Annotated in this window: 53 protein-coding genes (2 of these 53 cut by a window edge); 29 read left to right on the forward strand and 24 right to left on the reverse strand. The window is 46.9% G+C overall.

The window, feature by feature from the left end:
* Both CWE13_RS08460 and CWE13_RS08465 read left to right on the forward strand, forming a co-directional pair.
* Positions 1–608, forward strand: partial view of a sugar MFS transporter gene (locus CWE13_RS08460; protein WP_126807719.1) — the 3' portion only. 625 nt of this gene lie to the left of the window's left edge; the window shows 608 of its 1,233 coding nt (coding positions 626–1,233); its start codon lies beyond the left edge, outside the window; the stop codon is at positions 606–608.
* Positions 608–3,133 (forward strand): glycoside hydrolase family 3 protein, encoded by a 2,526-nt coding sequence (locus CWE13_RS08465; RefSeq protein WP_198677927.1) that lies wholly within the window; start codon positions 608–610, stop codon positions 3,131–3,133. The genes CWE13_RS08460 and CWE13_RS08465 overlap by 1 nt, the downstream gene beginning before the upstream one ends.
* 130 nt (positions 3,134–3,263) lie before the next feature.
* Here CWE13_RS08465 and CWE13_RS08470 read toward each other — a convergent pair whose 3' ends face one another.
* The 4 genes from CWE13_RS08470 to hexR all read right to left on the reverse strand — a co-directional run bounded on the left by CWE13_RS08470 (position 3,264) and on the right by hexR (position 10,996).
* Entirely contained in the window at positions 3,264–6,242 is a 2,979-nt protein-coding gene (locus tag CWE13_RS08470) for a TonB-dependent receptor (protein ID WP_126807721.1), read from the reverse strand.
* 31 nt (positions 6,243–6,273) lie between these two features.
* Entirely contained in the window at positions 6,274–8,910 is a 2,637-nt protein-coding gene (locus CWE13_RS08475) for a glycoside hydrolase family 16 protein (protein WP_126807723.1), read from the reverse strand.
* Between the two features lie 193 nt (positions 8,911–9,103).
* Positions 9,104–10,111 carry a type I glyceraldehyde-3-phosphate dehydrogenase gene (gap, locus tag CWE13_RS08480; protein WP_126807725.1) on the reverse strand — a complete coding sequence of 336 codons (1,008 nt, stop codon included), beginning with the start codon at positions 10,109–10,111 and terminating at the stop codon, positions 9,104–9,106.
* A 36-nt stretch (positions 10,112–10,147) separates the two neighbouring features.
* Positions 10,148–10,996: a transcriptional regulator HexR gene (gene hexR, locus CWE13_RS08485; RefSeq protein WP_126807727.1), complete on the reverse strand. Its 849-nt coding sequence runs from the start codon at positions 10,994–10,996 to the stop codon at positions 10,148–10,150.
* Between the two features lie 166 nt (positions 10,997–11,162).
* On the opposite strand from hexR, the gene zwf reads away from it, so the two are divergent.
* The 8 genes from zwf to CWE13_RS08525 all read left to right on the forward strand — a co-directional run bounded on the left by zwf (position 11,163) and on the right by CWE13_RS08525 (position 19,980).
* Positions 11,163–12,638, forward strand: a complete 1,476-nt coding sequence (zwf, locus tag CWE13_RS08490; RefSeq protein ID WP_126807729.1) for a glucose-6-phosphate dehydrogenase — start codon at positions 11,163–11,165, stop codon at positions 12,636–12,638.
* Positions 12,639–12,666: 28 nt separating this feature from the next.
* Positions 12,667–13,359 carry a 6-phosphogluconolactonase gene (gene pgl, locus CWE13_RS08495; protein WP_126807731.1) on the forward strand — a complete coding sequence of 231 codons (693 nt, stop codon included), beginning with the start codon at positions 12,667–12,669 and terminating at the stop codon, positions 13,357–13,359.
* 3 nt (positions 13,360–13,362) lie between these two features.
* A complete protein-coding gene (edd, locus tag CWE13_RS08500) occupies positions 13,363–15,177 on the forward strand; it encodes a phosphogluconate dehydratase (protein ID WP_126807733.1) in 1,815 nt (604 codons plus the stop codon).
* 63 nt (positions 15,178–15,240) lie between these two features.
* On the forward strand, positions 15,241–16,239 hold the full coding sequence (locus CWE13_RS08505; protein WP_126807735.1) for a glucokinase: 999 nt from the start codon (positions 15,241–15,243) through the stop codon (positions 16,237–16,239).
* A gap of 13 nt (positions 16,240–16,252) precedes the next feature.
* Positions 16,253–16,897 carry a bifunctional 4-hydroxy-2-oxoglutarate aldolase/2-dehydro-3-deoxy-phosphogluconate aldolase gene (locus tag CWE13_RS08510; RefSeq protein ID WP_126807736.1) on the forward strand — a complete coding sequence of 215 codons (645 nt, stop codon included), beginning with the start codon at positions 16,253–16,255 and terminating at the stop codon, positions 16,895–16,897.
* A gap of 53 nt (positions 16,898–16,950) precedes the next feature.
* A complete protein-coding gene (locus CWE13_RS08515) occupies positions 16,951–18,018 on the forward strand; it encodes a catalase family peroxidase (RefSeq protein ID WP_126807738.1) in 1,068 nt (355 codons plus the stop codon).
* On the forward strand, positions 18,015–18,551 hold the full coding sequence (locus tag CWE13_RS08520) for a cytochrome b (RefSeq protein WP_126807740.1): 537 nt from the start codon (positions 18,015–18,017) through the stop codon (positions 18,549–18,551). Before CWE13_RS08515 ends, CWE13_RS08520 begins: the two co-directional genes overlap by 4 nt.
* Positions 18,552–18,567: 16 nt before the next feature.
* Entirely contained in the window at positions 18,568–19,980 is a 1,413-nt protein-coding gene (locus CWE13_RS08525) for a M24 family metallopeptidase (RefSeq protein WP_126807742.1), read from the forward strand.
* 60 nt (positions 19,981–20,040) lie between these two features.
* Here CWE13_RS08525 and CWE13_RS08530 read toward each other — a convergent pair whose 3' ends face one another.
* The 3 genes from CWE13_RS08530 to CWE13_RS08540 all read right to left on the reverse strand — a co-directional run bounded on the left by CWE13_RS08530 (position 20,041) and on the right by CWE13_RS08540 (position 23,330).
* Positions 20,041–20,577 (reverse strand): hypothetical protein, encoded by a 537-nt coding sequence (locus CWE13_RS08530; protein WP_126807743.1) that lies wholly within the window; start codon positions 20,575–20,577, stop codon positions 20,041–20,043.
* A 91-nt stretch (positions 20,578–20,668) separates the two neighbouring features.
* Positions 20,669–22,258: an L-lactate permease gene (locus tag CWE13_RS08535; protein WP_126807745.1), complete on the reverse strand. Its 1,590-nt coding sequence runs from the start codon at positions 22,256–22,258 to the stop codon at positions 20,669–20,671.
* A gap of 67 nt (positions 22,259–22,325) precedes the next feature.
* On the reverse strand, positions 22,326–23,330 hold the full coding sequence (locus CWE13_RS08540; RefSeq protein WP_126807747.1) for a 2-hydroxyacid dehydrogenase: 1,005 nt from the start codon (positions 23,328–23,330) through the stop codon (positions 22,326–22,328).
* Positions 23,331–23,516: 186 nt separating this feature from the next.
* Between CWE13_RS08540 and CWE13_RS08545 the strand changes: the two genes are divergently transcribed.
* The 3 genes from CWE13_RS08545 to kynU all read left to right on the forward strand — a co-directional run bounded on the left by CWE13_RS08545 (position 23,517) and on the right by kynU (position 26,271).
* Complete coding sequence (locus tag CWE13_RS08545; protein WP_126807748.1) at positions 23,517–24,092, forward strand: gamma-glutamylcyclotransferase; 576 nt, start codon at positions 23,517–23,519, stop codon at positions 24,090–24,092.
* Between the two features lie 83 nt (positions 24,093–24,175).
* Positions 24,176–25,018 carry an alpha/beta hydrolase gene (locus CWE13_RS08550; RefSeq protein WP_126807750.1) on the forward strand — a complete coding sequence of 281 codons (843 nt, stop codon included), beginning with the start codon at positions 24,176–24,178 and terminating at the stop codon, positions 25,016–25,018.
* Positions 25,019–25,020: 2 nt separating this feature from the next.
* On the forward strand, positions 25,021–26,271 hold the full coding sequence (gene kynU / locus CWE13_RS08555; protein WP_126807752.1) for a kynureninase: 1,251 nt from the start codon (positions 25,021–25,023) through the stop codon (positions 26,269–26,271).
* 17 nt (positions 26,272–26,288) lie between these two features.
* On the opposite strand, the gene CWE13_RS08560 is transcribed toward kynU, so the two are convergent.
* The gene (locus CWE13_RS08560; RefSeq protein ID WP_126807753.1) at positions 26,289–26,903 is read right to left on the reverse strand and encodes a hypothetical protein; all 615 of its coding nucleotides are present in this window, start codon (positions 26,901–26,903) and stop codon (positions 26,289–26,291) included.
* 127 nt (positions 26,904–27,030) lie between these two features.
* Positions 27,031–27,225: a zinc ribbon domain-containing protein gene (locus CWE13_RS08565; protein WP_126807755.1), complete on the reverse strand. Its 195-nt coding sequence runs from the start codon at positions 27,223–27,225 to the stop codon at positions 27,031–27,033.
* A 106-nt stretch (positions 27,226–27,331) separates the two neighbouring features.
* Between CWE13_RS08565 and CWE13_RS08570 the strand changes: the two genes are divergently transcribed.
* Complete coding sequence (locus tag CWE13_RS08570; protein ID WP_126807757.1) at positions 27,332–28,456, forward strand: GGDEF domain-containing protein; 1,125 nt, start codon at positions 27,332–27,334, stop codon at positions 28,454–28,456.
* A gap of 14 nt (positions 28,457–28,470) precedes the next feature.
* Here CWE13_RS08570 and CWE13_RS08575 read toward each other — a convergent pair whose 3' ends face one another.
* Together CWE13_RS08575 and CWE13_RS08580 are read right to left on the reverse strand one after the other, a co-directional pair.
* A complete protein-coding gene (locus CWE13_RS08575; protein ID WP_126807759.1) occupies positions 28,471–29,067 on the reverse strand; it encodes a response regulator transcription factor in 597 nt (198 codons plus the stop codon).
* The gene (locus tag CWE13_RS08580) at positions 29,064–30,191 is read right to left on the reverse strand and encodes a sensor histidine kinase (RefSeq protein WP_241973661.1); all 1,128 of its coding nucleotides are present in this window, start codon (positions 30,189–30,191) and stop codon (positions 29,064–29,066) included. The genes CWE13_RS08575 and CWE13_RS08580 overlap by 4 nt, the downstream gene beginning before the upstream one ends.
* Positions 30,192–30,318: 127 nt before the next feature.
* Between CWE13_RS08580 and CWE13_RS08585 the strand changes: the two genes are divergently transcribed.
* The 7 genes from CWE13_RS08585 to CWE13_RS08610 all read left to right on the forward strand — a co-directional run bounded on the left by CWE13_RS08585 (position 30,319) and on the right by CWE13_RS08610 (position 35,484).
* Positions 30,319–31,056, forward strand: a complete 738-nt coding sequence (locus CWE13_RS08585) for an ABC transporter ATP-binding protein (protein WP_126807761.1) — start codon at positions 30,319–30,321, stop codon at positions 31,054–31,056.
* Positions 31,049–31,336, forward strand: coding sequence for a hypothetical protein (locus CWE13_RS12645; RefSeq protein ID WP_241973662.1), 288 nt, complete (start codon positions 31,049–31,051; stop codon positions 31,334–31,336). Before CWE13_RS08585 ends, CWE13_RS12645 begins: the two co-directional genes overlap by 8 nt.
* Positions 31,291–31,779 carry an ABC transporter permease gene (locus CWE13_RS08590; RefSeq protein ID WP_241973663.1) on the forward strand — a complete coding sequence of 163 codons (489 nt, stop codon included), beginning with the start codon at positions 31,291–31,293 and terminating at the stop codon, positions 31,777–31,779. Before CWE13_RS12645 ends, CWE13_RS08590 begins: the two co-directional genes overlap by 46 nt.
* 11 nt (positions 31,780–31,790) lie before the next feature.
* Complete coding sequence (locus CWE13_RS08595; RefSeq protein WP_126807763.1) at positions 31,791–33,068, forward strand: amidohydrolase family protein; 1,278 nt, start codon at positions 31,791–31,793, stop codon at positions 33,066–33,068.
* Positions 33,069–33,199: 131 nt separating this feature from the next.
* On the forward strand, positions 33,200–33,670 hold the full coding sequence (locus CWE13_RS08600) for a magnetosome magnetite crystal formation protein family (RefSeq protein WP_126807765.1): 471 nt from the start codon (positions 33,200–33,202) through the stop codon (positions 33,668–33,670).
* Positions 33,671–33,929: 259 nt separating this feature from the next.
* A complete protein-coding gene (locus CWE13_RS08605) occupies positions 33,930–34,307 on the forward strand; it encodes a BlaI/MecI/CopY family transcriptional regulator (protein WP_126807766.1) in 378 nt (125 codons plus the stop codon).
* Positions 34,300–35,484, forward strand: a complete 1,185-nt coding sequence (locus CWE13_RS08610) for a TonB family protein (RefSeq protein ID WP_126807768.1) — start codon at positions 34,300–34,302, stop codon at positions 35,482–35,484. The genes CWE13_RS08605 and CWE13_RS08610 overlap by 8 nt, the downstream gene beginning before the upstream one ends.
* A gap of 116 nt (positions 35,485–35,600) precedes the next feature.
* Here the strand turns inward: CWE13_RS08610 and CWE13_RS08615 are convergent, their stop codons facing one another.
* Positions 35,601–35,897 carry a hypothetical protein gene (locus tag CWE13_RS08615; protein WP_126807769.1) on the reverse strand — a complete coding sequence of 99 codons (297 nt, stop codon included), beginning with the start codon at positions 35,895–35,897 and terminating at the stop codon, positions 35,601–35,603.
* Positions 35,898–36,504: 607 nt separating this feature from the next.
* Here CWE13_RS08615 and CWE13_RS08620 point away from each other — a divergent pair.
* The 3 genes from CWE13_RS08620 to CWE13_RS08630 all read left to right on the forward strand — a co-directional run bounded on the left by CWE13_RS08620 (position 36,505) and on the right by CWE13_RS08630 (position 38,762).
* Positions 36,505–37,242 carry an endonuclease/exonuclease/phosphatase family protein gene (locus tag CWE13_RS08620; RefSeq protein WP_241973664.1) on the forward strand — a complete coding sequence of 246 codons (738 nt, stop codon included), beginning with the start codon at positions 36,505–36,507 and terminating at the stop codon, positions 37,240–37,242.
* 215 nt (positions 37,243–37,457) lie between these two features.
* A complete protein-coding gene (locus CWE13_RS08625; RefSeq protein WP_126807771.1) occupies positions 37,458–38,285 on the forward strand; it encodes a MipA/OmpV family protein in 828 nt (275 codons plus the stop codon).
* 21 nt (positions 38,286–38,306) lie between these two features.
* Positions 38,307–38,762: a nuclear transport factor 2 family protein gene (locus tag CWE13_RS08630; protein ID WP_126807772.1), complete on the forward strand. Its 456-nt coding sequence runs from the start codon at positions 38,307–38,309 to the stop codon at positions 38,760–38,762.
* 8 nt (positions 38,763–38,770) lie between these two features.
* Here the strand turns inward: CWE13_RS08630 and CWE13_RS08635 are convergent, their stop codons facing one another.
* Positions 38,771–39,634 carry a YicC/YloC family endoribonuclease gene (locus CWE13_RS08635; RefSeq protein WP_126807774.1) on the reverse strand — a complete coding sequence of 288 codons (864 nt, stop codon included), beginning with the start codon at positions 39,632–39,634 and terminating at the stop codon, positions 38,771–38,773.
* 219 nt (positions 39,635–39,853) lie between these two features.
* Here CWE13_RS08635 and rph point away from each other — a divergent pair, with 219 nt between their 5' ends.
* Together rph and pyrE are read left to right on the forward strand one after the other, a co-directional pair.
* The gene (rph, locus tag CWE13_RS08640; protein ID WP_126807776.1) at positions 39,854–40,567 is read left to right on the forward strand and encodes a ribonuclease PH; all 714 of its coding nucleotides are present in this window, start codon (positions 39,854–39,856) and stop codon (positions 40,565–40,567) included.
* Entirely contained in the window at positions 40,567–41,211 is a 645-nt protein-coding gene (gene pyrE, locus CWE13_RS08645; RefSeq protein WP_126807778.1) for an orotate phosphoribosyltransferase, read from the forward strand. Before rph ends, pyrE begins: the two co-directional genes overlap by 1 nt.
* 60 nt (positions 41,212–41,271) lie before the next feature.
* Here the strand turns inward: pyrE and CWE13_RS08650 are convergent, their stop codons facing one another.
* The 10 genes from CWE13_RS08650 to CWE13_RS08695 all read right to left on the reverse strand — a co-directional run bounded on the left by CWE13_RS08650 (position 41,272) and on the right by CWE13_RS08695 (position 53,309).
* Positions 41,272–42,948 carry a type 1 glutamine amidotransferase family protein gene (locus tag CWE13_RS08650; protein ID WP_126807780.1) on the reverse strand — a complete coding sequence of 559 codons (1,677 nt, stop codon included), beginning with the start codon at positions 42,946–42,948 and terminating at the stop codon, positions 41,272–41,274.
* Between the two features lie 140 nt (positions 42,949–43,088).
* Entirely contained in the window at positions 43,089–43,973 is an 885-nt protein-coding gene (locus CWE13_RS08655; protein ID WP_198677928.1) for a CFI-box-CTERM domain-containing protein, read from the reverse strand.
* 230 nt (positions 43,974–44,203) lie between these two features.
* Positions 44,204–44,668: a tRNA (cytidine(34)-2'-O)-methyltransferase gene (locus tag CWE13_RS08660; RefSeq protein ID WP_126807783.1), complete on the reverse strand. Its 465-nt coding sequence runs from the start codon at positions 44,666–44,668 to the stop codon at positions 44,204–44,206.
* Between the two features lie 12 nt (positions 44,669–44,680).
* The gene (locus CWE13_RS08665) at positions 44,681–45,823 is read right to left on the reverse strand and encodes an alpha/beta fold hydrolase (protein WP_126807785.1); all 1,143 of its coding nucleotides are present in this window, start codon (positions 45,821–45,823) and stop codon (positions 44,681–44,683) included.
* Positions 45,824–45,919: 96 nt separating this feature from the next.
* On the reverse strand, positions 45,920–47,293 hold the full coding sequence (locus CWE13_RS08670; protein WP_126807787.1) for a HAMP domain-containing sensor histidine kinase: 1,374 nt from the start codon (positions 47,291–47,293) through the stop codon (positions 45,920–45,922).
* A 3-nt stretch (positions 47,294–47,296) separates the two neighbouring features.
* The gene (locus tag CWE13_RS08675) at positions 47,297–47,992 is read right to left on the reverse strand and encodes a response regulator transcription factor (RefSeq protein ID WP_126807789.1); all 696 of its coding nucleotides are present in this window, start codon (positions 47,990–47,992) and stop codon (positions 47,297–47,299) included.
* Between the two features lie 224 nt (positions 47,993–48,216).
* The gene (gene ntrC / locus CWE13_RS08680; RefSeq protein WP_126807791.1) at positions 48,217–49,692 is read right to left on the reverse strand and encodes a nitrogen regulation protein NR(I); all 1,476 of its coding nucleotides are present in this window, start codon (positions 49,690–49,692) and stop codon (positions 48,217–48,219) included.
* Positions 49,689–50,798 (reverse strand): nitrogen regulation protein NR(II), encoded by a 1,110-nt coding sequence (gene glnL, locus CWE13_RS08685; RefSeq protein WP_126807793.1) that lies wholly within the window; start codon positions 50,796–50,798, stop codon positions 49,689–49,691. The genes ntrC and glnL overlap by 4 nt, the downstream gene beginning before the upstream one ends.
* 131 nt (positions 50,799–50,929) lie before the next feature.
* Entirely contained in the window at positions 50,930–52,339 is a 1,410-nt protein-coding gene (gene glnA, locus CWE13_RS08690) for a glutamate--ammonia ligase (protein ID WP_126807795.1), read from the reverse strand.
* 274 nt (positions 52,340–52,613) lie between these two features.
* Positions 52,614–53,309: a DsbA family protein gene (locus CWE13_RS08695; protein ID WP_126807797.1), complete on the reverse strand. Its 696-nt coding sequence runs from the start codon at positions 53,307–53,309 to the stop codon at positions 52,614–52,616.
* Between the two features lie 203 nt (positions 53,310–53,512).
* Here CWE13_RS08695 and typA point away from each other — a divergent pair, with 203 nt between their 5' ends.
* Positions 53,513–55,348 (forward strand): translational GTPase TypA, encoded by a 1,836-nt coding sequence (typA, locus tag CWE13_RS08700; protein WP_126807799.1) that lies wholly within the window; start codon positions 53,513–53,515, stop codon positions 55,346–55,348.
* Positions 55,349–55,481: 133 nt separating this feature from the next.
* On the opposite strand, the gene trhA is transcribed toward typA, so the two are convergent.
* Entirely contained in the window at positions 55,482–56,126 is a 645-nt protein-coding gene (gene trhA / locus CWE13_RS08705) for a PAQR family membrane homeostasis protein TrhA (RefSeq protein WP_126807801.1), read from the reverse strand.
* Positions 56,127–56,379: 253 nt separating this feature from the next.
* Between trhA and CWE13_RS08710 the strand changes: the two genes are divergently transcribed.
* Positions 56,380–56,823 carry a hypothetical protein gene (locus tag CWE13_RS08710; protein WP_126807803.1) on the forward strand — a complete coding sequence of 148 codons (444 nt, stop codon included), beginning with the start codon at positions 56,380–56,382 and terminating at the stop codon, positions 56,821–56,823.
* Positions 56,824–57,535: 712 nt separating this feature from the next.
* Positions 57,536–57,671, forward strand: partial view of a hypothetical protein gene (locus CWE13_RS08715; protein ID WP_126807805.1) — the start only. 668 nt of this gene lie beyond the right edge of the window; 136 of the gene's 804 nt are visible here — the first part of the coding sequence; it begins with the start codon at positions 57,536–57,538; its stop codon lies off the right edge, out of view.

A 57,671-nucleotide genomic window follows, 5' to 3' on the forward strand; every position in this document is an offset into this window, starting at 1 on the left:
CAGCCCTTGCGTTACCGAAAGAAGGCTCGGCATGGCGCCAAAAACATCTGATGCTCGGTGCTTTAGCAATATTTGTATATGTTGGCGCTGAAGTAGGTATTGGCAGCTTTTTGGCAATGTACATCGCCCTTCCAGAAATCGGCGATATGAGCACCTCGCGTGCTTCACATTATATTTCTTGGTACTTCGGCGGTGCTATGGTTGGCCGTTTCCTAGGCGCTGCAATTATGCAGAAAATTTCGGGCAACCGCGTACTCGCCTTTAATGCCATTGCAGCCGTTCTATTACTTGCTACAACAATGACATCATCAAGCACCTTGGCCATGTGGTCTTTGTTGTTTGTAGGTTTATGTAACTCGATTATGTTCCCAACTATTTTCAGCCTAGCGCTGCAAAATCTAGGTTCAAGCCGCGGCCAAGGCTCAGGTATTCTGTGCTTAGCAATTGTGGGTGGCGCTATTGTTCCGCTTGCGCAGGGCTTTCTTGCCGACCAGGTTGGTATACAGATGTCGTTTATTATTCCATTACTATGCTACGTATATATTTTTTACTATGGTATTCGGGGGTATTTACCTCGGTCAGAAAAAGCAGCGGAGGGGGCAGCTTAATGCAAGATTCAAGGTTTCGAAAAACACCCGTTGCAATGAGTATTGCGCTCGCGTGTACGTTGGCTTTAGGCGCGTGCAGCAACGATGATCGCAATGCTAATGTTCCTGACAACCAAGAAGGCAATGAAATATGGCCCTATATTGAATCGCCAGTTGGGTTGAACAACGATATTGAAATGCGCATTACTGAAATCATGGAAAACATGACCATTGAGCAAAAAATTGCGCAAATGATTCAGCCCGAAATTCGAGATATCACCGTTGAGGATATGCGCCAATATGGGTTTGGTTCCTACCTCAATGGTGGCGGTTCATTTCCCAACAATGATAAATATGCCACGCCTCAAGATTGGATAGCGCTCGCTGAAGCCATGTATGAAGCTTCTATCGACGATAGTTTAGATGGTTCATCGATTCCTACTATGTGGGGCACCGATGCGGTGCATGGCCATAACAACGTAATCGGGGCTACTATTTTCCCTCACAACATCGGCCTTGGCGCTGCAAATAACCCTGATTTAATTGAGCAGATTGCCGCCATTACAGCCCGTGAGGTGATGGTAACCGGCATCGATTGGGTATTTGCACCAACGGTTGCGGTTGCTAAAAATCTTCGCTGGGGCCGGGCCTATGAGAGCTATTCGGAAAATCCTGCGATTGTGCGTGAATATGCCGCTTCAATTGTTACCGGCTTACAAGGCGAGGTAGGTAAAGATTTTCTCGATGATCAACGCGTAATTAGTACGGTAAAACATTTTGTTGGCGATGGCGGCACTACCGATGGCATCGATCAAGGTAATACCGAAATTGATGAGCAAACCTTATTTGATGAGCATGCCCAAGGTTATGTAGGGGGCTTAGGTGCTGGTGCGCAAACTGTGATGGCGACGTTTAATAGCTGGAACGGCGAAAAAATTCACGGGAGCCACTATTTACTAACCGATGTTCTAAAACAAAAAATGGGCTTTGATGGGTTTGTGGTAGGTGATTGGAATGGCCATGGCCAAATTCCTGGCTGCACGAATTATGATTGCCCACAAGCCGCGAACGCTGGCTTAGATGTTTACATGGTGCCTACCGACGCATGGAAGCCTTTGTATGAGAACTTAATTCAACAGGTTCATGATGGTGTAATTCCTGAAGCTCGTGTAAACGATGCGGTTCGCCGTATTCTGCGGGTGAAAATGCGCGCTGGCTTATTCGATAAACCGAGCCCTGCTGAACGCCCATTTGCTGGCAGAACGGAACTTATTGGTGCTGCTGAGCACCGGGAAGTGGCGCGCGATGCAGTTCGGCAATCGCTTGTATTGTTGAAGAATAACAACCAATTACTGCCACTTGATCCAACGCAACGCATTCTTGTAGCCGGTACAGCCGCCGATCATATTGGCCAGGCATCCGGTGGCTGGACAATTAGCTGGCAAGGTACAGGAAACAGCAATGCTGATTTCCCTGGCGGTACGTCGATTTATCAAGGTATTGCCAATCAAGTGCAGGCCGCGGGAGGCGATATAGAACTTGCTGAAGATGGCCAGTTTATCGAAAAACCTGATGTCGCTATTGTTGTTTTTGGCGAGCAGCCTTACGCGGAAGGTAACGGTGATATAGCGAATCTTGATTTTCAACGTGGCAACGCTATCGACCTTGCATTACTGAATAGTTTGCGCGAGCAAGGCATTCCCGTTGTGAGTTTGTTTATTAGTGGTCGGCCAATGTGGGTGAATCCAGAACTGAACGCATCCGATGCCTTCATGGCTATCTGGCTGCCCGGTAGTGAAGGCCAAGGTGTTGCTGATGTGGTTTTGCGGGATGCCGAGGGCAACGTGCAGTATGATGCTACGGGCCGTTTACCATTTTCATGGCCAGCCACCCCAAATGCCGAGGAAACACTGTTGCAATTAGGTATGGGTATGAGCTACGGCGATAACAACCTACTTGACGATGAACTTCCTGAAGATATCGGCTTAGAAGCAGAAACCGAAGCCCTCGTGGTATTTGAGCGCGCCGTTCAACAACCTTGGTTATTGGAATTAAGTAGCTCCGATGAACGCCAAATTGTTGAAAGCAGTGTTCAGGCACTTGGTGCTATACAAACTGAAACTTTCGACGACCAAGTGCAAGAAGATGCACGCCGTGTGAACTTCTCAGGCGAAGAACAAGCTGGTTTCAGCCTTGTTACTCCGTTCCCACGCGATCTTCGTGCTTATGATACCGATGTAAGTGCGCTCTCAATTACCTTGAGAACAGAACAAACCGTGCCGGATAGTGTAATGCTGAATTTGTACTGCAGTGAGAATTGTAATGTAAGCACAAACATTGCTTCTGAGCTCACCGAGTTGCCGGAGAATGAATGGCAAACCCTTAACTTTAATTTGCGTTGTTTGCAGGATGCTGGCTTCAACCTAGCGCAAGTGGGTAGTGCCTTCGGCCTTAGTACCGCATCTTCTTGGCAAGTAAGTTTCAACGATATTCGGTTTGTTCCAGAAGTAGCGGAAGATACCAATACGATTTGTATCAGCGAATAGGTGTTTATAGTAGCTAACCGTTGGTAATACACAACAAAGCAAAAAAGAAACCGCACTTCATTGAAGTGCGGTTTTTTGTATGCTCATCCTTGATGCTAAGTTCTTCCTTGCAGGGCTACATGTTCACATTTTAGAAGCTATAGCGTGCGGCTAAAGTGTAACGAGGACCATACTGACGAGCGAAAAGGAACTGCCGCTCATAGCGCCCGTAACCTTGCTCTGTTTCGTTTGTAAGGTTCAGCCCTTCGAAGAATATGCTGAAGTTATCATTTACCGCATAACTCACACTCATATCCCACTGGCCGTAAGCTTTCGCATATTGTGGTGGAGCATCTGATGAGCCTTGTGCTTGGCCAACACCAATCAAATAGCTATCGCGCCATGCGTAAGTAACTTTTACCGACCAACCATGTTTTTCATAGAACCCTTGTAAGTTCGCAGAATCGCTTAAGCCCGTTAACGGTGCCTGCTGCGTTAGGTTGCTGTTATCAAAGTTTACATCGCCGCTAACCAATGTAGCGTTTACACCCAAACCAAAACCAGATTCGCCGAACACGTGCTGTACCGCAAACTCAACACCCTCTACCGTTTTACTATCGGTGTTCGTAGGCTGCGAGATTTGCCACACCATAAGTGGATCATCTGCATTTGGTTCAATAACACCATCCGCATTACCGTAACCAAGCGCCAGCATTTCATCGAAAATTGCAGTGCTAGTAGCTTGTTCACCGCGGCCCTCAATGGCAGCTACGGCTTCTTGATAACGTGGCCCTTGAGAAATATCCCGAAGCCCATCGATAGTGGTTTCTGTAATCGTATTTTGAATAAAGTTATCAACATCTTTTCGGAATACGCCAATGGCCGCGTAGCTACCCGGGCCGTAATAATACTCCAATGCTAAATCGATATTCGTTGATTCAAACGGCAGAAGATCGGTATTCCCCTGGCCACCTGAACGTGCTCCTGGGCGCGGGCTGCCACTTAACGAACGGCCACCGGCTAAATTACCCAGAGGCGCTCTTGAAATGGTTTTACCCGCCGAAAACCGGCCTATCAATTGATCGGTAAGTTCAATTTTAAAATCTAAATTCGGTAATAACACATCATTACTACCTGTAAGCGTAAGGAAGCTCACTTCATCTTGTGGTTCATATTGCATGATCCACTCCGAAGCACTTACCCAGTTTACTTGCCGTTCAACCCGTTGGCGCACGCGGCTCGTTACATCCGTAGTTTCGTAACGTAAACCCACATTTAAATTTACCGGGCGGTTTCGTATATAAAACTCCCAATCCGATTGCACGAAAATTGCGTCGGTAACTTCACCAACATAGCTTTCACTATTAATACCATCGATATATGGGTCGGCTAGATACACGTCATCACCCATAAGATCTCGGGTGAGGAAAGCTATTTGCCGCGCTACCGCTTCATCATAATCATAGATGTAATAGTAGTTCGTGAGTAAATCACTACCACCACCGGTAAATTGGTCTAGGAAATCACCCGTGCCCATTCTCGTGAACATACTATCTGGGAATATCTCAGGAAATGCCGGGTTAAAACCTGGACCACCACGCAATCCACTCCACGCTTCATAACCGCCCATATCTTGATCGGTACGGGAAAAACCACCGGTAATTTTTGTTAACGGTAAATCGAAGGTATTGAAATTTAGCCAATCAGTTTTGAACTGATATTGCTTAATATTTGATTCTGCCGGGCGATGAAAAAACTGGCTGAAATTCGAATCAATTTCACTGGGCGACAACACGTTAGTGCCATTATTCCAGTTGATTTGCATCTGCGGAATATCGCCATTTCGATAATCGTACACTTTCGAACGCAGTTGATCAGAGCCCAAAATTACCTGACCAAAATTCCCGCTGCCCGGATCGGCGCCATCATCAGTTTTCGTTGATGAATCATGCACATCAAACCAAAAACTTAGGCTATCGCTCATTTCATATTCGATATTTAAGCCAACAGAGCTTGATTTAACCTCGGTGGTTCCTTTTTCAGCAGTAAATGAACCATCATTACCTGCTATATCGGCGAAAATTGCAGTGCCATCTTCGTCCAGTTCATAGGAATTGATATTGCCACCGAACTCATTCCAAATACCCCAACCGAACGATTCTGTGCCTGTTAAACTCCGGCTTGTCGTATAGTCAGTAGTAACCACCAAGCCATCAACCGGCGCGAACTGCAATGTTAACTGGCCATTTGTACGCTGCTGGCTAACATCAGCAAAGCCGTAGTTCATATCTTTGGGGAAGAAGTGATTCCCGATACGATTCCCTTCGCCATCAAGTGGGCGAGGATCAATCACATTTGCTTCATCAAGAGAAGGCAAAGGCACATTCGCTTGCCACCCTTGAACATTGGCTTGTTGAGTTTGGAAATCTCTGCGGTATTGGGAGAATGACAATGCCACACCGAAACGATTATCAGCAAAGCTATCGCTGTAAACCGCGGCTACTTCCGGTGTCACGGTATCGCCAAGGTCTACCGAAGAATCATGGATTCCTTTTGCCATTATTACTAGGTTTTGTCGGCTCCGCTCAAGCGGCTTCGGCGTAACGATGTTAACCGTAGCGCCCAAGCCACCACTTGGTGTTGCCGCGCGCCCCGTTTTATAAACCTCAAGTCCCGCGACACCTTCCGATGATAAGTGCTCGAGGTTATATGAACGGGTGTAACCTGTTCCCGGCATTTGCCGACCATTCAACGTAATTAGGTTAAATTCAGGGCCAAAACCACGTACCGTGATCTGGCTACCTTCGCCATTCACGCGGCTTACGGTAACACCGGTAATACGTTGCAATGATTCCGCAAGGTTGGTATCTGGGAATTTACCCATCTCTTCTGCGGAAATCGCATCAACAACACCATCGCTATTGCGTTTAAACTGCGTAGAGCGCGCCAAACTACCAAGGATACCTCTCACTTGGATAACTTCCATGGCTTGCGTTTGCTCTGTTTGCTCAGCTTGCTCTTCTTGTTCTTGCTCTGTTTCTTGCGCGTATAGCGGTGTCATCAAACCGGCGGTCAGAATAACTGACACTGCAACTGCTACAGGGCTTTTCATAAACGTTATTTTTTTCATAATTCTATTTTCCGTTTTTGCGCTGTACGCGTTAAAAGTTGTCGATGGTTACGTTATCAATTTGATAAATCGTACCCTGACCCGTTCCCCAAGCAGGGAACACCATAATCACGTTGATATCGCTCAAATCAAGTCCGGCTTCTGATAGTTCCTGCAAAGAGAATGTATAACGCGCCCATTCATCAGTAGTTGGTGCAGTACCAAAATTGCCAGCAGAAAGCGGGAGTTCAGCAAACGTTTCCGCACCCGTTGATTCAACTTTGAAAAGCCAATCCGTTTCACCATCGGTTGGTTGCTGCACGATACGCATATCAAAACTTATCGCACCGTTTCCAACTAAGGCTGAAGCATCAAATGAATTGTCTTCGTCGGCGAGGAAACCAAGTACGGTTTCTGGCCAACCTGGAATTTCAAATTGGGCAACTGAACCATAGGGTTCGCCAGCATCAACAACCTGAGGCTCAGTTCCTGCACAGCAATCCCAAAGCGACCAGCCTGCAACGATATTGTTTTCGAATATGTTTAACCCACTCACGCCGGCACTCGGGTTATAAATGCGTGCTTCATCTACTCGATAAACTGCACCCTCACCGGTTCCCCACGCTGGGAAAATCATAACCACATCAATGGCAGATACATCCAAACCCTGATCCGAGAGTGTTTGCAAACTAAAGGTATAGGTTGCCCATTCGCCCGTAGTTGGCGCATTGCCACCGTTTCCAGTAGCGAGATCTACTTCAACCGCTGTAGTTGCACCGTCTGATTCAATTTTGAATAACCATGAAGATTCAGCATTGCTTGGCGGAGTTACCACTTTCATATCGAACTGAACCACACCATCAACGAGAATTGATGTTGCATCAAACTGAATGCCACTGCCATCCGCTGGTTTAAAGCCCATTACCGTAGGTTCGGCGCCAACTTGGAACTCAGCAACAGGGCCGCGCTCCTCATCGTCAACAACGCTAGGTGTTGAACCGCCACAGCAATCCCACATTGGCCAATCGAGGTTTTCCGCATCATCAAATAATACTAACTCTGGCGAGGGACCCGTTGGAGCTTCGATTTTTACATTCGTTAATAGGTATTCTGCACCATCACCCGTTCCCCATGCTGGGAAAACCATGATCACATCGATACCCGATACATCTAACCCAGCATCTGCTAACGATTGCAAAGAATAGGTTACGGTTTGCCACTCACCCGTAGCTGGTGCTACACCTTCTTCACTGGCTGTAATAGGCAGCTCTACCTCAGTAGAGGTTTCATTACTTTCAATTTTAAATAACCAGCTTGATTCAGCGCTCGGTTGAGATAACACCTTAATATCGAATTTCACCGAACCTGTTTCAAGGATAGGTGAAGCATCAAATGGCGAGGGAGTACCATTCGGATCGGTAATAAACGCCGACCGAGAAACAAAGCCATTTACTGTAGGTTCAGAACCCACTGTAAAGCGATATGCTGGGCCTGCTTCCTCATCATCAACGAGTTCTGGCGTAGAACCGCCACAGCAATCCCATGCAGGCCAGTTTGGATTTGGCGTGCCATCGAAAATAGTTAAATTGCGGGCAACACCATCTGAAGGCGGCGAAGGAATAGGTGCTTCACCTTCCACAAGCGTATTTTCATCTTTATAGCCAGCACGTACTGTTTCGCAACCACGGCCAGTATTTGGATTCGATGCACACTCGTAAACCCGTACATAGTCGATTTCAAAAGTTTGCCCATCGGTGAACGCCGTTTCATCGATACCCAGCTCGTTCACATTTTCCGGCCAATTGCCGCCAACGGCGAGGTTTAGCAGAAGGTAAAAACGTTGATCAAAAGGTTCTGCCCCGTAAACCACTTCGAGTTCGCCGCTCGATTGATTAAAAAACTCAGCAAACCAACCTCTATGGCGTAAGCCAACCAACTCACCACGGCTATTTACACGAGTAAGCGATTGGGTTTGGGTTTGATACAGGTATCCATCTACATACCAACGAATCTCGCCTTCTTGCCATTCAATGGTGTAAGTATGGAAATCATCAGCCGGGTTGGCACCGCCTGGAATGGTATGTGCTTTGCCCGAAGATGAGTTGTTCGGTGCATCACGGCCGTAATGCAGGGTGCCGTGCACTCGATTTTCTACACCACCTTCGGCGGTTTGAGTGCCTAAGTTAACGGCCTCGACAATATCGATCTCGCCAGATTTCGGCCAACCACCGTAAACTTCATCCGTTGGCATCATCCATATTGCAGGCCAAGTACCTTGGCCACGCGGCATTTTTGCACGCACTTCAATACGGCCATACTTGAAATCACCTTTATTCCGGCTATTCAAGCGAGCCGATGTATAGGGTAACTCAGCACCTTCTTCAGCAGGCAGCGCCACAATTTTCAGCGTGCCATCTGATACATATGCGTTATCGGCGCTATCCGTATAGCATTGCTGCTCTTGGTTACCGCCCCCCCTGCAATTGATTTCAAAATTCCATTTGCTCGTATCTATCTGACCACTATCAAATTCATCACTCCAAACTAGCTGCCAATCTTCCACTGGCGCTAATGTGTCCACCGATTCAAAATCTGAAACCGTTTCCACATCATCGCTACCGCAGCCGGTTAGGCCGAAGGTGATTATGAGGGCTGCTAAAGAGCTCTTCACTATTCTGCTGTTGTACATAACTGAGTTCCTGGTTGTTTACTCATGTTGTTTTACATTTTTATTATGAGGCGAGTTCTATTTTATGAAAGCGCTTTCATAAAATAGAACAAGAAGGTTTTATCGTCAATCACTCGGGTAAAAAAATTGTTATTTATTTGTACTGTTTGCTGTAACTAATTGAAATGTTTGCGGTTTGATAATTGATGGTAAGTTACTTCGAGAACCAAGCAAGTGTGGTGTCTAGCATGCGGTGGCTAAACCCCCATTCGTTGTCATACCAAGCCATTACTTTTACTAAACGGCCGCTCACACGCGTTTGATTGCTATCAAAAATGCACGAACTTGGATTGTGATTAAAATCTGAAGAAACTAATGGTAAGCGATTCACACTCATTACTTTCCCTAACGCACTGGTACTTACGGCTTGTTGAATAATCTCATTAACCTCATCAACGCTAGTTTCGCGGCCGGCAATAAATGAAAGATCCACCAACGACACATTCGGTGTTGGTACCCGAATAGCTAATCCATCAAAACGCCCTTCTAGCTCAGGAATTACCAGCCCTACGGCGGCTGCGGCACCCGTTTTTGAAGGAATCATAGAAAGTGCTGCAGCGCGAGCACGTTGCGGATCACTGTGTAACGCATCAGTAAGATTTTGGTCATTGGTGTATGCATGCACTGTTGTCATTAAGCCATTCTCAATTTCAAGGTGCTCGTGCAACGGCTTTGCCATCGGCGCTAAACAATTAGTAGTGCAAGACGCATTCGATACTATTTTATGCTGCTGGGTAAGCTCGTGATGATTCACACCATATACAATAGTGGCATCCGCTTCTTTCGCGGGCGCTGAGATAAGCACTTTTCTCGCGCCTGCCTGTAAATGCAAAGCCGCTTTATCGCGCTGGGTAAATAAACCACTGCATTCATAAACCACATCTATCTTTAGCGCTTGCCAAGGCAAATCAGCCGGGTTTGGGCAGCTATAAAGCTTAATCTGGTGCTCGCCAACTTGTAATACATTGTCGTTTCGCACCACATCGCTTCGCAGCATTCCGTGTACGGAATCATATTTAAGTAAGTGCGCATGTACATCGAAATTACCAAGATCGTTTATCGCCACAATCTCGATATCTTCATTTCTTGACCGTTCATACCAAGCCCGCACAATATTTTTACCTATTCGGCCGAAGCCGTTTATCGCAACTCTGATGGTCATATTTACTCCAATTACTTCACTGTATTATTTATCGCATTAAGTTCGCTTCTCATAACGCGAATCGCGTAACGTTGCCTTAATCAGCCGCAATTTTTCTTGCAGCTCAGGCCCTTGCTTTAATGTAAAACCGGTCACTAACACGTCTACTAACACCAACTGGGCAATACGCGAAGCCATTGGCATGTACACGTCGGTGTCTTCGGGAACATGAGTGGCTAGCACAAGCGAGCACTCTTCAGCGAGGGGGCTTTCTGTGGATGTAATGCCTATAACCGTTGCACCAGATTGGCGAGCAATTGCAGCTACTTCACAAAGTGCCTTGGTTCTACCTGTGTGGCTCACGAACACCATCACATCATTTTTAGTAGCATTAATAGCTGCCATTTTTTGCATCAGTACATCATCGGAAAACTGCACCGGAGTCGCGAAACGTAAAAACTTGTTATGGGCATCGTGGGCTACCGAAGCTGAGGCTCCTAAGCCAAAGAATGAAATTCGATGGGAACGCGTAAGCGCCTCGATGGTTTTCTCCATCGCCGCTATATCAAGAGAGGCCCGCGTAATATTGAGCGACGCCATGGTCGATTCAATTATTTTTTCCACTAAGCCCTGAGTGCTATCGTTCTGTTCTACATGGCGGTTCACATAGGGTGTACCGCGCGCAATACTCTGAGCCAACTGTAATTTAAAATCTGGGTATCCCTTGGCTCCCATGGTTCGGCAAAACCGGTTCACCGTGGGTTCGCTCACATCTGCTTCTTTCGCCAGCATTGCTATACTCTTATGCAATGTAGCTTCCGGGCTGGCCAAGATCATTTCGCCAACTTTGCGTTCTGATTTACTCAATCCTGCGAGTTCAAGCTGTAATTGTTCTAAGAGTGTCATAGTGGGAATCCTGTGGTATTTTGTAATTAAATTACATTTTATTGGATTTCAATGCAAATGATTGATATGTTATTTTCATATTAAGTAATTAAATTACATTTAACTGTGATTTTGTTTTGTATAGGTCTTTATTTAGGCCGTTTTTACGCATAGCCGCGAGGAACCAATGACATCCACAACTGCCTGTTGCGATTTCATTTTATTTGGCACTTTAGGCGATTTAGCACGCCGGAAGCTGTTGCCCGCCTTATACCAGCTTGAAAAAGCTGGGTTGTTGCACGCTACCACACGCATTTTCGGTGTTGCTCGCGATGAGATAGATGCCCACACCTTTAAAGAAAAAGTTCACGCCAGCCTGATTCAGTTCGTGGGGAAAGAGAAAGTTGATAATGTGGTTTGGGAGCGCCTCGCGGAGCGCTTGCATTACTGCGGTTTTGAGCTCTCACAACTCAGCGATTACTCAATATTATCGGACGCATTGAAACCCAACAACGAACGCGCTTTGGTGAGCTACTTAGCTACGCCACCGCAACTATTCGCTACCGTTTGTAAGGGGCTAAGCGAACAGCAGCTGATTTCGCCACATGCTCGCATCGTATTAGAAAAACCACTTGGCCACGATTTAGAATCGTCTCGTGAGATTAACCAAGAGGTTGCCAAATACTTTGATGAATCGCAGATCTACCGTATCGATCATTATTTAGGTAAAGAAACGGTTCTCAACTTATTAGCATTACGCTTCGCGAACCCTATTTTTTCCGATCAATGGAGCCACAATTCAATTGATCATATTCAGATTACTGCTGCCGAGCAGGTGGGTGTTGAAGGGCGTTGGAGCTATTACGATGACGCGGGCCAGCTTCGCGACATGGTGCAAAATCATTTACTACAAGTACTTGCCCTAATCGCGATGGAACCACCTACTCGCCTAGATGCCGAGAGTGTGCGTGCTGAAAAAATTAAAGTTCTGCGTTCCTTGCGCCCCATTAGTCATGACAATGTTCGCGAAGATACCGTGCGCGGACAATACGGCGCAGGCTTTGTTGGCGATAAACGCGTGCCTGGATACTTGGAAGAAGAGGGCGCTAAGCCGGCGAGTAAAACGGAAACCTTTGTAGCCATCAAAGCGCACATCGATAACTGGCGCTGGTCGCACGTACCTTTCTACTTACGTACCGGCAAACGCATGGCCCAGAAACGTACTGAAATCGTCATTAGTTTTAAACCGCAACCGCATAATATATTTCATGAAACCATGAATGAGCTGCCGCCAAACCGCTTGATTATCCGCCTGCAACCCGATGAAGGTGTGGAAATTCAAATGATGAATAAGGTGCCTGGCTTAGGAAAGCAAATGCAGTTGAAACCAACAACTTTGGATTTGAGTTTCGATCAAACATTTGAGAATCAGCGCATTGCTGATGCTTATGAACGGTTATTGCTAGAAGCTATTCAAGGCAATCAGTATTTGTTCGTAGCGCGCGACGAAGTAGAACATGCGTGGCACTGGATTGATGGCATTCGGAATGCATGGATACAAACCGGTGAAGAACCGAAAAGCTATCCCTCTGGCAGTTGGGGCCCAGCTTCATCGGTTACCCTAATCGCTCACGATGGCCGTGAATGGGATGATGACTTCTAAGCGTTAAACGCACAAATGGCAACGAGTTATGACTTTAAACATGAATAAATTTCAGCAAAGCGACACGCTCACCGAACGGTTAACACAACAGATTAGCCAAATACTTCTCGAAGCCGTTGCTGCGCGAGGCCACGGTTATTTGGTGGTTTCTGGTGGTCGCACGCCGATTCCATTCTTCCAGCAATTAGCTACCCAAGATTTACCGTGGGCTCAAATCACGGTTTTGCTTGCTGATGATCGGTGGCTGCCCGTGCAGCACGAAGCCAGCAACGAAGCGCTAGTGCATAAACACTTGCTACAGCACAAAGCTGCTAACGCAACATTTGTAAGTTTGTTAAGTGAGCATTCAACGCCAACCGAAGGCTTGGCTGAAGTTAATAAACGGCTCGCAGCCTTACCTTGCTTTGATGCGGTAATTCTTGGCATGGGCGAGGATGGGCACACCGCTTCGCTATTTCCTGAAAGCCCACAATTAAATGAAGGTATGACAACCACCAACCCGGCCGTAGCTATTACCCCAATACATGCACCTTTCGAGCGTATATCGCTAAGCAAAACCCGTTTATTGAATAGCCACGCGATCTTCTTTCACTTAGTGGGCGAAGCTAAAAAATCCATATTAGAGCAAGCGATGCAGCCAAACGCTATGTTGCCAGCAAGCGCTTTTCTACTGCAAAACCAGGTACCCGTTACGGTAATGCTCGCCGTACCTGAGGAGTAAATAATGCATAGTGTAATTGAACAAGTAACCCAACGAATTGAAGCGCGCAGTAGCCAAGAGCGGCAACGCTATTTAGAGCGCATGCAGAAAGCGCGGCACAAAGGCCCGCATCGTGGGGCGCTATCCTGTGGCAACCTGGCTCATGGTTTTGCCGCTTGTGGAAAAGATGATAAAGGAAACCTGCGTAGCTTAACGCGCGCAAATATCGGCATCATTACCTCGTACAACGATATGCTTTCAGCACATCAACCTTACGAAAACTACCCTGAGCAGTTAAAACAAGCCATTCGCGAAGTAGGTAGTGTGGCTCAAGTTGCCGGAGGTGTTCCCGCCATGTGCGATGGCGTTACACAGGGTCAACCGGGCATGGAGCTAAGCTTACTAAGCCGTGATGTGATTGCGATGGCGGCAGCTGTTGGGCTATCGCATAATATGTTTGATGGCGGTTTAATCCTCGGTATTTGCGATAAAATCGTACCCGGATTATTAATCGCAGCCCTTAGTTTTGGGCACCTACCGTTTGTATTTGTGCCCGCAGGCCCGATGCCATCAGGGATCACTAATAAAGAAAAAGCCCGCGTGCGCGAACTTTATGCCGAAGGCAAAGTAAGCAAAGCTGAGCTGCTGGACGCGGAAGCGGCTTCATATCATAGCGCTGGCACCTGCACTTTCTATGGCACGGCCAATTCTAACCAGCTGGTAGTAGAGATGATGGGGTTACAACTTCCTGGCTCCTCGTTCGTGCATCCGGGCACACCATTGCGGCAAGCACTCACGCGAGTAGCGGGGCAACAAGTAACTCGCATTACCGAGCTAAGCTCCGATTATACGCCTATTGCTGAAATCGTGAATGCTAAAAGTATTGTGAACGGTATTGTTGGCTTACTGGCTACTGGCGGCTCTACCAACCACACCATGCATTTAATTGCTGTAGCGCGCGCAGCAGGATATTTAGTGAACTGGGATGATTTCACTGATTTATCGGCGGTAACACCTTTAGTAACGCGCATTTATCCGAATGGCGATGCTGATATTAACCACTTCCAACGTGCGGGTGGTATGGCTTATTTAGTGCATACTTTGCTCGAAGCTGGCCTGCTGCATGACGATGTGAAAACCGTTGCTGGTGATGGTTTAACGCGATACACCAAGCGCCCTGAATTGCAGGGCGATAAAGTAGTTTGGCTTGATGGGCCCACGGAATCACTTGATGAAAGTGTATTGCGTAGTGCACGAACTCCATTTAGCGACCACGGCGGCTTAGCAGTGCTTTCTGGCAATTTAGGCCGAGCGGTTATGAAAACCTCAGCAATTCCTGAGGGAACAGAAAGCATCACCGCCCCTGCCGTAGTGCTATCGAGCCAACACGAATTAGATCGCGCATTTCAAGCCGGAGAGTTAAATAAAGATTGCGTGGTGGTGGTTCGTTTTCAGGGGCCTAAAGCCATTGGTATGCCTGAACTACACAAGCTCACCCCACCCTTAGGCGTGTTGCAGAAGCGAGGTTATAAAGTAGCATTGGTTACCGATGGCAGAATGTCGGGCGCATCGGGTAAAGTTCCGGCGGCCATCCATGTTACGCCTGAAGCGGTTGATGGCGGTTTAATCGCGAAAGTTCAAGATGGGGATTTAATCAAATTAGATGCTGAGAACGGTATTTTGAGCATATTAGTTGATGAGAAAACCCTTGCCCAACGCGAAGCAGCCACCATTGATTTAACCGATAGCCATGAAGGCATGGGCCGAGAATTATTTGCCTCGCTGCGCAGCCAGTTTAGTGGTGCGGAATCCGGTGCTTGTTCACTTTTCGATAAATAAACAACAACGCTTTTAAAGTATTATTAAATTAGCGATCAGAAAAATAATAAGAGAAACCTATTTATGGTTAACAACAACGAGCAGTTCAATACGAATACGCACGCAGTAGTGGCCGATATTGGTGGCACTAACGCTCGATTTAGCAGAATTAACCTCGCCACATTTGAGCTCGATCGTATTCAGGTGTTTCCCTGTGCCGATTTCCCAACACTAACCGATGTAATGGCGGCCTACAGCCAAGAGCAAGATGTTCCGTTGGAACATGTAGCGATTGCGATCGCCTGTCCGGTAGATTCCGATGAAATTAACATGACCAATCACCATTGGCAGTTTTCGATTCGGAATGTGCGCAAAATGATGAAGTTGAAAACCTTTGTGGTGCTGAATGATTTTGCTGCAGCTGCGATGAGTATCGTTACTCTGAAGCCAAGTGAATTGAAACAAATAGGTGGGGGCAAAATTAAACCCAAAGCACCGAAGGCGATTTTGGGTGCCGGCACCGGGCTTGGTGTCGGCCATTTAGTGACATTGCCTAACGGCACCGTAATGCCGCTGCCCGGCGAAGGCGGGCACGTAGATTGGGCGCCCACAAATGAAAAAGAATGGGCCGTGCACCGCTTTATTCATAATCGCTTTGGCCGAGTTTCCGCTGAGCGCATTCTTTCTGGGCCTGGTTTAGAAACTCTGTATTTGGCGTTGGCTGACTATCACGGCCGCAATGTTGCTCCGTTGAGCGCTGCTAAAATTGGCCAACGTGCGCTAAGCGGAAATGATACGTTGGCGCTAGAAACAGTAAACCAGTTTTTCGAAAGCCTCGGGTGCTTCGCTGGTAATTTGGCTTTGAACTTAAACACCTATGGCGGTGTGTATATAGCTGGTGGCGTGGTGCCAAAGCTATTAAACCTGATGGCCACCTCTAATTTTCGGGCAAGGTTCGAACACAAAGGGCGCTTTTGTAAAGTGGCCGAAGCCATTCCGTGCTTTGTGATTACTGCTGAATATGCCGGCTTGCGTGGGGTTGGCCAATATTTAAAACAAACCATCGAACAACAGAGTTCTTAACTAAGGAACACTTATGAGCTTCCCGAATTGGCATTTAACGCCAGCCCATATATTTCAGCTAACACCCGTAGTGCCGGTAATGGTAATCGATTCGCTCGACGATGCCCTTCCAATGGCGAAGGCCTTACTGGAGGCCAATATATCCTTGTTCGAAGTAACGCTGCGCACCCCTGTTGCACTAGAAGCTATTCAATTACTGCGGGAAGCTTTCCCCAATGCGGTAGTGGGCGCGGGTACCGTAACCACACCGGCAGAATTGAACGCCGCTCGTGATGCTGGCGCCCAATTTGCTATTAGCCCAGGCATTACAACGAACCTGTTAGAAGTCGGACGCAACGGAGATATTCCATTGATACCGGGCGTAGCAAGTATATCTGAGCTCATGCTCGCAAAAGAAATGGGCTATGATCACCTTAAGTTTTTCCCTGCCGAAGCTGCAGGCGGGTGTGCCATGCTTAAATCGATTGCCGGTCCATTCCCAAACATCACATTTTGCCCAACCGGTGGTATTCACCAGGGTAATTACCTTGAATACTTGGCGTTAGCAAACGTAGCCTGTGTTGGCGGTTCGTGGATCTTGCCAAAAACTGCAATACAAGATAAAGATTGGGAGCAAATTAAGAAATTAGCGCAAAAAGCTATTGCTGATCGCAACTAAGCAAACTGGCGTATAATTCGAATATCCATAAAACCGACAAGGTTACACTCCCTATGTTGAAGCAAAAACCATCCGCGTTACCTTTGCGATATGCCGTTATTATTGGAGCCGTAGGCGGGCTTGGCGCTTTATTATTTGCTGTTGCCGGTGGCCTTGGCCAATCATCGGTAACCGCGCAAGATTTTGTAAACTTACAAGAAGGCAATAATCCCCACCTTGGTTTTCGCCGAGCGCACGCAAAAGGTTTCTGTATTGCCGGTGAGTTTGTGAGTAATGGCTCACTACAACCTTATTCGATTGCGCCGCAGTTTGCGGCCACCTCGACACCTTTTGTTGGCCGTATTTCCATTGCTGGTAATAACCCTACAGCACCTGATTTAAATGCGCCGGTGCGGAGTTTAGCACTCAGCTTTGGTGCAGGTAGCAGCCGCTGGCTTACCGCCATGAACACGCCACCGGTTATGGCGGTAGGAACTCCAGAAGCGTTTTATCAACAGATACAAGCACTCTCTCCCGATCCCGAAACAGGCGAACGGAACCCGGAACGCATTCAGGCTTTTTTTGCTACGCACCCGGAAACGCAAACTTTCCGCAATTGGCAAGCCGGCTATACACCTACCGCGAGTTTTGCCAGCGAGATTTATCACAGTATCAATGCGTTTTACTTAATCAATGAAAATGGCGATCGCCAAGCCGTGCGCTGGGCAGCTATGCCTACCATAAGCAGCAATGAAGAACTCGATAGTGAAAATGTGAATGCCTTGCAAAATGAGTTCTTTGCGCGCGTTGAAGCGCAGCCCGTTGCGTTTGATTTAACCTTCACGTTCGCCAATGATTCCGATGATGAAACCAACCCTACGGTGCTTTGGCCTGAAGATCGCCAACAGGTAGTGGCGGGCCAAATTGTGGTGCACCAAGCAATGCCGGAAAACGAAGGCAACTGTAACGAAATTAACTTCGATCCGTTAGTGTTGCCAAAAGGTATGGCGGCTACCGCCGACCCTATTCTCCGCGCTCGTTCGGCTGCGTATGCTGAATCATATCGCCGCCGTGCTCGAGAGCATTTTTTGAATAGCTCTCTGCAACCCTCACCACAGAAAGAATCGGAGAATAGCCAATGAGCCAGCCAACTACATATAACCTGAGTGCGCGCGTTATGCATTGGGGCATGGCCTTTTTGCTGTTTTCCATGTTGTTTGCCGGCCTTGCCATGGTGCAAAGCTTACAGCCTTGGCATTTAACCCTGCTTGGTTTGCATAAATCGTTTGGGGTTATTGCTCTTATTGCGGTTATGGTTCGCCTTATTATTCGGCTGCGCACCGCCACACCAGCTATGCCCGATAGTATTCCAGCATTACAAAAACGTATTGCTCATGCTTCCCATTGGCTTCTATATGCAGCTATGTTCGCTATGCCGTTAAGTGGCTACTTTATGCAAAATGCGGCTGGCCGGCCGGTTGCGGTATTTGATTTGTTCACCTTGCCGGCGGTTATGCCGGTGAGCTTGCCGTTGTATGGTTTCTTCCGTGAAGTACATGCACTTGTTGCTTGGGCATTAATTGCGCTAGTGTTAGTGCATATTGCAGCAGCGCTACATCATGGTTTAGTGAAACGCGATGGTGTGCTGCAAAGCATGACCGGAAGAAAAAAATAATAACGAGGGCCCTGCTTTGAAATACAAACTATTGAAGAAAACCCGCTTAACGCTAGCCTTACTGCTCGCGAGCAGCTTATTTACTGCCACGGCTTGTGCGGCATCTAGCCAAGCTTTTAACGAAAGTGAGTACACACCAACTCAGGGCCGCGTAATCAACTCGGCTAACGAATTTGCAGTGTTGCCACACCGTGATCGCATAGCGCCAGAAAACGCAATGTTGAGTGAACGCTTAGATACCTTGCTGCCAGAATTAATGGAAAGCGCCAACATTGATATGTGGCTCGTGATTAACCGCGAGTATGCCGAAGATCCTGTTTATTTCAGCTTAGTTCCTCAGCCTACTTTTGCGGCGCGCCGCACCACCATGTTGGTATTCAATAAATTGGCCGATGGCAGTGTCGAACGCCTTTCGGTGAATACGTATCCGTTAGGTGGGCCTTATGAATCGGCATGGTCGGGCGGTGATCTTGATGAGCAATGGGCCGCGTTAGCCGAGCTGATTGTTGCCAAAAACCCTGAACGTATCGGTATTAATGTTTCAAAACATTGGCCAGAGGCCGATGGCCTCACCCAAGGTATGCACGATCGGCTAACCGAAGTGTTACCGAGCACCCTGCAAAACCGATTAGTGCCAGCCGAAGATTTAGTAGTACGTTGGTTAGAAACGCGCAGCGAAGCTGAGCTTGATGCTTTTGCACATGCAGTTGCTCTAGCCCGCGGCGTAATTGCCGAAGCATTTAGTTCAGCTGTAGTTACCCCAGGCGCTACTACAACCGATGATGTTGCTTGGTATATTCGCCAACGCTTTGAAGATTTAAGCTTGCCGATTTGGTTTATGCCTTACGTTACTTTTCAACGTGAAGGTATGGAATGTGCGCCCGAAACACCTTTCTGCAGCAGCGGCACTGGCGTAATTCAGCGCGGTGATGTTGTGCATACCGATGTAGGTATCTGCTACTTAAAAATGTGCACCGATACGCAAGAAATGGCCTATGTGCTGAAGCGCGATGAAGATGATGTGCCGCAAGATCTGAAAGATGCGCTACTTACTGGTAACCGCTGGCAAGATATTCTTACCGATAACTTTGTTACTGGCCGCACCGGCAATGAAATTTTAGCAGCCACGCGTGCGGAAAGTGAGCGCCAAGGCATTGTCAGTAGCACCTACACGCACCCCATCGGTTTTTTTGGCCACGCGCCAGGGCCAACCATTGGCATGTGGGATAACCAAGGTGATACAGCGGTGAATGGTGATTGGCCACTGTATCCAAATACCGCGTATGCTATTGAAGGGAACATTAAACAAGCGGTTCCTGAATGGGGCGGGCAAACGATTCAAATTATGCTTGAGCAAAGTGCGTATTTTGATGGCGAGCGGGTAATTTACCTCGCTGGCCGCAAAACGCAGTGGCATCTAATTCGTTAGTAGAGGGTTTGTGAACAAGCAGGGCGCATGCCAAATAGCGTGCGCCCTTATCATTTCAGGTTATAGAATTTTAAATTGTTCTGGCCGAGTTACGTGAATATGCGTTTGATAGTAGTAAGAGCTCGTGCGCTCATCGTTACATCTAAACCAAATCACCTCTCGTTTCGCCTCGCCTTCGACTTCAATTTGCTTGCCAACGATTTCGTTTAACCACTCATTACCGTAGGTGCGGCGCAAATAACGTACTACTTCCATATCCATACGCACCGAAACATTTAATTGGTCGCGATAATTGAGTTCGCTGTTCAAGTAAACGTACGTTGGATAAGCGCCTAGATTACGAACTTGCATGCCGAAGGTGCCTGAATAACCATTTTCTCCGGCTTGAGATGCGTATATCACAGCTTGCACCGGATCAATAACACCCTCGCGCACTTCATGAAGTGGGCCGGCAGGCGGTTTACTATCGCGTATGTAATTGGCATATTCTTGAGCAGGATTCGTAGCCGTTGGTTCGGCCTCTGTTTCTGTAGTGCTCTGACAACCCGAAATAAAAATTGCCCCTATCGCTAGGTATAAAAACTTCCGCTTGATCATGAAAATGCCTTCCTTGTTTATATTTTTTAGTAACATAGATTTGAACTATAAGGTTTTTTCCCATCCATAGAAAGTGCGTTTTTGTTACGGATTATATATTCATGAGCACGGCAATTGTTCCGGCTAGGGTAGCTAAAAGGGCTGCCATGGGTAGCGTAAACCGCATTACTTGCCCCTCATCTCCGGCGAGATTCACTGTAGCCCCCGCTGCAATAATATTATGCGGGCACACCATGTTACCGGCAGCGGCTCCGAAAGTTTGCGCACCGAGTAATGGTATAACGCTATTGCCTGAGGCCAAAGCCGCTGAGCGTTGAAATTCACTGAACAAAATATTTGAAGAAGTAGCTGAACCGGTGATAAATGTACCTAAAATTCCGAACCATGGCACCCAAAACGGCCACCACGCCCCGGCAAATGCGGCAACCGTTTGGCCTAGCTGCGTTATAGCACCCGTATGTACGAGAACTCGAGAAAGTAGCAGCATCACGAATAGCGCTGACAAAACCGTGAGTACACGTGATAGCGCCTGTGCGAAAGCCCGACCTAGCGCACGAACCAGTGTTCCATTTTTTGTAGATATTGAGTGCCGCTGACACAAACCACCGAAAACAAAGCTCACAAAAAGTAGAGAGCCTGGGTGATATAGGTACTGCACCGTGCCGTGATAGTTGCGCCATTCCCAGTGCCACACAACCGCCTGCAACCCAGCTTTGATGTCTGGAATTAAGCGCGTGATCAATACCAGAATAACTAGAATAAGGTAAGGTGCCATGGCTCTTATGAAGGAGGTGCTAGGCAGCTTGGTAGACGCTACTTCGTTTAGTTGCCCAAGTGATGGTTTCTCAAATCTAGTGAAGAGAGTGAATAATGCTGCACCTACAATGGCACCAAGTAACGTGGGCAACTCAGGGCCTAAAAAATACGCCAGCAGTGTTGCGGGAAATAGGAAACTGAGCGCAGCCAATACACCAAACTTTATGGCGGCGAGTGAGAATTTTTGCGGCTTATCGCCTATCGAAGATACGCTTTCTGCTGATGCCGGAGCGTAGCGAATACAGCCCCATGCTAAACCGATTGCCAAAACCAAAGTAGTGGGAAACATGTAAGGCAATGCAGCGCGCGCTAACGCAAGTTCAGATTCTGCCACGAGAAGTGCTTGCGTGATCACCGGTGTACCCACCGCGCCGAAAGTAACCCCCAAACTATGGCCCCAGAGCGCTAAAACCACCGCAAGCACCGGGCGATACCCCGCAGCCACTAGAAACGGTGCTGTTAAAGCCGCCGAAGTGCCAAAGCCGGCAGCACCCTCCATGAACATAGAGAAGAACCAAGCCACGAACAACGCACTTATTTTAGGGTTCGGATGCAACCGCGCGAGCTGTTGCTGAATGCTGGCAATTGCACCGCTGTTTAATTGCAGGTAATAGATGCAAAGCGCACCAAATATTATCCACAAAATGCTCAGGCTAGTATTAGCCGCTTCTAAAACCGAGCCGGGCACAATATCCGTAGTAAGCTGATGCAAGTTAACCCCAAGCACAACAGGCGCTCCGGCTAGAGTAATTAAAAAAGCCACCCAACCGGCTTTCAAGGCATTCCACTTCAACCCTATCATCGTCACTAGAATGATAAGGAACGGCATACTCAAGGCGCTGAATAAAAACAAATCAAACTGCATTTATGCTCCTTAAGAACCAATAGATTGTGCCCATTTCATGTTGCGGTGCAGCCATCTTGAATTGCCATCAGCCAACTACTTTTTCTGTGGTTACCTCGAATAGTTCACCTTTGCCGCTAGCAAACGCGGTTACATTGCCCAGCGTTGTATCCGCAATATTACCAAGCGCTTCACGCGTGAAGAAACCTTGGTGCCCGGTAATTAACACATTTGGGAACGTAAGCAGGCGCATGAATACATCATCCTGAATCACTTCCGAGGATAAATCGGAGAAGAACAAATCACCCTCTTCTTCATACACATCGAGCCCCAAAGAACCGAGTTGGCCAGTTTTTAAGGCTTGAATCGCCGCTTTGGTATCCACCATTTTGCCGCGGCTGGTGTTAATGAGCATTACGCCGGGTTTACACTTAGCTAAAACATCAGCATTAATCAGATGATGCGTTTCTGGAGTGAGCGGGCAGTGTAACGAAATGATATCTGAATCTTTAATCAATTTTGAGAACTCAACAACCTGAAAGTTATTGTGAACCTCATCGCTTGCACCTGGGTCGGTAATTAGCACTTCACAGCCCATAGCCTGCACTATTTTTGCGAAAATCTCGCCAATTTTACCAGCACCCACCACACCCACCGTTTTGCCGGCGAGATCGAAGCCCAACAAACCATCAAGTGCAAAGTTGCCTTCCCGTACTCGGTTGAACGCGCGGTGTGTTTTCCGATTCAACGTAAGAATAAGCGCCAGCGCATGCTCCGCAACCGCATGTGGCGAATAAGCCGGCACACGAGCAACGCGAATGCCCAGCTCTTCCGCAGCAACAAGATCCACGTTATTGAAGCCAGCACAGCGCAGAACAATAAGCTTAGTACCACCGGCTTTTAAAAGTTCAAGCACTTCTCGATTAACCACATCATTTACAAATACGCACACCGCCCGATAACCCTCAGCAAGAGGAGCAGTGTTGATACTTAGCGGCACCGCAAAAAAAGTAATGTCGTGGCTATGCTCAGCATTTGCCAGATTAAACGACGTTTGATCGTAATTTTTACTACTAAAAAAGGCTAATTCCATGGGCGATCTCCTTTGCGCTTGAGTTCGTAATCTATTTTACTTGCCCAAACAATTCAGTTTAGCAAAAACCACAAATGTTGGGGTGAAGGTACAGCGTTTACTGGGTACACTTGTATACGTTATTTTAATCAACCAAGCGTATATTCAGTGTAGCGCTTTCAAACAAGCAAAAGTTGATCGCAATCAATGTCGCATAACACCATAGAAGAAAACCAACGAGCTCAGCCCTTAAACCACCTTTCATCGGTGTGGTTGTTTGGCTATGGCTCGCTTATTTATAAAGCTGATTTCCCCTACTTACAGCGCCGTCCTGCACGCATTCACGGTTGGCAACGCCGTTTCTGGCAAGGTTCACACGATCATCGGGGCACACCAGAGAAACCTGGCCGAGTGGCAACCTTGATTGAAGCCCCCGAAAAAAGCTGCGCCGGCATGGCTTACGAAGTAACGCCGGATGTATTTGCGCACCTAGATCACCGTGAGAAGAACGGCTACCTGCGCTTTTTCACCGAGTTTGAATGGCTAAATAGTAGTGGTTCAGTGGAAGGTTTAGTATATGTAGCTGGCCCCAACAACGAGGCCTTCTTAGGTGAAGCCAGTGAAGCGGAAATAGCAGCACATATTGCCCGCAGTGAGGGCCCGAGCGGGCCAAACAGCGAATACTTATTAAATCTTGCGGCCGCATTGCGTGAGCTTGATGAGCAGGATGAGCATGTTTTTGCGATAGAACGCGAGCTGCTGGCATTAGGTTTAGGCACTTGAACCATTTCGCGTAACGAACCGTTTATTTGTTTCGCATCGCACAATATCGCTTTTAATGAAAATAATAACATGAGAGAACCTCCGTGCATCGATTGAATACATTGTTACATAGCTTCTTAATCGGTTTGTTTGTTTCCGTTGGCTCAGCCCACGCGGAGCCAGTAAGCTTTCAAAGCGTACTTGAACGTTCAACGACCACGCCCGATACTATTATTCGCTATGGTAGTGCTGAACCCCAATTTATTGAGCTTTATCTACCAGCAGGCGCGCAAGAGCCACCACCACTCGTTGTTTTCTTGCATGGTGGTTGCTGGCTAAATAGCTATGGTGTGGAGCATGGCCGCGGCCTTGCTGAAGGTATTCGAAATGCAGGCTTTGCCGTGGCATTAGTGGAGTATCGTAGGCTTGATGATGAAGGCGGCGGCTGGCCGGGTTCGCTCGACGATGTCACCACTGCTGTTAGCGTTCTTGCTGAAACTACAAACCCTAATTATAACGCGGAAAATATCACGCTGGTGGGCCATAGCGCCGGTGGGCATTTGGCATTACTGGCGAGCCAACCTGAACAGAATTTACCCATTCAAGGCGTTATTGGCCTAGCGGCGATCACCGATATTGAACAATACGCCGCGGGCGAAAGTGGTTGTAAGCAATCGGCCGCGCGTTTTTTAGCAACATCACCTGATGATGCACGGGCAATGAACCCAGTACATCAAACACGCCATGATAATGTTGTTTTACTACGGGGTGATGCCGATACTATTGTAGGCGCCGAGCAAATGCAGCTTGAAAATGCGCGTACAATTAATATTGCCGATGCCGGGCATTTTGATGTTATTCATCCAGATACCTTGGCATTTTCAATGCTATTAAGGGTTCTGCAGCCACTACATTCCAATTCTTCGAACGCCAGCCAGCAGAGGTAAGCATGCCATTTACTGATAGTGATCTTCAGCACCCGTTAGATAAACGCGATCCGCTTGCTGCGCTACGCCAAGAATTCCATATCCCAGCCAATACTATTTACTTTGATGGCAATTCTTTGGGTTTATTGAGCCACCGCGTGCAAGAGCGCGTTACCCAAACTTTACAGAAACAGTGGGGTAACGATGTAATCACGAGCTGGAACAAGCACAACTGGATTAACTTGCCGCTTACCATTGGCGATAAAATTGGCCACTTAATTGGCGCGCCAAAAGGCCACACGGTTTGTTGTGATTCAACTTCGATTAACTTGTTCAAAGTATTGAGCGCTGCGCTGCAATTAAACGACGGCCGCGCCGAAGTGCTTTCTACCGAGGATAACTTCCCGACCGATTTATATATGGTGCAAGGCTTGCATCAGTTACTCGGCGAGCGTTGCACGTTGCGCTTAGTTCCGGAAGGTGAGCTGCTAAATTCAATTTCGAGCGAAACTGCCGTGGTGCTGGCAACAGAAGTTAACTTTCGCACCGGCCGCCGTTTACCCCTTACTAAACTTAGCAAAAAAGCGCGCGAACAAGGCGCTCTTACCATTATTGATTTAGCGCACAGCGCGGGCGCGATGCCAGTAGAGTTATTGAATCACGATATTGATTTCGCAATAGGCTGCACCTACAAGTATTTAAATGCCGGCCCCGGAGCGCCAGCATTCTTGTATGTTGCGCCGCGCCATCTAACGGATAACGTAAAACCTTTGCAACCGCTGTTCGGGTGGCTTGGCCATGCTCAGCCATTTGAGTTCTCAGTTGATTATGCGCCCGCCGATGGAATTCGCCAATTTATTACCGGTACCCCACCGATCTTGGCGCTCGCCGCGGTAGATGCCGCACTGGATATCTTCAACGGCGTAGATATGGCCGAGCTTCGCGAAAAATCGGTAGGTTTAAGTAACTATTGGTTAGAGCGCATGGCGGCAGAAGGGTTGTTAGAGCAAATGCCAAGTATTTCGCCAAGTGAAGCAGAAGAACGCGGCAGTCAATTAGCATTTGAACATGAACACGCCTTTGCGATTTGCCAAGCGCTTATTGCTGAGGGAATAATTGCTGATTTCCGTGCACCTAAGTATCTGCGTATCGGCTTCTCACCGCTTTACAACACTTACGCGGAGGTAAAACAAGCCGTAGCGGCGTTAGCCGACATCGTGCACAAACACCACTACGAGCGCGAGGAGTTTCAACAGCGTAACGCGGTTACATAACGCTGTTGAAGCTTTATTTATTTGCGATACACTCTGCGCAGCTCGGCGCTGGTATTCTGTACATATTGCTGCCAACCCGACAGAACGTTTCTATTCGACGTGTAATAATCACTAGAATTATATTGAGCGTTGCCAAAGGTATAAAACGCCGAGCACTGGGATATCACCTGTTGACGGTTATGTTTTATATTCCCTTCATACATACTTAATTCGTTTAGTGTAAAAAGCGCCTCAGAAATATTGCTAAGAACAGGTTCGTTAAATGCTCGACTACATTGCTCAAATGTGAACGCACTTAAGCATTCATCAAGTGCATACGGAAAATCCACCACTTGCGTATGAGTAATTTTCAGCCACTCATCCAGCTCCCGTGTAGAAGAATCATAAAGTTCTCTTTGCCGACCTATTTCGTATACAGCATCATCGCAATATTGCTCGTTTTCATAGTATTGAATTTCTGCCGAACCAATATCAACACACTGCTGTTGAGCCCATGAATCATTCGGATAATTCGCATAACATTGTGCGCCCAAATTAAAATAGGCCAAATCACTGGCTTCACATCCGAACAGATGCACTCCTAAAACACCTACAACAAGAGTACGAAACAAATTTTGTGGAGTAATGTTCATCGCAACCTCATCAAAGTAACCACATCGTGAATACAACATGGAGATTATTATAATTTGTTTAAATTATAATCAGAGGTTTAGGTTTTGCGCATCATATTTTTTTCGATTTAGTGCTAAATTTTTACTGTTACTCATCATCAGTACGCGCAACCACCTCAAATTCGCCGTCCATGGTTTCCTGCACGGTAAGTTCGATGGGTTGGCAACAGATTTGGCAATCAACAATTTGGGCTTGCCCAACATCGTTCGCAGCATCGATTTCCAATGCATTCGGTGCCATACAGTACGGACAAGAAAACTCAGATTCGTAACTTAACGACATAATACAGTTCCTCATTAGGTAGTTCAGAATGCTTGCAAGTAACCCTAAGAAGCCATAAAGTTTGCAAGAGCTTCAACACTAAAACTACAGGAAATGCGGCGCGCGCATGGATATTATTACTATTATTGTTCTCACGGGGATTACTAACCTCACTTTTGCTTTATACAGCTGGCAGCAAGTGAGTAACCCGGAATCACATTCAGCGTGTAAGTCTTGGGCACAAGCTCAATTCATTAAAGCGTTTTCGTTCATAATTTACGCGATCGCGCTGCTCAATTACTCCGACGATTTGCGCTTAATTGCCAACATACTAATTTTACTCGGGTGCTGGGCAGAGGCTAGAGCTTATAGCAAGCTTGCAAAAACCGGCCTAAACACCGCATATCTGTTTGCAGGCTTCATTCTTACCAGCGCGATCTTTTCTTTTATGCACTTCACCAGTGGTAGCGGCCCAAACCATACCATGATTATCACCGCCTCTGTCTTGGTTGCCGTGCCGCTAACCATAAACGTGTATGCCCTTTATAAATTAAGCAGGCAACACCCGGGCAGTTTGTTTCCGAAAGTGCTGGTTACGGTTAACGCTTTTATCACGGTTCTCTGCTTAGTTCGTGGAACGCTCGCGATCGGCAACCCCGAATATATAATCACCCAGGCCTTATTCACAAATCAGCTGTTTATATTTGCCACTTTTATTAGTGGGCTGGTTAATGGCATTGGGTTTATCGGCTTTCTTAAAGAACGTTCCGATGAGAAATTATGCACACGCGCCAACATTGATTATCTAACCGGAATTTACAATCGCCAGTACTTTGAAAAACTGACCAAAGAACAGCTAGCAAACGGCGGCGCATTTACGCTGTATTTCCTAGATATCGATAGCTTCAAATCGGTAAACGATCGATTCGGCCACGCTACTGGTGATGAAATTCTCCAGCGGTTCGCCAAACTATTGCTGCAACAACAAGAGCAACACAGTGGCTTAGTGGGGAGGCTGGGTGGCGAAGAATTTGGTTTACTGCTACCGGCAAACACAAATATGAACCACAGCGATATTCTAAAGCACCTGTGCAAAGCTTTTGCCGCCCAGGGCGAGCAGGTTATTGGCGAGCCCATGAGCTTCAGCCTCGGCGCCTGCTCTTCAACGGAAGCCTATACTGTTAATGATCTAATGCGCAAGGCAGATGTTTTGCTTTACGAAGCAAAACGCGAACTCTACGAAAGCGAATAGAATAGTAAAAAGCCTTACAACCAGCCTTTTTGATGAGCAATACGCGCGGCTTCGATTCGATTGCTGGCGTGCATTTTACTGATAGCTTCCGATAAGTAATTTCGTGCCGTTCCCTCGGCAATAAACAGCTCTTTAGCGATCGCTTGGGTGCTCAAACCTTGCCCTGCTAATCGCAGTGCTTTGCGCTCTTTATCCGTGAGCGGATCTTGTTGCCCAAGCGCTTGAATTAACAATTCATTGCTAATCACCTGCTCACCTGCGCATACACGTTGCAAAGAGCTAATTAACGCATCAATTGGTGCATCTTTTAATAAGAACCCACGAACGCCACACTCGATGGCCCGTTTAATATACCCAGCTCGATGAAAGGTAGTAATAATAACGGAACGCAGGGCCGGTTGATGTTGATGCGCCCATTGCACCAACTCCAAGCCCGACATGTTCGGCATTTCGATATCACTCAACAGAATATCGTAGTGCCCATTCTGCAGTTTTTTCTGAGCATCAACACCATCAACGGCTTCATCAACATCATAGTTCGCTTCAAGGCGTAGCAAACTCGCTAGCGCCGTGCGCACCATCGTTTGATCTTCAGCTAACAAGATTTTCATACGGTTATCTCTGCTTGCTTCGGCAATTTCAAATTCACTGCACAGCCCTGCTTTACATCAACCGTCAGTGAACCACCCAACTCTTGCATGCGCAGCATTACACCGGTTAAGCCATTACCGAGCGTTACATCATCGCAGTTGCCGTTATCAAAAATCTTAATATGATAGGTATCGGCATTCTCATCGAACTGGATTTCACATTCTTCGCCCTTACTATGGCGAATAATATTGGTTACTAGCTCCGTGATGGCTAACACTATCGCGGTTTCGCGTTTTTCATCCATCACCGGCGGCGTTCCCGTAATGCGGGTGCTGAACTCTGCATCTTGAAGCCGTTGTTGCAAACGGCGTAGCTCAAGTATTAAGCCGCCATGCTTGTAACCCGAAACACTTTGCCGCACTTGCGATAAACTCTGGCGCGCAATTTCACTCAATTCAGCAAGTTGCTTTTCTGCCTCGGCATACTGCGCCTTATTCAATTGCGCCTTTGCCAAATCCGATTTCAAAATAATGCTTGATAAGGTATGCCCTAAAATATCATGTAAATCACGGGCTATGCGCTCGCGCTCAACACTGGTAGCTAAGCGCTCGATCTCATGCGTGCTGCGTTTTTGCGCATCCGAATGACGTTGCCGAAGGCGCTCAACCCGCCCAAATATCGACACGGTAACCACAATTACCGCACCGTAATGTAAGAACAAATTCCAATTCGTACCTAGCCCGTAATGAAATGCCGCCAAGGTAAGTAGAATGCCGAATACGCCAGCTAACGCTATTGGCCAGCGGTAGGCAAATCCAACGAAGAAGCCGACATAGCTAAATAAAGCAATAGAGCCTGAGTTCAATGGCGTTACCGCACAGGCAATGGCAAACATTCCCAAAATTGGCCAAAGCATTCGTTCCGGCGGAACGTGATAACAATAAAAATAGATCCCGATAAACGCCAGCATAGCAACGATAAGCACGGCGAGCTCGCCAACCGAATAAGGGAAAATCACCATAGGCAAAATATAAAAGCCTAAGTTGAATAGGTAAATCCAAGCATGCTTATTTTCCGGGTTAGTGCTTTTTGCGCTATTGGTTCCAGCCGACATGACGCCACCTACCATTGAAATTTTATTCATTATGCCAGTAACCGCCCAGAGCACCAGTGACAAGTGTCATCTCATATTGCTGACAAACGCAACTGCCGGGCCGCGCAACCTCGCAATACACTAACTGCAAATAAGCACACTTACCAAGGAACTTGGAATGAACGCTAACAAAAACGAAGTTCGGTTACACATTCAATCATTAAGCAAATGTTATGGAACTAAGTATGCCCTCAACAATGTTAGCCTACGCGCCAACGCTGGCGAAGTTATAGCCGTGCTAGGCAAAAATGGTGCCGGCAAAACCAGCTTAATTAATAGCATTTTGGGAATGCATAACTACCAAGCCGAATCCGTAGAAATACTCGGCACAACCTTTCATGATCGCCATCGGCCCACGAGCATTCGCCAGCGCATTGGCGTAATGATGCAGCTCGGTACGTTAAACGCCAATCTAACCGTTGCCGAACAGCTTGACCTCTTTTGCAGTTACTACCAAAACGGTGCTACCGCTGCCGAACTGATTAACGAATTTGAGCTATCGCCAATTGCAAACCAACGCTTCGGCAAACTTTCGGGTGGCCAACGCCAGCAAGTGCTGTTTGCGATATCCGTAGCTGGCAACCCGAGCCTATTATTCTTAGATGAGCCCACCGTGGGTATGGATGTAGAAGCTCGACATATTCTATGGCAACAAATTCAACAACGCCGGGCTCAAGGCTGCGCCATATTACTCACCACCCACTACATTGAAGAAGCCCAACGGCTTGCCGATCGCGTGGCTATTTTACGCGCAGGGCAAATTATCGCCGAAGGCACGGTAAGCGAAATTATCGCTGACCACGAATCACTCGAAGCCGCATACTTACATCTAATTCAGGAGCCTGCTCATGTTTAATTCCGCGATTTACATTAAAGAAAGTAGTTACGATCTACTGAGTTTATGGCGCACACCGGCGTTTTTCCTACCGGCAATGTTATTTCCGATAGTGTTTTATGTGTTTTTCGGAATTGTCTTTAATTTTAGTGCAGGGCAAAGCGATTACATGCTGGTTTCGTATGCCTGTTTCGGCATGATAGGGCCATCGCTCTTTAATTATGCCACCGCCGTTGCCAGTGATCGTGCTCACGGGTGGCTTACCTTAAAGCGCGTATCACCGATGCCGCTTACATTGTAGCTAAGTTTTTTAGCAGCTTGGTTTTCGCAAGCGTAATTGGCCTGATGTTATTTATCATTGCCGCAGTATTTGCCGATGTACAACTTTATTTGTGGCAATGGGCAACGCTACTTGTTGTTCTGCTACTAGGCACTCTGCCATTTGCGCTCATTGGTTTATTGCTGGGCCTATGCCTCTCCGATAAAGCCGCTCCCGCATTGGTAAACTTAATTTACCTGCCTATGGCATTTCTTTCCGGCCTTTGGATTCCCATTCAATTTCTACCCGACCCAGTAGGTGCGATTGCATACGCACTGCCGGCCTACCACTATTCGCAACTCGCTCACGCGGTTATAGGCACCAGCCAAGGTGAGAGCTTGTGGGGCCATACGCTATTTCTGATCGCGTTTTGTGCACTGATGATCGCGGCGGTTTACTGGCGCTACCAGCGCTTATCACGCTAAGGATATTAATCATGAAAAAAACACTAATCTTTGTTGTTGCGATAATTGTTGTTGCTACTACCTTGTTGTTATTGCCAACCCCAACGAACGTTTCCACACAGGAAGGAAATAGCTTTATTCTTGGCCCTGTGCAGATATTTGATGGTGAGAATGTTATTCCGGCCCGTTACGTAGAAGTTAGAGAAGGCTATGTAAGTGCACTACATCTGGAGCAGCCCGAGAGCGATTTGCGCCTCGTGGATGGCAACAACAATTGGCTGCTACCCGGGCTTATCGATTCACATGTGCATGCTTGGGGCGATGCGTTGCAACAGGCACTGCCTCGGGGTGTAACGAGCGTTATCGATATGTTCGGCGACCCTGCGTTTTTACAAGAACATACAAAGCACCGCGACACGGCATCAGCTGAAAATCTTAGCGCCGATATCTATGGCGCGGGGTTACTCATGACCGCGCCACATGGCCATGGCACCCAATTCGGTATTGCCGTATCAACCCTAACCTCACCAGAACAGGCCGAAGCCTTAGTGGCCGAGCGCGTTGCTGAGGGTTCAGATTTTATTAAGATTGTTTACACCCGAGAAGGCGCAAACTATGAACATGCACCCTCAATTTCGCTACAGGGTTTGCGCGCCTCGATTGCAGCTGCACACCAATTTGATCGCCTTGCGGTGGTGCATATCAGTGATCACGCCTCGGCTCAAGATGCAGTAGAAGCCGGCGCAGATGGCCTAGTTCATAGCTTTTTTGATCGCGTTATCTCAACTGAATTGCTCGAAATGATGGTGGAAAATAACGTATTCGTTATCCCTACGATGATCGTGTACGAAGGTATGTTGCGGGGCGAGATGAACAACGAAGTGCTTTTCAACCGTGAAGATCTCAATATAAGCCGCACAGCTAAAGCCACTCTGAATCGTAATTTCGCCAGCTCACGCTTTCCAGAAAACTTTTACGATAATTTACTAACGACAACGAAACGAATGCACGCAGCCGGAATACCTGTATTGGCGGGCAGCGATGCGCCGAACCCGAATACGGCACACGGCTGGTCGCTTCTGGTAGAACTATTGCTCCTAAAGAAAGCCGGCTTATCGCCAGAAGCAACATTACGGGCCGCAACCTCGGTGCCAGCTGATGCATTTTCGCTGGCGGATCGCGGACGAATTGCAACCGGTAGGAAAGCCGATTTCATTCTGCTCCCGCAATCACCTATTGAAAACCTCGAAACTATTTTGACACCAACCGTGGTGTGGAAAAATGGGTATCGCATCGACATTAGAACTTGAGCGAGTGAAAAAGGGCCTACTCACGTAACGAAAACGGTGGGCTATCCAAATCTGTTGGCTTGTTGTTTATATTAAAGCAGGCTAAATTTAATGGAATAAAGTAAGCAAAAAATAAAAAGGAATAACGGCTAATGGATACCGAAAAATTACGTAGTTTGCACAAACTAAAAGAAGAAGGGGTTTTGAGTGAGGAAGAGTTTCAAACGGAAAAACAGAAGCTCTTAAATGAACCTCCTACTCGCGCAACTTCGCAAGCAGTTGCAACTGAAGAAGATCGCCGTCAATACGCGATGTTTATCCACCTATCGTTATTGCTCGGTGTCGCCTTTCCTTGGATTGGCTTAATTATACCGATAGTTCTCTGGCTCGTAAAAAGAGAAGACGAATATATTGATAAGAACGGCCGCGTTGTTGCCAACTGGCTAATCAGCTCAATTATTTACTCAATTGTTGGCTTCATTTTGTTGGTTGTTATTATCGGTTTCGGCGTTTTACTTGCCTTAGCGGTTTGCCACATTATCTTTGCAATTGTTGGCGCGATTAAAGCAAAAGATGGCGAACTCTGGCATTACCCATTGAGTATTAAGTTTTTTAACGTTTAATTTTCTGAATTCGGATAAAGCAGCAGCATGGGCTAACAGTACATAATGCATAAAGTGCTGATACCCCTCAAACAAAGGTATTTTTGCTGTTGCTTTTCTGATTATCTATTTACGTACCCTCCTTAAATTGCTGGCTGTAGCTCCAGTGCCTCAAACATTTCTTATAAAAAAATAATGATGCCTTCAAAAAAACTCTTGACCCCTTTGATTACATGTGTAATCAATATATGAATTACACATGTAATCGAAGGGTTAGATCATGGTTGAAGTCAGTAATGCAGAGTTACGCGTGATGCAAGTTTTGTGGCAACAATCGCCACAAACAGCACAAGAGATCGTTGGTCAGTTACAACAAGATTTTGATTGGCATGAAAAAACCATCAAAACCATGCTAAACCGGCTCACTCAAAAAAGCGCCGTAACATACACACAGCAGGGGCGAAGCTACCTATACTCGCCAGCAATCTCCGAAAAAGCATATCAGGAACAAGCCAGCAAGAGCTTTGTACAACGGTTATTCTCCGGCAAGGTAACACCGTTAGTTGCTCATTTTGCAGAAAAAGGCGAGCTCAGCGATAAGGATATTTCCGAACTAAAAGCGTTAATCGAAAAGCTCGAGGATCGCCAGCATGATTAATTCATTAACAACAAGCCTTTGGCTCATAGCGCTTGCCTGCGCTGTACTACTCTTATTACGTATCCCAGTACTGCGTTATCTCGGCGCTCGTACCCAATATAGTTTGTGGTTTGCTGTGCCGCTCGCTGCGTTACTGCCTTGGCTTCCAAGTTTTCCCGCAACACGCGGTATAGCAACCCCGTTTACAGTAACACCGAATATCGTACAAAACGCGGATACTTTAATCTCTTCACAATCATACCTATGGCTATGGGTATGGGCGGCTGGTGTTGCAATCTTATTAGTGTGGATGATGCTCACGAGCCTTTCGTTCTATCGCAGCTTGTATCGAGCGCAAGGCGTTAAGGCGCGTTCAGGATTTCCATTCAAAGTACATTATTCCAGTGCCATTCACTCACCGGCGATTATCGGCTTAATCCAACCTCGCTTGTTACTGCCCTCTGACTTTGATGAGCAATATACCGTGCGTCAACAATCGTTAATCATCGCCCATGAGCGTTTACATTGGCAGCGTGGCGATCTCCATTTTAATTTGCTGGCTTATGTTTTGCTCGCTATCAATTGGTTCAACCCAATCGCCTGGCTGGCTTATCGAAGCTATCGCCGCGATCAAGAATTAGCCTGCGATGCAGTAATTATTAACCGCTATCCGAAAGACACTAAAACCTATGCCGAAGCGCTTTTAGTAAGTTCTTTAGCATTTTCAAAGGACCGGAAAGTTGCCGTGCAGTTTGGCACACCGCACCTTAATCACTATGGAGCACACCCTATGAAACAACGCTTACAACACCTCACTAATCAACATGGCTACAGCTACCTGCCACTCCTTGGCGTATTCGCAATCGCAGCGGCCGCATGGCTGTTCCTGATGAATCCCGCAACAGCAAACCAGCTTTTTGAGGGTAAATCGAACACCATAGAACACTCTATTCCGCCCGCCATTGTTCGCGTTCTTCCAACATATCCAGAGGCGGCTAAAGAGCAAGGTTTGGCGGGAACTGTTGAGCTGCGTTTTGACATCACGGACGCCGGCACAACATCGAATATCTCGCTAGAAGTCACAGGATCTGATGAAGTACTGCAGGAGTCAGCTATCAATGCATTAAAGTACTGGCGCTTCGATCCAGCCCATGTCGGGGAAGACTATGGCATTGCATTTACTTTTGAGCTTGAGTAGATATCTATTGAGATAAAGCGCGCGCGGCAGCTAGTACTCACCCCAATATCGAGTTGCTAGCTGTTTGCCCCGCCCGCTTATGCTAAGCAATATCAGGCATTGAATGCGCTCAGCGCTTAATTTACGTAGTGTTCGCGCCGAGCCTCAATTTGTGAAGCAGGGAGTAAACCGCCAAGGATTGGCTCTAACGCATCTTGAATGTTCGGAATCAAAACACCGAATTCCGCCAATAGCTGCGCTTCGGTAACTTCATCGTTAAAAACCAAAATCACCTTTAAGCTCTGCGGAAAGCGTTGATAATTTACCTCATGCGTAAGCCACACGAAGCCGGCATCAGCATGCTTAGCCTCTTCGCAAACAACCGTTAGTTTACGAATAATTTCATTATCGATTTTTTTATCTGATTTACGCATGGTTACTCGATGCTCTAGAACTGCTTTTGCAGCATTTATTCGTATTTCTTTCTACGATCAATTACAAAGGTTCACCTCTTGAAGCTGCTCAAGTAGGGAGCTACCGAGATAAAATCAACATTACGGCAAGCCTGTTGAGATACGCGATTTGGGATGTTTGCTTGGGCAGCTTCGGTACATTTGGTATCTCCCTGTTCATTTGCTCGATCCATAATTGCACGTAACTCGTCCGCTCGGAAACTTATCCGATTGAGTGCGCGCGCATGACGATTCCTAATATCTATTACATCGGTAATCAGATGCAAGCGACTGCAACGATACTAAAATACCAGCTCCAACAACCAACAGCTGCAACATTATTCTATTTTTCAAAAAAGACAAACCGAACCTCCCCGTAAATTTCTAGCTATTTACGACTAAACGTACATCCATAAACATAGCAGAAAGATTAGAGAAAATACGTGCTGTGCCGGCCACACGATTCCGTAATAGTGACCCGAATCACTGAAAGATACGTTAGTGTATAGAGCAAGATTGCAGTAAGATGATTCAGTAATGAAGCCTAAATGCTTCAAAAACCCTTTACCAGCGATTTAAAGGCGGAGAAGTGCTAAAGCCAAAAATCATTGTTCCTCAACGGTTTCTTCATCAGCAGCTCATAACGCCTGGTGCGGAATTCGGAGTGCTGTGCTGGAATACGCAAAAACTTACCCAAACGTTAAAATTTCAACTCGCACTTTCGCGTTTACTAGAAGAATTCCCAAGCTTGTTTTTATTGTTACAAGAAGCAAAACTAGCTTCAAACAACGATTGGCACTTGCCCCACTGGTCGTATGCGGTAGCACCGAACATTCAAACCAACCGTTCAACGTATGGGGTTATAACTGCTAGCCAATACGCATTTACCGAAGCGCATCCACTCCTTTCTCGTCATCGAGAAGGTATGTTCGCCACCCATAAAAGCTACATGCTCTCGTATCATCCACTCTCGGATGAACAATCACTTTTAATCGTGAATGTTCACGCCATTAATTTTGTTCGAACAAACCATTTTTTGCGTGAGCTCGAGCTACTGAAAGCAGAGCTTTTACACCATGAAGGGCCACTTATCGTGGCTGGCGATTTTAACGTGTGGAATCGGCAACGACGTTTACACTTGCTCCGGTTTTGCCGCAGCGTAGGCTTACGCCAAGCCAACATGTTCGATGCCCAGCACATTAAAACCTACCGACAAAACCCACTCGATTTTATTTTCTATCGCGATCTTGGGCTTAAAAAGGCAACGGCCATCGATACAACCACCGTTTCTGACCATAATCCTATTTATGCGCGGTTTGTTCTATAACGGCGGCAAACATCACACCACTGCCGATGAAACTAGATTGCCGTTCATTCGAAGTGGAACTTTAAGTTCTTAAATACGCCTCCAAAAATCAGTACGAACCGAACACAAAAATATAATGCGTGATCATAAAACCGTTTTCTAATCGTTCTGCGTATATTCAAGCAACAACTATACTTCAGGTATTCTTTGGCCGAATTCATTCAGGAAAAGTTTTTATGAAAAAATTTACAGCTCTACTCGTTATAATGGTTTTACATGGTTTGCTCTTCCAAACCGCGTTCGCGCAAGAAGAAAGAAAGGCTATGGTGCCACTACCCTCCGTCGATGATTTCACCAGAGGTGAAGATGGCTGGGCTGTTGGCCTCGGCTTGGGTATTGAATATGAAACAGCCTATGAAGGATCGGATGAGTTTGGCTTAGAAATAGACCCTGCAGGCGCCGTACAATGGCGCAGAGGTGATAATATTTTCTTTTGGGCCGGTGAAGCATTTGGTTGGCGCGGACTTCGCAATGACACTTGGCTACTTGAGGCTCTTGTAGGCTTCGATGAGGGCCGCGAAGAAGGTGATTCGGACAAAGGCTATCTAGATGGCCTCGGCGACGGCGATGAGGGCCTTGAGTTGGTATTGCAAGGCCGCCGTGCTCTCGATGCCGATTGGCGTTATTGGCTAGTTGGTCGAGTTGTTACCGGAGAAAACGGGAACCTTGGCCTGTTTGGTGTAGGCCGCCGATTCGGCCAACAAAACGATGGTTCAGGTTCCGAAGTTAACCTCGTTGCCGTGTTTCACGATAGCGAATATGCCAATAATGGTTTCGGCATAACTGCACAGCAGGCTGCAGCATCGGGATTACCAGAAACTCGGATCAGCAGCGGACTTCGTTCTGTTGGCGTAGATTATAGTTATCGCAAGCACATCAATAGAAATTGGCAGATTTTTGGCGAAGTTCTGTTTGAGTATTATAGTAGCGATGTGCGTTCGAGCCCTATTGCTCGCAGCAACTATGAAACCGAAGTAGGCATCGGGTTTATTTATGTGTTCTAAATGAACAATCAAGGAACAGAAATGAGAAAGTTATTACTACTGGCGCTATTTAGCCTAAGTTTGTGCACGCCTGCGTTGGCTCAATCTACAGCAGATTTCGAGCAGCTCGAGCCAACGCTTGAGCGCTTTTTAGAAGGCGCTAGTGCCAACGATGAGGAAATACACGACGCCTTCTGGCACGCAGATCTCACTTACACCAGCTCAAGTGGCAAGAGGTTTGGTAAGCAAGAACTGATGGAAGGTGTTATTAGCGCCGGCCCCACCGAACCGGTTGAAGGCTATTCGCAAATATACAGCGCAGAAAACTTCAGCTATAAAGCGTTCGGTGATTTGGTAGTGATTAATTTCGTTCTCGTATCAGAAACCGATAGCAATGCCGGCTATGGCCGAGAAGAGTTTTACAACAGTGGCGTTATGCTATGGCAAGATAGCCGCTGGCAGGCCATCAATTGGCATGCCACGCGGCGTATGGAGTAGCCTAGCGGCTACTCTATGTTTTGGATCTGCTCCCGCATCTGCTCAATCAAAACCTTAACTTCAACGGCGCTGGTGGTGATATCGCTGTTGATGGATTTTGAGCCGAGGGTGTTGGCTTCGCGGTTGAACTCTTGCATCATGAAATCGAGGCGGCGGCCACAGGCTCCGCCTTTGCGGAGTATGCCGCGGGTTTCTTTGATGTGTGAATCGAGGCGATCAAGCTCTTCGGCTACATCGGTTTTTTGCGCTAGCAATACCATTTCTTGAGCGAGGCGATCGGAATCGAGGTCGATTTTGGCTTCTTCGAATTTGCTTACAAGGCGCTCGCGTTGCCATTCGAGTACCGCTGGCATGTTAGCGCGAACCTTGCTGGCTTCATCGCTGATGCCTTCGAGGCGGGTTTCAATCAGCTTGCGCATATTTGCACCTTCGCTTGCGCGGTGTTCGATAAAGGCTGCTAATGCGCGCTCGAACCCTTCCATTAATGCTTGTTGAATAGCATCCATATCGGCTTCGGCGGCTTCTAAAACGCCCGGCCAGCGCAGAACATCGAGTGGGTCGATAGAAGCTCGAGCTCCGTGTTCTTGCACCCACTCGGCCGAACGAAGTAGTGCTTTCGCTAAATTTTCATTTATTTGCAGTTCGGTGTTCGCACCTGCGTTGGCCGTGAAGCGCAAGCCACACTCTACTTTGCCACGTTGTAATTGCTTACGTAGGCGTTCGCGTAAATTGGTTTCTAAACCACGAAATTGCTCAGGTAGACGAAAGTAGGTTTCTAGGTAGCGCTGGTTTACCGAGCGCAATTCCCATACCGCGGTGCCCCATTCAGCTTTTACTTCCTCTCGGGCATACGCTGTCATGCTATAGATCATAATAATCCCTATTAAACAAAGTGTTATAATTACTTTGTTCGGCAGATTCACGCCATTATGTGTCGCTTAATGCTGCTGAACGGGTGTAAGTATAACTATGGAATTCAATAATGCACGGCCCACTTACCTTAAAAACCTAGCGGCATAGCGAAAATGTGTGCAAAAGCATATAATGAGGCAGTTTTATGCCCTCCATTCCTACACTCAGCAGAGGTTTTCATGCGTCCAAGTGGCCGTACCGCACAACAAATTCGCCCGGTAACTATTACCCGGAACTACACCCGACACGCCGAAGGCAGCGTACTGATTGAGTTTGGTGACACTAAAGTTTTATGCAACGCCAGTGTGCAAGAAGGCGTTCCGCGCTTTTTAAAAGGTAAAGGCAAAGGCTGGATAACTGCTGAATATGGCATGTTACCGCGCGCTACTCACACTCGTTCAGATCGCGAAGCAGCTCGCGGCAAACAAGGCGGCCGCACCATGGAAATCCAACGCCTGATTGCCCGTTCATTACGCGCTGCCGTTGATTTAAACGCCCTTGGCGAGAACACTATTACTGTAGATTGTGATGTTATTCAGGCCGATGGCGGCACCCGCACAGCCTCTATTACCGGTGCATGTGTTGCCATGGTTGATGCTATTAATTATCTGCGCAAAAAAGGCGCGGTAAAGGGCAATCCATTAAAGTGCATGGTAGCCGCTATTTCTGTTGGCATTTACAAAGGTGAAGCGGTAGCTGATTTGGATTACCCAGAAGATTCAGCCGCGGATACGGATATGAATGTGGTAATGACCGACACCGGCAAAATTATTGAAATTCAAGGCACCGCTGAAGAAGAGCCGTTTAGCTTTGAAGAAATGAATAGCATGGTTGAGCTCGCGAAACATGCTATTCGGGAGCTGAACGATCACCAGAAAGAGGCACTGAACTAATGAAAGGATATCAACGGGAATTTATTGAATTTGCGCTCGGTAAAGGCGTATTAAAATTTGGTGAGTTTACGCTGAAATCGGGGCGTACTAGCCCCTACTTTTTCAACGCTGGGTTGTTTAACACCGGCGCTGATTTAGCGCGTTTAGGCCGCTATTATTCAGCGGCTCTGGAAGATTCAGGTATTGCTTACGATGTGCTTTTTGGCCCTGCGTACAAAGGCATTCCAATTGCCAGCGCTACGGTGGTAAGCCTGTATGAGCATTATCAAAAAGATGTACCGTATTGCTTTAACCGCAAAGAGAAAAAAGACCACGGTGAAGGCGGCAGCTTGGTAGGTTCGCCGCTAAACGGCCGGATTATGCTAGTTGATGATGTCATTACCGCGGGCACGGCTATTCGCGAATCGATGGATATCGTAGAAGCGAATGGCGCCAGCTTAGCGGGTGTGCTTATCGCCCTTGATCGGCAAGAAAAAGGCCGCGGCGAGCTTTCGGCGATTCAAGAAGTGGAGCGCGATTACAATGCGCCGGTTATTGCGATTGTTACCCTAGGCGATATTATCGAATACCTATCGGAACGCCCTGGCAACGAAGATATGCTCGCTAAAATGCGCGAATATCGGGAAAGTTACGGTATTAACTAACGCGCTTTGCTAATACAAAAATGCCCGCAACGTTGCGGGCATTTTCATTGGAACGAAGGTTTACGGCTCTTCAATTGCCACGCCCATCACGCCATTAAATATTTGGCAGCGGCCTCGGCTGAGTTCTAGCTCACTATTCTCGGTTGTTTGCATCATTAACACATAGCGCTCTTGTAACAAACGAAGTTGTTTCGGGCCTCGGCAGGCCACATCTATGTTATCAGCCACACCGGTATCGCCTAAGAATCGATTGGTAGAGCTTTCAGGGAAATATTCCGGCTGCTCAGCCATCACCACGTTAGCTACCCGGCTACCGGCCAAACGCCCCATACTGCCGTTCCGCAAATAATGGAAAGTAGCGGCTATCATGCTTTCTGTACCTTGTGCGCTTTCTACAAAGAACACGCTATTCGCGCCGCGCACGGCAAACACACCATTACGTGAGTTCATAAACACGGCGGTATCCCGATCAATACCCATGGCTAACGGTGTATTCGTATCGGCGGCCACGCGCAGCATCCGCACTTCACGGCCACGGTGGCCTACATCGGTATCAACAATACCAGCGCGGAAAACACCTACGCCACCTAATGGTTCGTAAGTAAGCGAGTTCGGATTTAAACCTCGTGGGCAGCTATCATCGAAATCACAGCCCACCGGCGGTGCGGCTGCTGCTCGCGAACCTACGCTTATAGCTTCACGGCTATGGCCATTGGTAATCATATTTGCGCTTACTAGGGCTTGCGCGCCTTCACCTGCGCCGCCAACAGCCAGCTTACCTTCGTTAAACCGGCTGCGTAACGCTTGTAAGGCCGCTATAGGCTCACCTGTGGGTAACAAAGTATCGCGTAAACGATTGGCGCTGCCACCGGTAAAGAAAACGCCATCAGCATTTGCTAGCAGCTCTGCTGCAGCGCCATCATTGTTGCAAAATGCTAGTTGTTCGGCATGCCGGTTTGGGTTAACGCGATCGCGATCGTAAGTGCCGCTCAACTCGCGGCGCAGTGGCTCAAGTTCGCCACATGTGTCATTCCGCTGCGCTTGTGTAACCGCTATATCAAGAGGCAACCAACGTGCGTTTGCGCCAGCTTCGGCAAACGCTTGTATGTGGCTATCAACGGAACGGAAACTATCACGCTCACCGGCCGTAACTACCAAGATGGTTGGCTTGGCGCCTTTGATACGCTCAGCCATTTGCACGAATTCAGTGATAAACGCACCGCTGTTATCTTTGCTCTCAGCTAAGTTTACAACTTCATCAAGGCCTTCCAAGCGTGGCATTTCTAAGTTATCGAGCACCCGTTCATATTCCGCTTCCGAAAGCCGCATCACCAACTCTAAGTATGCCCGCGAACGCAAACGTTCTACAAAGCGATATTCCGGCACCACACCGCGGCCAAAATAATCCACCATTTCGCGCAGCGCTACATCTAACTCTTCTCTGACACCATTGCGCGAGCGTGGCCAAATGGCTTGCCGCAACGCTTCACGGCGGCGCACATCGGTGAGTTGAAATAACCGTGCAGTGCGCATATCGTTCGCTTCTATCCAGCTCGTGGAATTGCAGTAATCAGAGTTCATGCTCGAACATATCTGCAATTCACTCCCGGTAAGCATTAGGTTCCACCGTGGATTCTCGGCAGAAACATCGCTTTCTGCCTGAGCATTCACGTGAGGGCTAGTTACTGCAAAACCCATAATTACCGCGGCGAATACTGCTTTCAACATACTGCTCATTGCTTTTACCTTTCGTTGCTCTAGCCTATTTCAAGCCATTTCCGGCCTACCACATCTTCGGCACTGCTGATTCGAGAGCACCAGTATAACGCATTTGAGTATGCAATCGCCGCTAAGTTTCTTTCCGAGCCTTATATGTTTTAAGCACTTAATTGCAGGCGTTTTACTAACCTTCGATAAGCATGCTCAGCCCAACGGTGCATACCTAAACGCACTAAAATTGCCGTGGGTAAAATGCCGCTCCAGTACGTTTTTAACCAACGTTGATTGGCATCACTTTTTGCGTTTATTCGGCTCACAATATCAGGTGCTATTTCATAATACTCGCGAACTAAATCAGTGCCAGCCGCTGTTCGTAACAAATGCTGATCACGAAATTCTCTCAACGTTTCTAGTTCCCAGCAATCATCAGCAAGGCCAATGCAGGCGGTAGCGGCTGTAGTTAAGAAACAATCGTCATCGCCATCAATAGGGGCAAAACGCACGCAATCTTGTGCAGAATAAGCTTCCCATAGATCGTCAAGCTGACGTTCAATAATAGAGGAATATTGGCCAATTTTATCGCCTTGCAAATGAATATTGGCATAGGGCACTGTTTTGCCATCGGCCTGCGATAAAAACGCAATCGATACGTTTGAGTTCGCCATCCAATTCCCGAACAGCGTTTCGCCTAAATCTGTTTCATGGTACGAGCGGAAAAAACCATTATCTGAATAACGCTGAACGTAATTTGGCTCAAAGCTGGTGTCGCCTATTTTGATAACAGCCGAATCTATCCCAATATTGTTACTTGCATAACTTGTGCCTGGGTGCTCTACAGCTACGTTGTTCACTAACACACTGTAGTTTTCCTCACCGCGCATCACGTAATACTGTATGTTCATAATCAACTTACTCTGGCCCACCAGAGTAGCTAAATTACTTTGAGGATGCAGATTCTCAATACGCTGTTCACCGCCCGAAAACAGGCGTTCGAGGGTTACACGAAAATCAACTAAGAGATTCTGATTGTTTGAATTATGCATTTTTGTGGACACTCGGTAAGCACCGAAGGCCCCTACATCGGTTTCACAATATGGTACATCTTGCGCACTCGATGACGCTGAGTGTATTAGGCCGGTTACAGCTAGTGCGGCATATAGACGGGGATATTTTAAACGTAGCTTCATAAGCGCCTCAAACTCTGAATCCACCCTGAATAGGTGGTTTCATAAACATAGTTTTAGTTAAAGGCTCTGTAAATAGGTAGTGCTAATTAAATGCCCTCACCAAAACCATGCTGCCGCCACGCTTCATAGCTTACCAGCGCCACCGAATTCGAGAGGTTTAGCGAACGATTGTTCGGCATCATTGGAATGCGCAGGCGCTGTTCTTGTGGAATTTGTGCCATCACTTCCGGTGCTAAACCGGCGGTTTCCGAGCCGAACAACAAAACATCACCGGCTTGAAATTGCACATCAGCATAGCCTCGAGTGCCTTTGGTGGTGATCGCATAAATAGTGTGGCCGACAAACTTCTGCGCAAAAGCAGTGAAATCCGGATAACGCTCAACTTGGCTTAAATCATGATAATCCAAACCTGCACGGCGAAGCTTTTTCTCTTCGAAATCAAAGCCCAATGGTTCTATCAAGTGCAATCGGCAACCGTTGTTAGCAGCGAGGCGAATCACATTCCCGGTATTTGCCGGCATCACTGGATTAAACAATACAATGTGGAACATCTACCGCGTCCTTTATTTTGCGCGCAAAAATTGCAGAATATGTTTCATCGCTTTTTCGCGAATAACATCGCTTTCCACTAATATTTCATGGCGCGCGCCTTCAACTTTAATCAGTTTACTCGCCTTGTTATTTTGCCTATCGACAAACTCTTGTTGCGGTTTTGGTGCCACCACCCGATCTTGAGTGCCTTGTAATACCAACGCTGGAATCTTAACGCGATGTGCATTCAGTACTACTTGTCGAGCCGCCAATATGGCTTCGGCTACCCAATAATTCGTGGGGCCGCCTACCTTTATTGTTTCCATATCATCATACATTTGGCTAAACCATGAATACCGGTTTTCACTTTGCGTGAGCAGGTTTTCGGCAAACGGAAGCAGCACATAATCCCCGGTTGTTGGCGCATACCAAGGCCGCTTGGGGGTAATAATACTATTCATAAAGGCTAAAAATTTGGTAAGCGGCTTGGCCACCCAAAAAGGGAACGGCCTTGTTTGAATACCAAACATTGGCGCGCAAAAAACTATTTTTTTGAACGGGTTAAATGGAAACTCATCACTACCGGCGAACTGCTGTAAGTATTGCGCAGTAATAGCACCACCCATGGAGTGAGATAAAATATAAGCGGGTGCATTCCCAATACGTGGCTCTAACAGTTTCACCCACTCGGCGAAATCACGTGCATACTCGGAAAAGTTGTTGATATGGCCATGCTGGTGGTGATGCGTTAAGCGCGAGGAATGGCCTTGACCACGGTGATCAATCATTGCAACCGAATATCCAGCGGCTACAAGTTCTAACGTGATTTCTTGATACTTTAAATACGATTCAATTCGGCCCGGAGAAATAACAACCCAGCCTCGATTCGGCTCAGGGGTCTGATCACCTGATTTTGCTAAACTCGCTACAAACTGATCGGTTGGGTCGTTTAGCGGGTCCAGAACTGTTGAAGGGTTGGCTTCTTCAGGAAGCGCTTTGTTCTCAAATAGCGCATAACGAATTTCGTGGCCATCGCAACTACGAAATTCGCCGTGCTCGGCATAGCGATAAAATTCATAAAGATCTTCGCGGGCCCACTCAAGCCAAGCACTATCGCTATCATCTGGGCGGCGATTTAATACCGCAAGTGCATATTTACTGGCCATTTCGCTCATGCGTTATCCCTGTGAAATCTAATAAACTAAATATTTCCCCCTCGTTCTGGGGATGTTTTAGCTATTCTAGCGCGGATTTTTCACAAGGATAAGTGATTAATTTGCGATGGGCAGGCTCACGGTAACCGCAAGGCCTCCGGCTGGATGATTTATAGCTTTAATATGGCCATCAAGCACAGCTGTAGCACGTTGGCAGAGCGCCAAACCTAAACCAACACCGGCACCATGATGGCGCGAGGGATCACCGCGAAAGAAAGGTTCGAACATTTTGCTGAGCTTATCTTCGGGTACACCCGGGCCTTCATCATGCACGGTTATTGCTAACCATCCGTTTTGCTCTTCCGCGTGAACCGATACCGAACCATTCTCTGGCCCATACTGGAAGCCATTACGCACTAAATTTTCCAACACTAGGCGCAACAACACACCATCGGTTTCAAGCTCGGGGATATCTTTCTCAGGTAACTGCAACCGCCCATCCCAACTTTCTTGGTCTTTGCCATATTGCAAAAAGTATAAATCACTACGCAGCTCTTCTAACATAGCCGAGATATCAACTGGACCTTTTACCAATTTATCAAGGCCATTCTCTAAGCGCGAGAGCCATAAAATACTATCAATAATGGAACCAAGCCGGTAAATATCTTTATTCAATTGCACGTAGTTACGGTCGGCCTTTAGCGCTTCGGTTTCCATTAAATCGAGCGCTACTTGCAAACGCGCCAGTGGCGAACGCAACTCATGAGAAACATCGCTTAACAATCTACGTTGTGCATCACGAGAATTGGCTAATTCAATAGCGGTTGAACGCATGGTGCGAGCTAGCTCACCAAGCTCATCTTTACGTTTCGGTAGGCGAGCAAGATTCGGTTTCGCCGAACCTGCGGCAATTTCTCGGGTAGCGTTTCGCAATTGTTTTAGTGGGCGAACAAACCACCAACCAAGAATTAGCGCACCTAGAAATGAAGCCGCGAACGAGAGCAGAATTAAGCGCGGCATCCAATCTTGATCTTCGTTTGCAACCAAAGCAGCCAACTCATCATCGGTTGCAGAACGACTCATAACCACTCTTCCAGCACTGCTATCAAGCGGGCCTGCAAACGTTCGCTCAGCAACGATAACTTGCATAGGTTCATTGTTTTGCAAAATGTTAAACGCCGCGCCTACTTCGGTTTGGCCCATTCCCGGCGTGTATTCAATGTCCGTATTTTCGGGGCTATCTACGGCCACCACCCGGTAATCGCCCACGAGCAAACGCCCAGGCTGAATCATTCCTACACTCGAGGAATGATTCAAAATTGGCGCAAGTGCACGTTGGAAATCTGCCGCCATGGGGGCGGGCCCCGGCGGGCGTGATAAATAAAGTACTACGGAAAATGCAGCGATCGCCGTAAGTAAAATCAAGGCCCAGAATATCGCCAATAATCGAATCGTTAACGATTGATACCATTGCGTACGGCGTTGGAGCATTCTCTAATTTTCCAAAATTTCTGGTTCCATTACGCGGTATCCACGCCCTCGCACCGTTTGAATACGATCAGGGTGGGCCGGTAATTTTTTCCGTACATTACTAATATGCACATCAAGCGAGCGATCAAATGGCCCGAGTTGGCGGCCTAAAACATGATTAGAGAGGCTTTCTTTGGTAACCAACTGCCCGTGATGCGTTACTAACTGACGAAGTACTTCAAATTCCGTAGGTGTGAGTGTTAACTTCTCACCATCACAAGTTGCTACCGCGTTCACGGTATCTAACTCGAAGCCAGCGAAGCGAATACTTTCCACTACCGCCGATGCATCACTACCTTTACTGCGGCGCAACAATGCTTTTACGCGGGCAATGAGCTCTCGAGGATAAAAAGGCTTCGGCAAATAATCATCGGCACCTAGCTCTAAGCCCACAACACGATCTACATCATCGCCACGCGCTGTTAGCATAAGCACTGGCGTTTCAATGCCACTTTGGCGAAGATGTTTCAGTACCTGCAAACCATCCATCTCTGGCAACATAATATCAAGCAAGATTAAGGCAAAAGAGCCCTCGCTTGCAGTATCTAAGCCAGTTTTGCCGTCCTCTACTGCGGTAAGACGAATACCCTCTCTGGCGAACACATCGGTGAGCATTGCGCCTAAATCAGCATCATCATCTATCAACAGAACATGAACCACAATTTACCTTCCTTTCGTAATGTTTACGATATTCGGCTGCGCTGCGTTGCAGCCACAAACCTTGAAAATGGAAACGATCTTTACAATCTTTACATTTCCACAATCTACCCTTTACACAGGGAGAAGCGAGCACCTTTGCATTCCCTTTACAGTATCGCTACCTCATAATACGCCAAGCATTCCCCAGCCCATAAGAGGATTTACTCAAAAGCTAAATTTCCGGGTTAATTACCTCGTTTATTCAATTTTCGAGTTAACGTGTTTCTCCCCCAACCCAAACGCTCCGCCGCCTGCTGCCGATGGCCATTCGTTTGTGCTAACGCGGCATCTATTGCCAGATCCTCAATTTCTGCCAGTAACACCGAACACCGCTCGTTATCGCTGCCATCAAGGGCCTTCAATAACTCGTTTTGTAAGCTTTCACGCCAACTACGCGCTACTCCCGAACTCCTCGGTTCTGCGGCATCTAAGCTCTGAACGGGTGCATGGCGTTGCGTTAGAGTATCGGTATGTTCTGCGGTATTTTGCTGTAAATCTGCAGGCAGCTCATCAATATCAACAACATCGCCACTTGCCATCACGGTTATCCAGCGGCAGGTGTTCTCCAACTGCCTAACGTTACCCGGCCATAAAGCACTTTGCAGTTGAACCATAGCTGCATGGGTTAAACGCTTTTTCGGCATTTGTAGTTCTTTGGCAGCGGCCGCTAAGAAATGTTCCGCGAGCGCTGGAATATCGCTTCGCCGTTCATGTAAAGCTGGGAGCTGTAGATGGATAACATTCAAACGGTGGTAGAGATCTTCACGAAAACTGCCTTCATCAATAGCCTTGCGCAAATCAATATGGGTGGCTGCGATAACCCGAACATTTACAGTTACCAACTGGTGGCTGCCAACCGGATAAAACTGCCCCTCCGCCAATGCTCGCAGTAAGCGCGTTTGCACGGCAAGTGGCATATCGCCAATTTCATCGAGGAACAGGGTGCCGCCATCAGCTTGTTGAAAACGGCCCGCGCGTCGGCTTTGGGCGCCGGTAAACGCGCCTTTCTCGTGACCAAACAACTCCGATTCAATCAACTCTCCGGGAATAGCCGCCATGTTCAAAGCTACAAAAGGTTGTTCGGCTCGCGGGCTATGATCGTGTAAGGCTTTCGCCACCAACTCTTTACCCGTGCCTGATTCACCCGTTAACAACACCGAAACGCTAGAACGTGAAAGCCGACCAATGGCCCGAAACACTTCTTGCATAGCCGCCGATTCACCAATAATGCCGGTGTCGTTGTCCGCGTCGTCTGGCACTTTTTCCGAATTCGATACCTGTTCGCTATGCTTCGGTTTCGTAGCGCGCTCCGCAATCGCTACCACTTCATCAAGATCAAACGGCTTAGGGATATACTCAAAGGCACCACCCTTGAATGCTTTTACCGCACTTTCCAAATCCGAGTGCGCTGTCATTACGATCACCGGCATATCCGAAAATTGCTGCTGAATTTCTTGTAATACTTGCATGCCATCCATGCCCGGCATACGCACATCGGTAAGCACTAACGCTGGCTTCTGCGCACCGCACTCTGTTAAAGCTTCTAAGAAAAATTTTGGCTCGGAGAATAATCGCGGTTGCCAGCCGGCACCTTTAAATGCACGCTCCAACACCCAGCGAATCGAGCTATCGTCGTCGAGAATCCAAACCGTTCGTATCATCCCTGCTCTCCCGTTTTGCTGGCGTCATCAAGATAGGGGAGCACTACCGTAAACTCGGTATGTCCAGGCCGGCTGCTTACTTCTATTTTTCCCGCATGCTGATGGATTAGCGATTGTGCAATCGAAAGGCCAAGCCCCGTTCCGCCTTCACGGCCAGTGACCAGAGGATAGAACAGCGTATCTTTCAACTCACCGGGAACCCCTGGGCCATTATCTTGCACACAAATTAGCGCACATTGGCGATAGCGTTTTCCATAAATCGTTTCTTGATGGCTAACGCGCGTGCGCACCACAAGTTGGCGTTCGCCATCTTGATGCGCAAGCGCATCAAGAGAATTACTGAGCAAATTCAAAAACACCTGCTCAATCTGATCAGCACTTATAAATAAATCGGGTAAGCTCGGATCGTAATCCTTCGCAACACTGAGATTTTCTGGCTTATTCACTGAAATAACGTCCAGCACACGCTGCAATACTGCATGAATATTTTGATAACTTCGAGCACTCGGGCGGTTCGGGCCAAGCAACCTATCGACCAAATTTCGCAACCTATCTGACTGCGCCATAATCAACTGCGTAAACTCACGTTGTTCCGGCGCTTCCAACTCAGCATTTAATAGTTGAGCGGCGCCGCGAATGCCGCCTAAGGGGTTTTTAATCTCATGAGCTAAGCCACGTACTAATTGTTGCGCCGCTTCGCGCTGATGCTGTTGCGCTTGCTCTTGATTGATGCGGCGAATGAGGTCAACTTGCCGCAACTCGATCAAAATCGCCGTATCTAAACCTGCAAAAGCTGCAATAGATGCATTCAATTCAATAGCTATGGATTTACCATCATGAAACACCCAACTCACATCACTATCGGAAATGCTTTGCTGGTTGAGTGCGATATTTCTTAATAAGGTGAGATCAAAACTGCTGTAGCGCAAATGGCTATCAAGTGGGGCACCGAGCAAACGCCGTGAGCTGCCTGAAAAAATAGCATCAGCTGCCGCATTGGCGAAACACACATGAAGATTTTTATCGAGCACCAATACTGCACTGGTGAGCTGATCGACAAGCTCTTGGTTAATGCTTTCATGCAATACAGGATTTGCAGCCGACATAAGAACCTCAGTGATATTGTCATAGCGCACCGAGAATTTTTAGGTGCAATAAGAGAGTTTGCACCAGAATGGTGCGCTGCGCAATGAGAACCCTCAAATACGCAGCGCCTATTCATACTTCCTAAGCTAGGTTAGCAAGAATAGTACATATCAAACTCAATCGGGTGCGTTGTCATCATTAGCTTCTCAACTTCTTTCCGCTTAAGGCTAATGTAAGCATCGATCATATCGTCGCTCATTACGCCACCAGCAGTTAAGAAATCACGATCTTTATCTAATGCATCTAACGCCATACCTAGCGAGCTTGCTACCGTTGGAATTTCTTTTGCTTCTTCTGGTGGTAAATCATACAAATCTTTATCCATAGCATCGCCAGGATGAATTTTGTTCTGAATACCATCAAGGCCAGCCATCAACAATGCAGTAAATGCAAAGTAAGGGTTCGCAATTGGATCAGGGAAACGTGCTTCGATACGGCGGCCTTTCGGGTTTGAAACCAAAGGAATACGAATCGATGCAGAACGGTTACGCGCTGAATACGCCAACATTACCGGCGCTTCAAAACCTGGTACTAAACGCTTATAAGAGTTTGTGCCTGGATTGGTAAACGCGTTGATTGCCCGCGCGTGCTTAATGATACCGCCAATGTAATAAAGCGCGGTTTCAGAAAGGCCACCATATTTATCACCGGCAAACAGGTTCTTACCATCTTTGGCTAAGCTCATGTGCACGTGCATGCCTGAACCGTTATCGCCTACTAAAGGTTTCGGCATAAAAGTAGCAGTTTTGCCATACGCGTGAGCAACATTGTGAACCACATATTTGAAGATTTGCAGTTCATCCGCTTTGTTTACCAAGGTATTGAATCGGCATGCAATTTCGTTTTGGCCTGCGGTAGCAACTTCATGGTGATGCGCTTCAACAACCAAGCCCATTTCTTCCATTACTTCACACATTTCACTACGAATTTCATGCGAAGAGTCTACCGGTGGCACTGGGAAGTAGCCGCCTTTCACACCTGGGCGGTGGCCTTTGTTGCCGCCTTCATATTCAGTGCCAGAATTCCATTTCGCTTCGATATCATCGATTTTATAGAACGAACCGCTCATATCGGTATTGAAACGCACATCATCAAATAAGAAGAACTCTGGCTCTGGGCCCATTAACGCGGTATCAGCAATGCCGGTAGACGTTAAATATTCTTCTGCGCGGCGGGCAATCGAGCGCGGGTCGCGGTCATAACCTTGGCGTGTATCGGGTTCTAAAATTGAACAGCGAACGATTAACGTTGGAATTTCAGAGAATGGGTCCATTACTGCTGTTTCAGTATCTGGGCTCAGAACCATATCTGATTCGTTAATTCCTTTCCAACCAGCAATTGATGAACCATCAAACATTTTGCCATCTTCAAAGAAATCTTCGTCGATTTGCGAAACCGGAATGGTTACATGCTGCTCTTTACCTTTAGTATCAGTAAAGCGCATATCAACAAAACGCACTTCGTTTTCTTCAATTAAATCCATCACCGCTTTAATAGACATTACTTGCCTCCGGGTTAGTGTGCTGCGAATACAAAACGTATTACTTAAAAAATTAATCTTATGGCTGAAACATGTAGCAAAGCTTGTGCCAATATCGCAACACAATCCTTAACTTCATGTTTTTCTATAAAAAAATAACCATACGGATACCTTGTAGCGGTTTCCTTAAAGCATTAAACCGATAGATATCAGCTAAGCGCACCAAATCGCACCAAAATAGTGCGAAACTTATTTGCGCCGCAAAAAAAACGCACCATTACGGTGCGTTTCGTGTTTAATCCAAGCTCAATAGATAATCAATGAGCTGGTTATAATCATCTTGGTTCTGAATATCTTCGGGCAATGGATTTTTCACTAAATAACGGCCATTAACCACTACCGAGGGAACGCCTGGTATTTCGTTGCTCTGCATTTCATTAAAGGTTTGTTCCATAATACCAACGATGCTGGGGCTATCCGCCAACTCGAAAATGGCTTCTTCATCTAAACCCTGTTGTTGGAAGAACGCAGACAAATCAGAGAAATCGGGTAAATCAGGTGCTTGGCTTTGATAAAACGCTAACATTTCAGTACCCACATCACGGCCAGCTACTTCACTAGCAGCATGGTAAATGCGCGCATCTAACGCCCAACGCTCGTTAAACACCGCGTGGCGGCGAACCACTGGTGTTTCTGGAAATGCTTCCTTTACACCTAAAACAATTGGTTCAAAACGCTGGCATGCTGGGCAACCGGCCCAAAAGTACTCAACAATAAAAGGCTCTGAGCGATCGGTTTGCACCGGATTTTCCAAAACACGGAAATAATCACCTTCGGCAAACGTACGTGATTCAGCCGTAGCATTAGCTCCCGATCCCTCAGTAGTATTGTTTGGTGCAGGGGCTTCACCACCACACGCAGAAATGGCAAATATAGCCACACCCGCAAGTAAAGCAGTGCGCACTGTGTGGAATAAACCTCGTTCTGTCATAAATACTTCCTATGATTAATTAACTAAAAAATTTATTTTGTACACATTAGAGCCACAGCATAGCGTTCCTGCTATAAAAAACGTAGTTTTTTCGTTAAATATGGCCCTGCTTTCCATTCGGTGCTTTTTTATTCAGTGAAATCAGCGTATGATCCGCCACCCTATGGCCCGATGGCCTTCACCACAGGTTAAAATACAGTTTTATGTCTAAAGCTATTGAAAAAATTCGCAATATCGCAATTATCGCGCACGTTGACCATGGTAAAACTACGTTGGTTGATAAGCTTCTGCAACAATCTGGCACTTTAGAGAGCCGGGGCGAACAGCAAGAACGTATCATGGATTCGAACGATCTTGAAAAAGAGCGCGGAATTACCATTCTCGCAAAAAACACTGCAATCAACTGGGGCGATTACCACATCAACATCCTGGACACTCCAGGACACGCTGATTTCGGCGGTGAAGTAGAGCGCGTACTTTCAATGGCCGATTCTGTATTGCTTTTGGTTGATGCCGTAGATGGCCCGATGCCACAAACTCGCTTCGTAACGCAAAAAGCGTTCTCACACGGTTTGCATCCTATTTTGGTTGTGAACAAAGTTGACCGCCCCGGCGCACGTGTTGATTGGGTTGTGGATCAAATCTTCGATTTGTTCGTAAACCTTGGCGCTACCGACGAGCAGTTAGATTTCCCAATCGTTTACGCTTCTGCGTTAAACGGTTTTGCCTCACTTGATTCTGAAGTGAAAAGCGGCAACATGGACCCGTTGTTTGAAACCATCGTGCGCGAAGTTGCGCCACCGGTTGCCGAAATTGATGGCACGCTACAATTACAAATTTCACAGCTTGATTACTCAAGCTACCTTGGCGTTATCGGTATTGGCCGAATTCGCCGTGGTACCGTGCGCCCGAACCAACAAGTAACCGTTGTAGGTGCTGATGGTTCTACGCGTAGTGGTAAAATTGGTAAAGTATTTGGTTATTTAGGTTTGGATCGCATGGAAGTTGATTCTTCGCATGCAGGTGATATTTGTGCAATTACCGGTTTAGGTGAATTAAAAATCTCCGATACCGTTTGTGCAGTTGGCCATAACGATCCATTGCCACCACTTACCGTTGATGAACCAACGGTAACCATGACATTCCAAGTAAACACCTCGCCGTTTGCTGGTAAAGAAGGTAAGTATGTTACTTCTCGCCAGATTCTTGAACGTTTACAAAAAGAATTAGTTCACAACGTTGCGTTGCGTGTTGAAGAAACGGCTGACCCGGATAAATTCCGTGTATCAGGCCGTGGTGAATTGCACTTAGGTGTATTGATCGAAAACATGCGCCGTGAAGGTTTTGAATTAGCGGTTTCGCGTCCTGAAGTTATCATCAAGTATGAAAACGACGTAAAAATGGAACCCTATGAAACCTTAACCGTTGATGTTGAAGAACAGCATCAGGGTTCTGTAATGGAAGCGTTAGGCCTGCGTAAAGCAGAAATGACCGATATGCAGCAAGATGGCAAAGGCCGTACGCGTATCGATTTCATCGTTCCTAGCCGTGGCTTAATTGGTTTCCAAACTGAGTTCATGACACTCACTTCAGGTACTGGTTTGGTATACCACGCATTTGATCATTACGGCCCGCACAAAGGTGGCAAAATTGGCCAACGTGTTAACGGTGTATTGATTTCAAACGCGCAAGGTAAAGCATTGGCATACGCCCTGTTCAACATTCAAGAACGTGGCCGTTTGTTCGCTTCGCACGCTGATGAAGTTTATGAAGGCCAAATCATTGGTATTCATAATCGTTCAAACGATTTAACCGTAAACTGTTTGAAAGGTAAGCAGCTTACGAACATTCGTGCAGCGGGTACCGATGAAGCGTTAACGCTTACGCCACCAATCAGAATGTCGCTTGAGCGCGCGCTTGAGTTCATCGATAACGATGAATTGGTAGAAGTAACGCCAAAGTCAATTCGTGTTCGCAAGAAATTCCTAACCGAGAATGAGCGTAAGCGCCATTCACGTACAGGTGGCGAAGAAGCGTAAGCTTCTTCTCTGGCGAACGGAGCGTAAGCTTTCTTTGGGAAGGTTGAGACTTCGTTAAAGCAGTAAACGCAAAAGCCCCAGCTTGTTTCCAAGCTGGGGCTTTTTAATGTCGGGCTAATACCGCCAAATCACTTTACGGTAAAATCACACCGTAAATCACTGCAAAGAAATGCACCACACTAGCCGCTAATACGAATACATGCCAAATCGCATGGTGGTACACCATTTGTTTACGCACATAAAAGATAACGCCAAAGGAATACAGCAAACCACCTGCGAGCAGCAGCGAGAGGCCAATCGTGTTTACATGCTCAAGCATCGGCTTCACCGCTACCAAAGCCATCCAGCCTAGCCCTAGATATAGGGTTAACGATAGCCACTTAATACGCTCTTTCTTCATGGTTTCTAGGAATACACCACCAATCGCGATGCTCCAGATAATAATAAAGAGCGGCCAGCCCCAAGATTCACGCAGATTCACGAGTAAGAACGGTGTGTATGTGCCTGCTATCAATAGGAAAATAGCCGCATGATCCATGAGCTGGAAGAATCGTTTAGCGCGCTCGTTGGTAATGGCGTGATAAAGCGTAGAGGCGGAATATAACAAGATGATGGAGGCACCGTAGATAGATACGCTCACAATATGCCATACATCGCCATATTCTACGGAGAGCCACAGCATCACGATTAAGCCCACAATACCTAGTATGGCGCCGAAGCCGTGGCTTACGGCATTCGCTATTTCTTCACCTAGCGAGTAGTTCTTCGCGGAACTCATATACACCTCATTTACATCAAATCGGTAAATTCATTAGGTTACTATTAAAACACATTCAGCGAACACGTGTAAGCTTAATTATTCACAGAAGATCCGTAAACCGCCATAATAAATTGAATGTGAGATCTAGGTTCACTGACCTTATGTCCAAATGCGTGAACCTCTCGCCGAACATGGCCTGTATTTAAATGATGTACCCATCTACCACGCCTCAATACTATTCGTTGTTTGCGGGTTGTTGCAAGTGTGTTAGATGGAAAAATCACTGCAATTCTGCTCTATATATTTTATGCAGAGGATCTGCGCTTACCTAGCCGAACAGCTACATAGGGTTAGCCTCAATACGACAGACTTAACTATGCAATGTAAAGTTATGATTATAGTCTATGATTACAGAAAACAACGAGAACCAAAGTTTATGCCATATTGTCACACTGCATTTCAAAATGTACCGCCAGACCAAGTGGAAGAAATCCTGTCCACTTTAACCAAGGAGCAATTTATTGGAGGTCGTGCTGCCTATATATTAGACGATGGGAGCTATTCAATTGATGCGGGGCAAAACGACATACGCGCCATTTACTATGCCGAAGAGTCGACCATAAAATTCTTCTGTCGATATGAACGAGAAATCGCATTCTACGACAAAAAACTCAAATTTTTTGCGGAAAATCACAGTATTCATACAACCCTCTAACTAACCTCACCTAAATATTGAAGAACAGATCTTTCTTGAGGCCGAAAACTGTCCATAGCCAGCTCCGGCAAGCTTTACTATGATGGTAAGAAAGATTTCATAATCCACCAAGCCGAAACGCGACTAAGGATACGACATGGTGACTAGTAATTTTGGCGTACTTGAACTAGCCGAAAAAGTTCAGCGTGATAACTAGATTGGGGCGCTATGCCAAGAGCTATTGCGTTAAGAGTCGACGCTTTATGGGAAAAGTGCTCTTTGTCCTGAATGCATTGAACGTATTATGCCTGATGGAAAAAAAACTTGGTCAATGACGAAATGGAAAATTTATTGAAGTAGCTTGCGTTGAGTGACTCCGATTGAGTGTGTGAGAAGCAACCCAACACCACTCATTAGTTAAGCGGTAGGCCTAGATCTCTCTTTAAGAAGTGTCTATGGATACAGGTTCCGAGTTCCTCTATAACTGTTTCATTTGGTGTAGCCTAATGTGGCGGATTATGGCGTACTGGATTTTGGAGTAAATTTATCACGAGGCATACTGATCTTGGGTAAGTACTATTGTTTATTAAGCCAACTGTAATGGCTAGTCGGCTACAAGGAATTTTATATGGGAAGGTCAGATTTCGAGAGTCAGCAATATAAACTGTACCTTGAATCCCCCTATTTATCCCACTTGTCAAATGAAGAGCTCTTCGAAAGGGAAAGGCATCTAATGGAGGCTTGGACGACCTTGGGCACTCAAGGGAAAATATCATTCGGTAAGCCTGAAAAGCATCGAGGAAATTTTAGGTTAATTGTTAGTCTTATGCACACTAATTTTGAGAGTGCTATTCGAGGTTACCCAAAGG

Origin of the sequence: Aliidiomarina shirensis (assembly GCF_003987345.1) — a bacterium.
Taxonomy (GTDB): domain Bacteria; phylum Pseudomonadota; class Gammaproteobacteria; order Enterobacterales; family Alteromonadaceae; genus Aliidiomarina; species Aliidiomarina shirensis.

Excerpts from the sequence above, each read along its gene's own strand:
- CWE13_RS08465 (WP_198677927.1), top strand. The coding sequence starts at position 608 with ATGCAAGATTCAAGGTTTCGAAAAACACCCGTTGCAATGAGTATTGCG.
- CWE13_RS08470 (WP_126807721.1), bottom strand. The coding sequence starts at position 6,242 with ATGAAAAAAATAACGTTTATGAAAAGCCCTGTAGCAGTTGCAGTGTCA.
- CWE13_RS08475 (WP_126807723.1), bottom strand. The coding sequence starts at position 8,910 with ATGTACAACAGCAGAATAGTGAAGAGCTCTTTAGCAGCCCTCATAATC.
- gap (WP_126807725.1), bottom strand. The coding sequence starts at position 10,111 with ATGACCATCAGAGTTGCGATAAACGGCTTCGGCCGAATAGGTAAAAAT.
- hexR (WP_126807727.1), bottom strand. The coding sequence starts at position 10,996 with ATGACACTCTTAGAACAATTACAGCTTGAACTCGCAGGATTGAGTAAA.
- zwf (WP_126807729.1), top strand. The coding sequence starts at position 11,163 with ATGACATCCACAACTGCCTGTTGCGATTTCATTTTATTTGGCACTTTA.
- pgl (WP_126807731.1), top strand. The coding sequence starts at position 12,667 with ATGACTTTAAACATGAATAAATTTCAGCAAAGCGACACGCTCACCGAA.
- edd (WP_126807733.1), top strand. The coding sequence starts at position 13,363 with ATGCATAGTGTAATTGAACAAGTAACCCAACGAATTGAAGCGCGCAGT.
- CWE13_RS08505 (WP_126807735.1), top strand. The coding sequence starts at position 15,241 with ATGGTTAACAACAACGAGCAGTTCAATACGAATACGCACGCAGTAGTG.
- CWE13_RS08510 (WP_126807736.1), top strand. The coding sequence starts at position 16,253 with ATGAGCTTCCCGAATTGGCATTTAACGCCAGCCCATATATTTCAGCTA.
- CWE13_RS08515 (WP_126807738.1), top strand. The coding sequence starts at position 16,951 with ATGTTGAAGCAAAAACCATCCGCGTTACCTTTGCGATATGCCGTTATT.
- CWE13_RS08520 (WP_126807740.1), top strand. The coding sequence starts at position 18,015 with ATGAGCCAGCCAACTACATATAACCTGAGTGCGCGCGTTATGCATTGG.
- CWE13_RS08530 (WP_126807743.1), bottom strand. The coding sequence starts at position 20,577 with ATGATCAAGCGGAAGTTTTTATACCTAGCGATAGGGGCAATTTTTATT.
- CWE13_RS08535 (WP_126807745.1), bottom strand. The coding sequence starts at position 22,258 with ATGCAGTTTGATTTGTTTTTATTCAGCGCCTTGAGTATGCCGTTCCTT.
- CWE13_RS08540 (WP_126807747.1), bottom strand. The coding sequence starts at position 23,330 with ATGGAATTAGCCTTTTTTAGTAGTAAAAATTACGATCAAACGTCGTTT.
- CWE13_RS08545 (WP_126807748.1), top strand. The coding sequence starts at position 23,517 with ATGTCGCATAACACCATAGAAGAAAACCAACGAGCTCAGCCCTTAAAC.
- kynU (WP_126807752.1), top strand. The coding sequence starts at position 25,021 with ATGCCATTTACTGATAGTGATCTTCAGCACCCGTTAGATAAACGCGAT.
- CWE13_RS08560 (WP_126807753.1), bottom strand. The coding sequence starts at position 26,903 with ATGAACATTACTCCACAAAATTTGTTTCGTACTCTTGTTGTAGGTGTT.
- CWE13_RS08565 (WP_126807755.1), bottom strand. The coding sequence starts at position 27,225 with ATGTCGTTAAGTTACGAATCTGAGTTTTCTTGTCCGTACTGTATGGCA.
- CWE13_RS08570 (WP_126807757.1), top strand. The coding sequence starts at position 27,332 with ATGGATATTATTACTATTATTGTTCTCACGGGGATTACTAACCTCACT.
- CWE13_RS08575 (WP_126807759.1), bottom strand. The coding sequence starts at position 29,067 with ATGAAAATCTTGTTAGCTGAAGATCAAACGATGGTGCGCACGGCGCTA.
- CWE13_RS08580 (WP_241973661.1), bottom strand. The coding sequence starts at position 30,191 with ATGAATAAAATTTCAATGGTAGGTGGCGTCATGTCGGCTGGAACCAAT.
- CWE13_RS08585 (WP_126807761.1), top strand. The coding sequence starts at position 30,319 with ATGAACGCTAACAAAAACGAAGTTCGGTTACACATTCAATCATTAAGC.
- CWE13_RS12645 (WP_241973662.1), top strand. The coding sequence starts at position 31,049 with ATGTTTAATTCCGCGATTTACATTAAAGAAAGTAGTTACGATCTACTG.
- CWE13_RS08595 (WP_126807763.1), top strand. The coding sequence starts at position 31,791 with ATGAAAAAAACACTAATCTTTGTTGTTGCGATAATTGTTGTTGCTACT.
- CWE13_RS08600 (WP_126807765.1), top strand. The coding sequence starts at position 33,200 with ATGGATACCGAAAAATTACGTAGTTTGCACAAACTAAAAGAAGAAGGG.
- CWE13_RS08605 (WP_126807766.1), top strand. The coding sequence starts at position 33,930 with ATGGTTGAAGTCAGTAATGCAGAGTTACGCGTGATGCAAGTTTTGTGG.
- CWE13_RS08610 (WP_126807768.1), top strand. The coding sequence starts at position 34,300 with ATGATTAATTCATTAACAACAAGCCTTTGGCTCATAGCGCTTGCCTGC.
- CWE13_RS08615 (WP_126807769.1), bottom strand. The coding sequence starts at position 35,897 with ATGCGTAAATCAGATAAAAAAATCGATAATGAAATTATTCGTAAACTA.
- CWE13_RS08625 (WP_126807771.1), top strand. The coding sequence starts at position 37,458 with ATGAAAAAATTTACAGCTCTACTCGTTATAATGGTTTTACATGGTTTG.
- CWE13_RS08630 (WP_126807772.1), top strand. The coding sequence starts at position 38,307 with ATGAGAAAGTTATTACTACTGGCGCTATTTAGCCTAAGTTTGTGCACG.
- CWE13_RS08635 (WP_126807774.1), bottom strand. The coding sequence starts at position 39,634 with ATGATCTATAGCATGACAGCGTATGCCCGAGAGGAAGTAAAAGCTGAA.
- rph (WP_126807776.1), top strand. The coding sequence starts at position 39,854 with ATGCGTCCAAGTGGCCGTACCGCACAACAAATTCGCCCGGTAACTATT.
- pyrE (WP_126807778.1), top strand. The coding sequence starts at position 40,567 with ATGAAAGGATATCAACGGGAATTTATTGAATTTGCGCTCGGTAAAGGC.
- CWE13_RS08650 (WP_126807780.1), bottom strand. The coding sequence starts at position 42,948 with ATGAGCAGTATGTTGAAAGCAGTATTCGCCGCGGTAATTATGGGTTTT.
- CWE13_RS08655 (WP_198677928.1), bottom strand. The coding sequence starts at position 43,973 with ATGCATAATTCAAACAATCAGAATCTCTTAGTTGATTTTCGTGTAACC.
- CWE13_RS08660 (WP_126807783.1), bottom strand. The coding sequence starts at position 44,668 with ATGTTCCACATTGTATTGTTTAATCCAGTGATGCCGGCAAATACCGGG.
- CWE13_RS08665 (WP_126807785.1), bottom strand. The coding sequence starts at position 45,823 with ATGAGCGAAATGGCCAGTAAATATGCACTTGCGGTATTAAATCGCCGC.
- CWE13_RS08670 (WP_126807787.1), bottom strand. The coding sequence starts at position 47,293 with ATGCTCCAACGCCGTACGCAATGGTATCAATCGTTAACGATTCGATTA.
- ntrC (WP_126807791.1), bottom strand. The coding sequence starts at position 49,692 with ATGATACGAACGGTTTGGATTCTCGACGACGATAGCTCGATTCGCTGG.
- glnL (WP_126807793.1), bottom strand. The coding sequence starts at position 50,798 with ATGTCGGCTGCAAATCCTGTATTGCATGAAAGCATTAACCAAGAGCTT.
- glnA (WP_126807795.1), bottom strand. The coding sequence starts at position 52,339 with ATGTCTATTAAAGCGGTGATGGATTTAATTGAAGAAAACGAAGTGCGT.
- CWE13_RS08695 (WP_126807797.1), bottom strand. The coding sequence starts at position 53,309 with ATGACAGAACGAGGTTTATTCCACACAGTGCGCACTGCTTTACTTGCG.
- typA (WP_126807799.1), top strand. The coding sequence starts at position 53,513 with ATGTCTAAAGCTATTGAAAAAATTCGCAATATCGCAATTATCGCGCAC.
- trhA (WP_126807801.1), bottom strand. The coding sequence starts at position 56,126 with ATGAGTTCCGCGAAGAACTACTCGCTAGGTGAAGAAATAGCGAATGCC.
- CWE13_RS08710 (WP_126807803.1), top strand. The coding sequence starts at position 56,380 with ATGGAAAAATCACTGCAATTCTGCTCTATATATTTTATGCAGAGGATC.